Annotated in this window: 60 protein-coding genes (1 of these 60 running past the window's edge); 11 read left to right on the forward strand and 49 right to left on the reverse strand. The window is 32.7% G+C overall.

Annotation, left to right across the window (positions count from 1 at the left end; all coding sequences use genetic code 11):
• Nucleotides 1-286: 286 nt before the first annotated feature.
• The 3 genes from GFJ99_RS04495 to GFJ99_RS04505 form a co-directional block, all read right to left on the reverse strand.
• Complete coding sequence (locus GFJ99_RS04495) at nucleotides 287-1255, reverse strand: SDR family oxidoreductase (RefSeq protein WP_153207723.1); 969 nt, start codon at nucleotides 1253-1255, stop codon at nucleotides 287-289.
• A gap of 471 nt (nucleotides 1256-1726) precedes the next feature.
• Nucleotides 1727-2185 carry a UpxY family transcription antiterminator gene (locus GFJ99_RS04500; RefSeq protein WP_370454292.1) on the reverse strand — a complete coding sequence of 153 codons (459 nt, stop codon included), beginning with the start codon at nucleotides 2183-2185 and terminating at the stop codon, nucleotides 1727-1729.
• A 198-nt stretch (nucleotides 2186-2383) separates the two neighbouring features.
• Nucleotides 2384-2887, reverse strand: a complete 504-nt coding sequence (locus GFJ99_RS04505) for an ArsR family transcriptional regulator (protein WP_153207724.1) — start codon at nucleotides 2885-2887, stop codon at nucleotides 2384-2386.
• A 466-nt stretch (nucleotides 2888-3353) separates the two neighbouring features.
• On the opposite strand from GFJ99_RS04505, the gene GFJ99_RS04510 reads away from it, so the two are divergent.
• Entirely contained in the window at nucleotides 3354-5240 is a 1887-nt protein-coding gene (locus tag GFJ99_RS04510) for a nucleoside-diphosphate sugar epimerase/dehydratase (protein WP_153207725.1), read from the forward strand.
• 421 nt (nucleotides 5241-5661) lie between these two features.
• Here the strand turns inward: GFJ99_RS04510 and GFJ99_RS04515 are convergent, their stop codons facing one another.
• Nucleotides 5662-7113: an OmpA family protein gene (locus tag GFJ99_RS04515; RefSeq protein WP_153207726.1), complete on the reverse strand. Its 1452-nt coding sequence runs from the start codon at nucleotides 7111-7113 to the stop codon at nucleotides 5662-5664.
• Between the two features lie 186 nt (nucleotides 7114-7299).
• Nucleotides 7300-7905 (reverse strand): hypothetical protein, encoded by a 606-nt coding sequence (locus GFJ99_RS04520; RefSeq protein ID WP_153207727.1) that lies wholly within the window; start codon nucleotides 7903-7905, stop codon nucleotides 7300-7302.
• Nucleotides 7906-8208: 303 nt separating this feature from the next.
• On the opposite strand from GFJ99_RS04520, the gene GFJ99_RS04525 reads away from it, so the two are divergent.
• From GFJ99_RS04525 to GFJ99_RS04540, 4 genes are all read left to right on the forward strand, one after another.
• Nucleotides 8209-11322, forward strand: coding sequence for a T9SS type A sorting domain-containing protein (locus tag GFJ99_RS04525; protein ID WP_153207728.1), 3114 nt, complete (start codon nucleotides 8209-8211; stop codon nucleotides 11320-11322).
• Between the two features lie 7 nt (nucleotides 11323-11329).
• A complete protein-coding gene (locus tag GFJ99_RS04530; protein ID WP_153207729.1) occupies nucleotides 11330-11539 on the forward strand; it encodes a hypothetical protein in 210 nt (69 codons plus the stop codon).
• Between the two features lie 142 nt (nucleotides 11540-11681).
• Nucleotides 11682-18761 (forward strand): PKD-like domain-containing protein, encoded by a 7080-nt coding sequence (locus tag GFJ99_RS04535; protein ID WP_153207730.1) that lies wholly within the window; start codon nucleotides 11682-11684, stop codon nucleotides 18759-18761.
• 7 nt (nucleotides 18762-18768) lie between these two features.
• Nucleotides 18769-19761 (forward strand): PorP/SprF family type IX secretion system membrane protein, encoded by a 993-nt coding sequence (locus GFJ99_RS04540; protein WP_153207731.1) that lies wholly within the window; start codon nucleotides 18769-18771, stop codon nucleotides 19759-19761.
• Nucleotides 19762-19764: 3 nt separating this feature from the next.
• On the opposite strand, the gene GFJ99_RS04545 is transcribed toward GFJ99_RS04540, so the two are convergent.
• The 4 genes from GFJ99_RS04545 to recR all read right to left on the reverse strand — a co-directional run bounded on the left by GFJ99_RS04545 (nucleotide 19765) and on the right by recR (nucleotide 25167).
• On the reverse strand, nucleotides 19765-21150 hold the full coding sequence (locus GFJ99_RS04545; protein ID WP_153207732.1) for a UDP-glucose 6-dehydrogenase: 1386 nt from the start codon (nucleotides 21148-21150) through the stop codon (nucleotides 19765-19767).
• Between the two features lie 3 nt (nucleotides 21151-21153).
• Nucleotides 21154-23616, reverse strand: a complete 2463-nt coding sequence (locus tag GFJ99_RS04550; RefSeq protein ID WP_153207733.1) for a polysaccharide biosynthesis tyrosine autokinase — start codon at nucleotides 23614-23616, stop codon at nucleotides 21154-21156.
• Between the two features lie 7 nt (nucleotides 23617-23623).
• Nucleotides 23624-24418 (reverse strand): polysaccharide biosynthesis/export family protein, encoded by a 795-nt coding sequence (locus GFJ99_RS04555; protein ID WP_153207734.1) that lies wholly within the window; start codon nucleotides 24416-24418, stop codon nucleotides 23624-23626.
• A gap of 131 nt (nucleotides 24419-24549) precedes the next feature.
• On the reverse strand, nucleotides 24550-25167 hold the full coding sequence (recR, locus tag GFJ99_RS04560) for a recombination mediator RecR (protein ID WP_153207735.1): 618 nt from the start codon (nucleotides 25165-25167) through the stop codon (nucleotides 24550-24552).
• Between the two features lie 142 nt (nucleotides 25168-25309).
• Between recR and GFJ99_RS04565 the strand changes: the two genes are divergently transcribed.
• Nucleotides 25310-26821 (forward strand): sodium:solute symporter, encoded by a 1512-nt coding sequence (locus GFJ99_RS04565; protein ID WP_153207736.1) that lies wholly within the window; start codon nucleotides 25310-25312, stop codon nucleotides 26819-26821.
• Here the strand turns inward: GFJ99_RS04565 and GFJ99_RS04570 are convergent.
• A complete protein-coding gene (locus GFJ99_RS04570) occupies nucleotides 26818-27174 on the reverse strand; it encodes a CoA-binding protein (RefSeq protein ID WP_153207737.1) in 357 nt (118 codons plus the stop codon). The genes GFJ99_RS04565 and GFJ99_RS04570 overlap by 4 nt on opposite strands.
• Before the next feature lie 103 nt (nucleotides 27175-27277).
• Between GFJ99_RS04570 and GFJ99_RS04575 the strand changes: the two genes are divergently transcribed.
• Together GFJ99_RS04575 and GFJ99_RS04580 are read left to right on the forward strand one after the other, a co-directional pair.
• On the forward strand, nucleotides 27278-27709 hold the full coding sequence (locus GFJ99_RS04575; RefSeq protein ID WP_153207738.1) for a hypothetical protein: 432 nt from the start codon (nucleotides 27278-27280) through the stop codon (nucleotides 27707-27709).
• A 101-nt stretch (nucleotides 27710-27810) separates the two neighbouring features.
• Nucleotides 27811-28452: a MarC family NAAT transporter gene (locus GFJ99_RS04580; RefSeq protein ID WP_153207739.1), complete on the forward strand. Its 642-nt coding sequence runs from the start codon at nucleotides 27811-27813 to the stop codon at nucleotides 28450-28452.
• A gap of 106 nt (nucleotides 28453-28558) precedes the next feature.
• On the opposite strand, the gene ctlX is transcribed toward GFJ99_RS04580, so the two are convergent.
• From ctlX to rpsL, 37 genes are all read right to left on the reverse strand, one after another.
• Nucleotides 28559-29494, reverse strand: a complete 936-nt coding sequence (gene ctlX, locus GFJ99_RS04585; protein WP_153207740.1) for a citrulline utilization hydrolase CtlX — start codon at nucleotides 29492-29494, stop codon at nucleotides 28559-28561.
• A 77-nt stretch (nucleotides 29495-29571) separates the two neighbouring features.
• A complete protein-coding gene (locus GFJ99_RS04590) occupies nucleotides 29572-30486 on the reverse strand; it encodes a dimethylarginine dimethylaminohydrolase family protein (RefSeq protein ID WP_153207741.1) in 915 nt (304 codons plus the stop codon).
• 247 nt (nucleotides 30487-30733) lie between these two features.
• On the reverse strand, nucleotides 30734-32017 hold the full coding sequence (locus GFJ99_RS04595; RefSeq protein WP_153207742.1) for a citrate synthase: 1284 nt from the start codon (nucleotides 32015-32017) through the stop codon (nucleotides 30734-30736).
• Between the two features lie 189 nt (nucleotides 32018-32206).
• On the reverse strand, nucleotides 32207-33502 hold the full coding sequence (gene eno / locus GFJ99_RS04600; RefSeq protein ID WP_008254430.1) for a phosphopyruvate hydratase: 1296 nt from the start codon (nucleotides 33500-33502) through the stop codon (nucleotides 32207-32209).
• Between the two features lie 99 nt (nucleotides 33503-33601).
• Nucleotides 33602-34711 (reverse strand): glutamine-hydrolyzing carbamoyl-phosphate synthase small subunit, encoded by a 1110-nt coding sequence (carA, locus tag GFJ99_RS04605; protein ID WP_153207743.1) that lies wholly within the window; start codon nucleotides 34709-34711, stop codon nucleotides 33602-33604.
• A 134-nt stretch (nucleotides 34712-34845) separates the two neighbouring features.
• Entirely contained in the window at nucleotides 34846-35331 is a 486-nt protein-coding gene (rplQ, locus tag GFJ99_RS04610) for a 50S ribosomal protein L17 (protein ID WP_008254434.1), read from the reverse strand.
• A 61-nt stretch (nucleotides 35332-35392) separates the two neighbouring features.
• Entirely contained in the window at nucleotides 35393-36385 is a 993-nt protein-coding gene (locus GFJ99_RS04615) for a DNA-directed RNA polymerase subunit alpha (protein WP_008254442.1), read from the reverse strand.
• A gap of 21 nt (nucleotides 36386-36406) precedes the next feature.
• Nucleotides 36407-37012 (reverse strand): 30S ribosomal protein S4, encoded by a 606-nt coding sequence (rpsD, locus tag GFJ99_RS04620; RefSeq protein WP_008254444.1) that lies wholly within the window; start codon nucleotides 37010-37012, stop codon nucleotides 36407-36409.
• A gap of 86 nt (nucleotides 37013-37098) precedes the next feature.
• On the reverse strand, nucleotides 37099-37482 hold the full coding sequence (gene rpsK, locus GFJ99_RS04625) for a 30S ribosomal protein S11 (protein ID WP_008254446.1): 384 nt from the start codon (nucleotides 37480-37482) through the stop codon (nucleotides 37099-37101).
• Nucleotides 37483-37493: 11 nt separating this feature from the next.
• On the reverse strand, nucleotides 37494-37868 hold the full coding sequence (rpsM, locus tag GFJ99_RS04630) for a 30S ribosomal protein S13 (RefSeq protein WP_008254460.1): 375 nt from the start codon (nucleotides 37866-37868) through the stop codon (nucleotides 37494-37496).
• A 2-nt stretch (nucleotides 37869-37870) separates the two neighbouring features.
• Nucleotides 37871-37987, reverse strand: coding sequence for a type B 50S ribosomal protein L36 (ykgO, locus tag GFJ99_RS04635; RefSeq protein WP_002987490.1), 117 nt, complete (start codon nucleotides 37985-37987; stop codon nucleotides 37871-37873).
• Nucleotides 37988-37997: 10 nt separating this feature from the next.
• Nucleotides 37998-38213 carry a translation initiation factor IF-1 gene (gene infA / locus GFJ99_RS04640; RefSeq protein ID WP_008254466.1) on the reverse strand — a complete coding sequence of 72 codons (216 nt, stop codon included), beginning with the start codon at nucleotides 38211-38213 and terminating at the stop codon, nucleotides 37998-38000.
• Nucleotides 38214-38219: 6 nt separating this feature from the next.
• Nucleotides 38220-39563: a preprotein translocase subunit SecY gene (gene secY / locus GFJ99_RS04645; RefSeq protein ID WP_008254467.1), complete on the reverse strand. Its 1344-nt coding sequence runs from the start codon at nucleotides 39561-39563 to the stop codon at nucleotides 38220-38222.
• A gap of 13 nt (nucleotides 39564-39576) precedes the next feature.
• A complete protein-coding gene (gene rplO / locus GFJ99_RS04650; protein WP_008254468.1) occupies nucleotides 39577-40029 on the reverse strand; it encodes a 50S ribosomal protein L15 in 453 nt (150 codons plus the stop codon).
• Between the two features lie 12 nt (nucleotides 40030-40041).
• Nucleotides 40042-40224, reverse strand: a complete 183-nt coding sequence (gene rpmD, locus GFJ99_RS04655) for a 50S ribosomal protein L30 (RefSeq protein ID WP_008254469.1) — start codon at nucleotides 40222-40224, stop codon at nucleotides 40042-40044.
• A 13-nt stretch (nucleotides 40225-40237) separates the two neighbouring features.
• Nucleotides 40238-40762, reverse strand: coding sequence for a 30S ribosomal protein S5 (rpsE, locus tag GFJ99_RS04660; protein WP_008254470.1), 525 nt, complete (start codon nucleotides 40760-40762; stop codon nucleotides 40238-40240).
• 6 nt (nucleotides 40763-40768) lie between these two features.
• Entirely contained in the window at nucleotides 40769-41119 is a 351-nt protein-coding gene (gene rplR, locus GFJ99_RS04665; RefSeq protein WP_008254471.1) for a 50S ribosomal protein L18, read from the reverse strand.
• An 11-nt stretch (nucleotides 41120-41130) separates the two neighbouring features.
• Entirely contained in the window at nucleotides 41131-41673 is a 543-nt protein-coding gene (gene rplF / locus GFJ99_RS04670) for a 50S ribosomal protein L6 (RefSeq protein WP_008254472.1), read from the reverse strand.
• A gap of 15 nt (nucleotides 41674-41688) precedes the next feature.
• Nucleotides 41689-42087 carry a 30S ribosomal protein S8 gene (gene rpsH, locus GFJ99_RS04675; protein WP_008254473.1) on the reverse strand — a complete coding sequence of 133 codons (399 nt, stop codon included), beginning with the start codon at nucleotides 42085-42087 and terminating at the stop codon, nucleotides 41689-41691.
• A 104-nt stretch (nucleotides 42088-42191) separates the two neighbouring features.
• The gene (gene rpsN / locus GFJ99_RS04680; protein ID WP_008254474.1) at nucleotides 42192-42461 is read right to left on the reverse strand and encodes a 30S ribosomal protein S14; all 270 of its coding nucleotides are present in this window, start codon (nucleotides 42459-42461) and stop codon (nucleotides 42192-42194) included.
• Between the two features lie 3 nt (nucleotides 42462-42464).
• Nucleotides 42465-43016, reverse strand: a complete 552-nt coding sequence (rplE, locus tag GFJ99_RS04685; RefSeq protein WP_008254476.1) for a 50S ribosomal protein L5 — start codon at nucleotides 43014-43016, stop codon at nucleotides 42465-42467.
• A gap of 2 nt (nucleotides 43017-43018) precedes the next feature.
• Nucleotides 43019-43333 carry a 50S ribosomal protein L24 gene (gene rplX, locus GFJ99_RS04690; protein WP_153207744.1) on the reverse strand — a complete coding sequence of 105 codons (315 nt, stop codon included), beginning with the start codon at nucleotides 43331-43333 and terminating at the stop codon, nucleotides 43019-43021.
• Nucleotides 43334-43344: 11 nt separating this feature from the next.
• Entirely contained in the window at nucleotides 43345-43713 is a 369-nt protein-coding gene (gene rplN / locus GFJ99_RS04695; RefSeq protein ID WP_007803649.1) for a 50S ribosomal protein L14, read from the reverse strand.
• Nucleotides 43714-43715: 2 nt separating this feature from the next.
• Nucleotides 43716-43973 carry a 30S ribosomal protein S17 gene (gene rpsQ / locus GFJ99_RS04700; protein ID WP_008254481.1) on the reverse strand — a complete coding sequence of 86 codons (258 nt, stop codon included), beginning with the start codon at nucleotides 43971-43973 and terminating at the stop codon, nucleotides 43716-43718.
• Between the two features lie 18 nt (nucleotides 43974-43991).
• On the reverse strand, nucleotides 43992-44183 hold the full coding sequence (gene rpmC / locus GFJ99_RS04705) for a 50S ribosomal protein L29 (protein ID WP_008254482.1): 192 nt from the start codon (nucleotides 44181-44183) through the stop codon (nucleotides 43992-43994).
• A 12-nt stretch (nucleotides 44184-44195) separates the two neighbouring features.
• A complete protein-coding gene (gene rplP, locus GFJ99_RS04710; RefSeq protein WP_008254483.1) occupies nucleotides 44196-44615 on the reverse strand; it encodes a 50S ribosomal protein L16 in 420 nt (139 codons plus the stop codon).
• Nucleotides 44616-44634: 19 nt separating this feature from the next.
• Entirely contained in the window at nucleotides 44635-45369 is a 735-nt protein-coding gene (rpsC, locus tag GFJ99_RS04715; RefSeq protein ID WP_153207745.1) for a 30S ribosomal protein S3, read from the reverse strand.
• 8 nt (nucleotides 45370-45377) lie between these two features.
• On the reverse strand, nucleotides 45378-45788 hold the full coding sequence (rplV, locus tag GFJ99_RS04720; RefSeq protein ID WP_133609598.1) for a 50S ribosomal protein L22: 411 nt from the start codon (nucleotides 45786-45788) through the stop codon (nucleotides 45378-45380).
• A gap of 6 nt (nucleotides 45789-45794) precedes the next feature.
• On the reverse strand, nucleotides 45795-46073 hold the full coding sequence (rpsS, locus tag GFJ99_RS04725; RefSeq protein WP_008254487.1) for a 30S ribosomal protein S19: 279 nt from the start codon (nucleotides 46071-46073) through the stop codon (nucleotides 45795-45797).
• A gap of 10 nt (nucleotides 46074-46083) precedes the next feature.
• A complete protein-coding gene (gene rplB, locus GFJ99_RS04730; protein WP_008254488.1) occupies nucleotides 46084-46908 on the reverse strand; it encodes a 50S ribosomal protein L2 in 825 nt (274 codons plus the stop codon).
• A gap of 6 nt (nucleotides 46909-46914) precedes the next feature.
• Nucleotides 46915-47205: a 50S ribosomal protein L23 gene (gene rplW / locus GFJ99_RS04735; protein WP_008254490.1), complete on the reverse strand. Its 291-nt coding sequence runs from the start codon at nucleotides 47203-47205 to the stop codon at nucleotides 46915-46917.
• A 7-nt stretch (nucleotides 47206-47212) separates the two neighbouring features.
• Nucleotides 47213-47842: a 50S ribosomal protein L4 gene (gene rplD / locus GFJ99_RS04740; RefSeq protein ID WP_008254492.1), complete on the reverse strand. Its 630-nt coding sequence runs from the start codon at nucleotides 47840-47842 to the stop codon at nucleotides 47213-47215.
• Complete coding sequence (gene rplC / locus GFJ99_RS04745; RefSeq protein WP_153207746.1) at nucleotides 47842-48459, reverse strand: 50S ribosomal protein L3; 618 nt, start codon at nucleotides 48457-48459, stop codon at nucleotides 47842-47844. Before rplC ends, rplD begins: the two co-directional genes overlap by 1 nt.
• Nucleotides 48460-48692: 233 nt before the next feature.
• Complete coding sequence (gene rpsJ / locus GFJ99_RS04750; RefSeq protein ID WP_008254495.1) at nucleotides 48693-48998, reverse strand: 30S ribosomal protein S10; 306 nt, start codon at nucleotides 48996-48998, stop codon at nucleotides 48693-48695.
• A gap of 11 nt (nucleotides 48999-49009) precedes the next feature.
• Nucleotides 49010-51166 (reverse strand): elongation factor G, encoded by a 2157-nt coding sequence (fusA, locus tag GFJ99_RS04755; protein WP_153207747.1) that lies wholly within the window; start codon nucleotides 51164-51166, stop codon nucleotides 49010-49012.
• Nucleotides 51167-51177: 11 nt separating this feature from the next.
• Entirely contained in the window at nucleotides 51178-51654 is a 477-nt protein-coding gene (rpsG, locus tag GFJ99_RS04760; RefSeq protein WP_008254499.1) for a 30S ribosomal protein S7, read from the reverse strand.
• Nucleotides 51655-51678: 24 nt separating this feature from the next.
• The gene (rpsL, locus tag GFJ99_RS04765) at nucleotides 51679-52086 is read right to left on the reverse strand and encodes a 30S ribosomal protein S12 (protein ID WP_008254501.1); all 408 of its coding nucleotides are present in this window, start codon (nucleotides 52084-52086) and stop codon (nucleotides 51679-51681) included.
• A gap of 385 nt (nucleotides 52087-52471) precedes the next feature.
• Here rpsL and GFJ99_RS04770 point away from each other — a divergent pair, with 385 nt between their 5' ends.
• Nucleotides 52472-54019, forward strand: coding sequence for a hypothetical protein (locus GFJ99_RS04770; RefSeq protein WP_238990072.1), 1548 nt, complete (start codon nucleotides 52472-52474; stop codon nucleotides 54017-54019).
• A 120-nt stretch (nucleotides 54020-54139) separates the two neighbouring features.
• Nucleotides 54140-54877 (forward strand): 23S rRNA (guanosine(2251)-2'-O)-methyltransferase RlmB, encoded by a 738-nt coding sequence (gene rlmB / locus GFJ99_RS04775; RefSeq protein ID WP_153207749.1) that lies wholly within the window; start codon nucleotides 54140-54142, stop codon nucleotides 54875-54877.
• An 82-nt stretch (nucleotides 54878-54959) separates the two neighbouring features.
• Here the strand turns inward: rlmB and GFJ99_RS04780 are convergent, their stop codons facing one another.
• Complete coding sequence (locus tag GFJ99_RS04780; RefSeq protein ID WP_153207750.1) at nucleotides 54960-55712, reverse strand: rhomboid family intramembrane serine protease; 753 nt, start codon at nucleotides 55710-55712, stop codon at nucleotides 54960-54962.
• 242 nt (nucleotides 55713-55954) lie between these two features.
• On the opposite strand from GFJ99_RS04780, the gene GFJ99_RS04785 reads away from it, so the two are divergent.
• Nucleotides 55955-57244 (forward strand): replication-associated recombination protein A, encoded by a 1290-nt coding sequence (locus tag GFJ99_RS04785; protein ID WP_153207751.1) that lies wholly within the window; start codon nucleotides 55955-55957, stop codon nucleotides 57242-57244.
• 83 nt (nucleotides 57245-57327) lie between these two features.
• Here GFJ99_RS04785 and GFJ99_RS04790 read toward each other — a convergent pair whose 3' ends face one another.
• Nucleotides 57328-57671, reverse strand: the end of a protein-coding gene (locus tag GFJ99_RS04790; RefSeq protein WP_153207752.1) for a hypothetical protein. The gene runs 373 nt beyond the window's last position; the window shows 344 of its 717 coding nt (coding positions 374-717); its start codon lies off the right edge, out of view; its stop codon occupies nucleotides 57328-57330.

Genomic DNA, 57671 nt, shown 5'->3' on the forward strand with positions numbered 1-57671 from the left:
ACTTTTTACTTTGTACTTTTCACTTATCCCTTTGTACTTTTCACTTATCACTTTTCACTTATCACTTTGTACTTTTTATTTTTTTTAACCATATAAGGCATATAAGTTTTTTTAAGCTGATTATGATTGTGTTAAAAAGTGCATAAAAGATTTTAATAAATTACGCTGTGACGATTGTGGAATTACTTATTACTTTTCACTTATCCCTTTTCACTCTTCACTTTTCACTTCTCACTTTTCACTTCTCACTTCTCACTTCTCACTTCTCACTTTGTACTTTTAACTGTTACTTCAAATTTTCCCAATACCATGAAACAGCTTCTTTCAAACCTTTATCAATAGTATGCGTTGGGCTATAACCTAATAATTTTTTTGCTTTATCAATAGAAGCTAATGAATGTGGAATATCACCTTGACGATTTGGACCATGAATAATTGCAACTTGAGCAATTTCAGAATCAAATTCGCTTAAATATGTTTTCAAATAATGTACTAAATCATTAAGTGTGGTTCGATCACCAACTGCAGTATTATAAACCGTATTAACGGCTGCTGAGTTAGTAGTTTCAATAGCACGTTCATTCATTTGAATAACGTTGTCGATATAAGTAAAATCTCTTGAATAATCTCCCGCACCATTAATTACGGGCGATTCATGTTGCATAAACTGTTTAACAAATAAAGGAATAACTGCTGCATAGGCACCATTTGGATCTTGTCTACGGCCGAACACATTAAAATAGCGGAGACCAATCGTTTCTAATCCATACGTTTTACTAAAAATATCGGCATACAATTCATTTACATATTTTGTAATTGCATAAGGGGATAAAGGCTTGCCAATAACATCTTCTACTTTGGGTAAATGTTCAGAATCACCATAAGTGGAAGAACTCGCAGCATAAATAAATCGTTTAACACCTGCATCTCTAGCAGCGACTAACATATTAAGGAAGCCAGAAACATTTACATCGTTACTAGTGATTGGATCCTTTAAAGAACGAGGTACCGAACCTAATGCTGCTTGATGTAATACATAGTCCGCTCCTTTTACGGCCAAGTGACAATCTTCTAAATTACGAATATCGCCTTCAATTAATTCGAAATTCGAATTTTCTAAAAAAGGCGCAATATTATGACGATGTCCTGTAGCAAAATTATCCAAACAAACGATTTGATGTCCTTTGTGTAAAAAGTATTCACACAAATTAGAGCCAATAAATCCAGCACCTCCTGTAATTAATATTTTAGCCATTAGTTTTGTTTTATTTTAGTTTAGTTTCAAGGTTAAGGTTTCAAGTTTAAGGTTATCCCTTCTTTAATCATATAAAGTATATAATTCCATATAAGTGTTCTCTATAGTGGTTTACACTTATTACTTATCCCTTTTTACTTATCCCTTTTTACTTATCCCTTTTTACTTATCCCTTTTCACTTAGCACTTAGCACTAGCCCTTCTCCCCCGTCATTTCGAGTGATTTTATAAAGAAAAAATGCTAATTTTTGCTTTGTAAAATTGTATCGAGAACTATAGCAACGTTTTATTTTCATATGTTCTCGATACATTTTTTACAAAATAGCTTAGGCAATTTTATAAAAAACACTCGAAGTGACGACTGTGGAATTAATTATTACTTTTTTTATTAAGGTATATAAGTATTGTCCATAGTGGTTTACACTTATCCCTCTTAACTGATCACTGACCACTGATCAATGTTCCCTCAAACTACCGCTCCAAAATCAAAGTAATCCCCAAACCATCCAAAACCAATATTGTTTTATTTCCTTTCTGTTCAACAAACGTAGCGCTTTGACCCTTGAAAGCCCCCTCTTGAAGTGTGATTGTACTGCCTGGCTGAACACCAGTTACGGCAATCGCTTTGTAAGATTCCTGCAGCATTTCTTTGATGGCAAGAATTTCGCTATCCTTCACAATAGCAGGCTTTCCCAACCAAAACAAATAACGAACCACTCCAGGGACAGCAAAAACAAGCGCTCTTTCTTTATCGTTTAATTTTACAAAAACATAAGAATTCAACAGTGGCTGTTGTATTTTTTTTTTACGATCGCTCCATTGTTTCTCCACAACAATAGTGGGACAATAAGCCTCAACACCCATCGAAAGTAGTTTTTCCGCTACTTTTATTTCATTATGAGGTTTTGTATATAAAGCAAACCAATCCACTTTTATTTATTTTTTATGTAAAAAACGCACAAATTTCACTTAAAACCCGAAACCCGAAACTCGAAACCCGTAACCCGAAACCCGTAACTTGCAACTCGAAACCCGAAACTCGAAACTCGAAACCCGAAAATTCCACGGCTTCGCCACATGAGTCACACAAAGTGCCCAAATAAATGTATACATTGAAAAATAAAAAAATTATTTCTCAAACAACAACAAGCCATTACCTTCAAAATGAGACGTGGTATGGATGATGATTTTTTTATTCAACTCTTTAGAAACTTTTGGAATCAACTGATCCAAATAGTCCTGATTCAAATGCATTCCTTCAACAATAACTTCAATCACACCTGTATCTAATCCCTTAGCACAATCGCCTACTAAATAAATTTTAGAGACATCACCTAATCTACTAAAGATATGTGCTATAATTTGATCAATACCAAGGTGCTTTCTGACCAATTCTTGCAAAACTCCAAAGAAGGGATGTGAAGCATTGGCACGATACATAACTTTAGCATCTTGCTCTTCACGAACTAAAAAACCAGCCTCACTCAAATTATTCAACTCTTTCCGAATAGCATTCGTGTTTTCTTGCATCTCAGTTGCCAACCCTCGCAAATAGCCAGTATTTGCTACGTTGATAAAAAATTTTACCAACAGCCGCATACGAGTTTTAGAAGTTATCAATGCCTGCAACATAAATTAGAGCTATATAAGTAACAAAAGTACTCATTTAATTTGTTCCTACAAAAACAATCCAATAATTTAAGATTAAATTTAAGTAAAATTTACCTATAAAAATAGAAAAAAAAATGTTAAAAGAAATAAAAACAAAAAAAAACAACAAATTAAACAATCAAAAAAAAAGCAACAACTGAGATAACAGTTTTTAGAATTTAAAAATATAAAAAATACATTTTGAGCCAGTTAAAAGGCAACACCAACTATTTCATACAAAAAAAACGAACATAACCGATTAAATGCGTAATTTATTCGACTAACTACATTATACATATTGATTGAGAATTTTCTTCATAAAATTGAATGAATAGACTTCGGCAAACTACAATAAAATAATAACATAAAAAAGGTTTTTTTAAAATTGAAGTTCCATTTTTTATGGCTATATTTGTAAGAATTATGGACAATCATAGACTTTCAATATATGAAAAATAATATAAAGTCATTTTTAAAAGTATTGAATAAATTAAGAATACTACCTTCTTGGTTAATTTTATTCTTAGACATAGCAATAATTTCAATCGTTGGAGCTTTCAATTATTTCATTTATAGTAATTTAGGAGTAAATCACAATAAAATTGCTCCAGCATTAGTGAGTTATCTTGTGCTACTAATTTGTTATCTATTCTACTTTTTTTATTTCAATACCTACAAAGGGATCATACGCTACTCTTCCCTTAAAGATATCATCAAAATTTTTAAAGCCGTATTTTTTGCCACTTTAACAGCTACAACAATACATATAATAAGCGCACAAATATATAATTATCCATTATTCATACTATCAACCTTGCTTAATGGAACATGTCTTGCTTTTTTTACCTTAATTTGGTTTAGAATTATGGTAAAATCGATTTTTCAACTGCTCAATCAAGACGAGTCACTTCCGCGCTCAGAAAAACAACCCATAGCTATTGTAGGGGTCAATACAGTAAACATCTCTTTGGTAGACCCATTAACAGCACCCACAAGCTTATATGAACTAATCTGTTTCTTTGATTTAAATCCTACTTTAAACGGAAAAAAAGTAGCTGGAATATCTGTGGTAGCAGGTTCAAACTCTATAATCACTTACTTGAGATGGAAAAAAATAAACAATATAATTTTACCCAAAGGATACCTCGAAGACGCGGAAGAAAAAAAATTAATTGAAGATTGCATACAAAATAGAATCAAAGTTTACAAACCTGAATTACTTCAAAAAGCAAATACAACAACCCCTCCCAATCTTAAAGAGTACGGTTTAGAAGAATTATTATTCAGAGATAAAATCAACATTGACAACCCAAAAGTAATTTCCGAATACAGCAACAAAGTAATCTTAGTAACTGGCGCAGCAGGATCTATCGGATCTGAATTAGCAAAACAAATCGCCGCATTTAATCCCAAAAAAATAATTATTCTAGACCAAGGGGAAACCGCATTACATGATATTGAATTGCATTTTAAAAAACAAGAACACGAATGCCATTCTAATTTTGAGTTAATCGACGTGACAAATCCGGACGAATTATCATGTATATTTGAAAAACACAAACCTGAAATAATATTTCATGCCGCAGCATACAAACACGTGCCTGTGCTAGAAAAAAACTTCAAACAAGCCATTAAAGTAAATGTTTTTGGAACGCTCAATTGTTTAAATTTAGCCCAGAAACATGGTGCCAAGAAATTTATTTTCGTATCAACAGACAAAGCTGTAAACCCAACCAACATTATGGGAACCAGTAAAAGAATTGCAGAAATGATTGCACAAAATATGTTTCACACACAAGAGTCAAAAAGCATGGAAATTATGATAACGCGTTTTGGAAATGTATTAGGCTCTAATGGATCAGTAGTGCATTTATTCAAAGAACAAATAGCACAAGGCGGACCAATTACAGTGACCCATCCCGAGGTAAATCGATTTTTCATGACCATTCCTGAAGCTTGCAAGTTAGTTATTGAAGCAGGAGCTATGGGAACTGGTGGCCACATCTATGTATTCGATATGGGTAAATCAATAAAAATTGTTGACTTAGCTGAAAAAATGATCCGATTAGCAGGAAAAATCCCGGGCGAAGATATCGCTATAGAATTTACCGGTTTGCGCCCAGGGGAAAAACTATACGAAGAAGTATTGACGAAAACTTCTGAAACCATGCCAACATATCACCCAAAAATAGTGATTGCTAAAGAAAAAGAACCAAGTTACACAAAAGAAGAAATCATTACCCTATTGGAAGGTTTTCAAACGAAAAGCAGAAAGGAAATGGTCAAACTATTAAAACAAATAGTACCAGAATACCAACCTGAAAAAAAAACTTAACAACCATTTAACCTATTTAATAAATATCTTTAGATATATTAAATTTAATTCAAAGTCTATTGAGTTATTGAAACCTTCAATTTAAAAATTTCTAATTTTAAATTGAATACTATTTTAAAAAACAACCGAACTATTGCATTAAAAAAATTGATTTCCAGAGAGCAATAAATTAACATTTCTCACAAACCACACCCATAGAATTCAATTAAAATGCAACATTCATCTGGAATTTAGCATTAACAGAAAACACACACCCATCACCCATCACCCATCACCCATCACCCATCACCTATCATACATCACCTATCATACATCACCCATCATACATCACCTATCATACATCACCCATCATACATCATCAATAAAAAAAAAAAAGCAACTCCATACATGAAGTTGCTTTTTATAGAAATAAAATGTACTCCTAATCTACTTTAAACACAACTCTTCTTACTAATTGACGTGCCAATTTAGAATCTTTAGGAACAGAAGCATCCTCTCCTTTTACAACTAATTTCAATCGATTAGGATCTATACCAGATCTAACAAGCATTTCAATAACACGTTGCGCTCTTCTGCGAGACAAACCTATATTGTAATCAAAATCACCAAATTCATCAGCATATCCAATAACTTCAGCATTTGAATTTGGATTTGCATTTAAATATTTAAGTAAGAAGTTAATCGCCGAAATGGTTCCTGTAGTAATTCTTGTTTCATCAAAATCAAAGAAAACATTTACATACTGACCATTAATCATGTTTTTCATCTGAATGTTAGAATAATTATTATCACCAGAAATCAAATTATTTACCGTTGCCTGTAAATCGCCATATGTATTATTAATATAACTTTCTAATTCATCTGGAATACCATTATTATTCAAATCAACAGCTCTACCCTTTGTATCAACTAAAACACCACCAATAGTATTATTTTCAACATCTAAGTAATCCGGAACTCCATCTCTATCACTGTCATTCATCATCGTTTCCAAATCTTCAACTCGAGCTAATAAATCTTTATATTCATCTTTCACATTCAAATTCTCCCAATACCAGTCTGCATGTCGCTCCTTTTTACCAAAATAAAAAGTAGCACCTAATATAGTAGTATAAACTGTACCTGTTCGACTCAAACTAGGATCTAATTTAGACTGACCGTCTAAAGCCACGTGATGGGTTAAATTGCTCGTCATAGTGAAATCTAAATTAAATGCTACTTTCTCAGAAACTTTAATCAATAAGGTAGCACCACCTAGAACACTGAAAATATTATCATAGTGATTAAAAGTTGTTGTTTCAGGGGCTTGTAAAAATGAAAAACCAGGACCTAAATGAAATTGCAAACCAAAAGTTTCTGTAAACTCTTCCCAATTCATAACACGATGCATGTTTAACACACCTTGAAAACTAGTACGATACATATTATTACTGAACTCAGGACTACCACTATCAGCGGAAAAATTATCGTATCCAAAGTCAATCATAACACCAAATTTGGTATTAAACATCTTTCGGACATTAAAATCAACGTGATTAAATTCGGGTTTTGTAAAATAATTGGGGGTAGTAGCATAGTAACCATCAGTAAAAGGACGGATTCCAATATTAGTACCCACATTTAAATTAACAGACCAGCTATTGTAATTCTTTTCACGATCTTTAGGATGAACCGTATCAGAAACTGTCTTGTTAATTACCTTGTTTGGAATATAAACTGAATCTCTTTTTTCAGAATCACTTTTATCAACCCTTTTATTTTTAGCATCCTTTTCAACAGGATCTTTTTTATCTGAATCTCTTTTTTCTTGCGATAATCCCGCAGTCAAAACAAAAAGAAAAGCAAAAACAAAATACTTTTTCAATGAATTCATAAGAATATTATTATTTTTATAGCAAACAAAATTAATGTTTTTTTTTTATTTATATCGTATAAAAGCAAAACACACACACAAAAACTACTTCTTAACACAAACACAACCTTCTCCTTACACCCATCCTCCATCATCAATCACCCATCACCCATCATCAAACACCCATCACCCATCACCCATCATCAATCACCAAAACTTATCAAACGAACTACGCGTTATTTTTTTAGTCGCAATCAAATAAGACACTTTAAAACCTAACGACGGGTAATTAGCCCCCTCTCGAGAAGTAAAATCGTGACTACGACCCAATCCAATATGAAAATTAAATAAGAAATCATTATATACATTTCTTTGAATTCCCCAATGCACTTCATACATCATTACATTACCTAACCTAGATTTTGAATCAAAAAGACGCTGTGTAACCAATTTATTTTGAAAACCAAAATAACTTCCTTCACCATTGGTAGTACGCAGTTTTTTCGCCACCCTAACATATCGATTGTAATAGTATTTTAGTTCCGACTTAAGATAGAATCCAGGATTTAAAAGATTATATTTATATCTAATTCTTTCACCCGAAACGTGAACTCCAGAAGAAAACCCAAGACCAGAATCTAAAGACAAAACCTTTGAAATTGGAATTTCATAATTAACTCCAACTCCTAAAACATTAAATTCAGCTTTTTGTAAATAGGGCAACGCAGTAGTATCGATTGCAATTTCTTGAGCAAAAGCGTAAAAACCATTGAAAACAAATAAAACAAAAAGTATAGGCTTAAAAGAAATCATAAAAACTTTTTTTGGTTAAAACAAAGTTAAGCTAATTTTTAATATTATTTCAATAAAAAACAAAATAACTTATAACACAAAAAAATCTACAACCCTTACAAACAGTAGCATTACACCACTTATTACCTCAAACAAATCACTTATTCCTTATAACACAACATTTGTAAATAAATTACCAAATTTAATCTCTTTAAAATTTATATTTTTCACTTTTCTCTATTCAATTTTAGCGAATGTAAATTTTGTAAATCATTTATTTATAGTATATTTGTTGCAATATTTGTTCTTTAAATAAAGTAAATTATGGAAAATAAATACTCTTCTAACCAACCTATAAAAACATATGTGTTGTTTTTATTGTTATTTTCTTTTAGCACCATTAACGCTGGAGAATATTTTTTAAGAGCAATAACAACTGGAACACGCAACTGGACAGACAACGCTACGTGGTCTACAGTAAGCAGTGCTAGTGCTACAAATACAGGCACATATCCACAGGCTGGGGATGCCGTTTTTTATAATGGTAGTAGTACAATTAACATACCTTTAAACGTAACAGTTGACAGTCAGTGTTTTTCATTTAGTAATATTTGCACAGGCAGTGGGTCAAACATTACTATAACTATTTTCTCTGGAAAAACGCTAACAATAAGTAATAATTTTGAAATATCAGGTGTTTCTGATATTATTAAAAACACCACATTAGTAGGAACAGGAACATTGTTAGTAAATGGAGACATTAATATTGGAACTGCAGGAATAACTACAACCACTACAACTAAATATACCAAAATTTCATTTAATGGCCCAAATATTAATTTGGCTGGAAATCTAAACATGTATAATATTGTAAATAGTACTTTAGGACAAGGTTCTTTTGTAAGTCATAGTGCGGGGAAATTTACGTTAACTGGCACCGGAAGCAAAGGGTACATGAACTCATATCAACCTGCTACCGGCTTGAGTATTAACAACAAATACCTAACTGAAAACGGATCGGCTGAAATTGAATTTCAACATGTTGGGGATTGTCCAATATATACAGAGCAAGGTATTACGAACGCTCCTGAATTTACAGCTACAGGAACAAAAATTACTTATGCTGGAAGTGGATCAGGAAGTGTTATTTATGGAAACTCCTATAATTTTTTAAATCTTAACAATCCTAATGGATATACCATAAACAATAACATAACCATTATAACTAGAATGGACTTAATTGCAGGAAATCTGAATATAGGTTCAGCCTTTACTTATTCTTTAAATGGTGGAGCACAACTTAACGTTAGCAGCGGAAATGGAGTTACAGGTTCTGGATTAAGATTTAGATATAACGGCCCTGTAGATGTAACCTACAGCGGTAATGTAACTAAAGCAGGAATAGAATTAAGAACAGGAACGGCATTTGGTGGTTCTGGAACAACACCTACTAGATTAAATTCCCTTACTATTTCAGGTACTACAAATTTTGACCTTGGAACTAGCGTAGGAAGAAACTCTTCTTCTTTAACATCTACTTCACTTTGGATATTAAATAGTTTATCAATCAATGATATAGATTTTATCTGCAACATGCCTACTATAAACGCCCCTAACATAACAGTAGCGGGAGGAATGACTACGTTTAATGGCAACTTAGGAAATGTTAACACATTAAGTATTAATGGAGACACAATACTAATGACAGATCTTTTGACAAATACTCTAGAACTTGGAGCAAATCTTATTAATCCAGGATTTATCGAAACAACAAATCTTAATGTAACCAATAACTCTACATTAGACAATGATGGATCTGGATTTATTTTAGTATTAGATGTTTTATCTGTTACGAGTGGAGCAGTTTTAGATACCGGAGGTGAAATTATTTTATATTCAGATGAATCAATTACAGCTCGGGTTGACCAAGTAGAAGCTGGAGCAATAATTGGAGATGTTACAGTACAACGTTATCTAATTAATTCAGAAAGAAGATGGCGTTTATTAACATCACCAGTTAAAGGCAATACTAACAACAAAATCTACCAAAATTGGCAAAACAACGGTGTAGCAGATGGTTTAACTGGTACTGATGTTTGGGGTCCGGTTGCAAGTTATAACGAAACAAACAACGGTATGAATTACTTGCCGATTTCTGTACATAATTTTAGAAAATACAACAATGGAGCTTGGACTTCTATTACCAACACAAGAACAGAAGATCTTTTTAATAGCACAAAAAACAACGCCTTTTTAACTTTTATTATTTATCCTTATGGAGAAGGCGTATCAGGGAATGATGGTGTACCAGGTTCATTAAATACAACATTACAAGCTAAAGGAAACTTAATTACTGGAAATCAAACTTATAGTATGGTTGCGGGTAATTACCAATTAATTGGAAATCCTTATACTTCTCCAATTGACATGGAAAGCTTAATCATATCTGGAGGCTTAAATGAAAATGTGGTCGATGAAAAAATTTGGATTATCGATCCAAATATTGGACAATACGGAGGATATGTCACTTGGGACCCAGTAAATCAATATAGCGCAGCAGGAGCACTAAATGCAACCGAAGACAATCATTTAATTCAAAGTGGTCAGGCATTTTTTGTAAAAACTCAAACATCACCATCTTCAACAACTTTTAGAATTAACGAATCTTTTAAAAGAGATGGTGCCAATAGTCAAGTTTTTGCAAGAACTACAAATACTGTATATGAAAGATTAAGAGTTAGTCTTGAAAAAATTGAAAATAACACATCACTGTACAAAGATGGAATAGTAGTAGCATTTTATGATGGAGCATCAAATAATGTTGATGAGAAAGATGTTGAAAAATTCACAAATCCAAATGAAACATTAGCATTTTTAAATGGAACTTCAAATTTATCAAGTGAACACAGAGCCCCAATTGCACATGGAGATGAATTATTCATTAGAGTAACGAGAGCTGTTGCGGGAACTTATAAATTAAAAATTAAAACAGAGAATTTTTCATTTGATGGAGGAGCTTTATTTTATGATTTAAAATTAGGAAGTATAACACAAATACCAATTGATGGTTCTGTTTTTGAATATGCTTTTGATGTTACTTCTGATGCTACTACTCAAGGAAACCGTTTTAAAATTGTTTTTGACACTACTTTAAGTAATGATGACTATAATAACCCACAAAATATTACAATTTACCCGAACCCAACATCAAAATCGGATGGAATTACGGTAAATTTAGGTAAACTTGATTTTGGAACATATTCATATCGTATTGTAAACATGTTAGGTCAAGAATTACAAAATGGAGATTTAACAAACCAAGAAATAAATCATCAACTTAAGATTAATTTCAATACCGCATTAAATGCTGGCGTGTATAGTTTTGAAATACTAGACAAAAACAAAACAATAAAAACATTTAAAATCCTAATTAACTAAAAGCCATATGAAAAAAATTATTTACATTGTATTATTATCTACAATTGGAACAACACCCCTACATGCACAAGGAGACCCTGGATTTGGAGATGAAGGTGGCGGGGATGGTCAAGATGCGCCAGTTACACCTATAAATGAATTAATTATTCCTTTATTGATAACAGGTATTCTAACTTCTATTTATTTTATTAAAAAGAGAGAAAGTCAATTAAAATAAAGGTGTAAATTATTTTAAAAAAAAACTCTATAATTTGAATTATAGAGTTTTTTTTTTTTAAATTTAAGAAATAAATTAAATAAAAGTTATGTAGTCCCTAATATAAACTTTATAAATTAATTTTTAATCAAAAAATTAATATATGAGTAGTTATATAAAATATATACTTTTTAAAGAGAGAATAATACTTTATTTATTATTATTACCTTTTTTAAGTTTTAGTAATTCTTTAAGTGCAAGTTTTACTACAAATCCTGCAACAGTTGGCGGAAGTGTTACCATTTGTAAAGGACAAACGATTACCTATACTAATAATTCTATAAATACCACCTCCACTTCACAATACAATTGGACGTTTACCAATAACGTTCCGAGTTCGTCAAACACAATTGGACCACATACAATTGTATATCCAAATGCAGGAACATTTACTACTACACTAACTTTAAACACAAACGCATCTAGTTATACCATAGTAATTAATGTAATTGACGCAGTACCAAGTATTCCACAAATAGCTTTGATCGATGGTAATTTTTGGACAACTACTACATTTAATGGTCAAAATTATTTTAGTTATTGTAGTAATGACGCTAATATATCGGGCGGTTTATTTTCATTTACAACACTCTCTACCCAAACAAATGCAAATACACAACACATTTTAGATTGGGGGGATGGAAGTTCTGACAATTATGTTGGAACAAACCTAGGAGATACTTTTCATTTTTATGCAACAGCAGGTTACTTCACTTTGACCTATACTGTAATATTAGATGGTGGTTGTATTAGTCAAAGGATTTATGAATTGTATATAGGGGCTATTCCAACAGCAACAGTTAGTGCAGTAGGAATTCCAACTTTATGCAACCCTGGAAGTGTAACCTATGATTTAATAACAGGAGCACAAAATACTCCAGGTACCATTTATACATTTCAAGTAAACGACGGAAGCGCACCTGTTTCATTTAACCACCCGCCTCCAGCAACAATTACACATCAATTTTTAAACAGCTCTTGTGGTTTAGTTTCAAATATTAACAATACGGTATATCCAAATTCATATCAAGCCTCTATTACAACATCAAACCCATGCGGAAATAGTACTAATGCAGTAGGACCTATTAACATTCAATCGGCTCCAATTGCTAATTTTACACGTACACCAAACAATGATATTGTATGTGAAGGAACTACAATAGCAATAAGCGACAGTACAGAAGGAGGCTACAATATTGGAGGACCTCCAACGTATACATGTACACAAGCCTATCGAAAATATTGGACAATAACAGGTCCTGCAGGAATAATTAGCACTACAACATCAGGAGGCCTTATAGCAAATCCGTATATAACATGTCCTAATAATTTTGGATACAACAATAACCAACCTACTAATCCAGGAGCGTGGTTACCAACATCTTCTGCAACGTTAAATGTGACTTTTTTATTGCCAGGGGATTATACAATTACTTTATATACGGGATCTAATTTATGCGGTATTAGTTCAATTAGTCAAAGCTTTTGTGTAGCTCCAAGAGTTATTTCCGATTTTTCAATGACAAACAGCGCAACTTGTGCACCAACAATACTAACTGTAAACAACAGTTCGAGCACCCCAGGATGTATGAACTCAAACAACTATTTATGGGAAGTAACAGCAACTAATCCAGATAATTGCCCAAGTTTTACTCCAGGAGATTGGTTGTTTTCAAACGGAAATGCAAATGACCTAGCACCAGAAATAACGATTAATTCTCCAGGAATATACAACATTAGTCTAATTACTTCTTTAAATATAGCTTCAGCAGGAGCATTATGTCAAGCTGATACAAAAACAACAACTTTAGTAGTTAAAGGCAAGCCAACAACAACACTTGTAGCAGAAACAATTTGCGAAGGTAGTACTATTACACTAAATCCAAATGTATTTAATTGTTATGCAACAGATCCTGTTTCTTATGTTTGGGATTTTGGAGCTAATCCTCCATCTACTATTTCTAACATAAATGATGCAACTCCTATTCTAACTTTTAATACACCTGGAATTTTTAATTACACACTAACAATTAGTAATGAATGTGGCAGCAATAGTTACAATAGTAGTATTACGGTAATGCCATCAGTTCATTTAACAGCTTCTGGTACACCTGCAACTTGTGTTAATACAACAATTTCTTTAAACGGATCAATAACGGGAGGTTCAACCAGTGGCACTTGGACAGCTTCTGAAATAGGAGGTACATTTACTCCAAGTCCAAATGACATAAACCCTACCTACACACCACCTTTAGACTATATTGGAACCATTACATTTACATTAACTTCAGACGCTCCTTTAGCACCATGTACCGTTGTTTCCGAATCCTTTTCAACAGTTTTCAATACGGAAGCAACAGCAAATACTGGAACTTATGATCCTTTATGTGAAGATGAAACTTTGCAATTAAATGGTAATATTGGTGGAGCTGCTGCTTCTGCAACTTGGAGTTCTTCAATAGGGGGCCTATTTTCAAATATAAATGATATAAACAGCACTTATACACCTCCAAGTGGGTATATAGGAGATGTTATTTTAACACTAACTACAAATGACCCACCAGGACCTTGCGACGCTGTTTCAGATACGGTAACAATTTCTGTACTTCCTACTCCCGTTGTAAATCCAATTAATGATATATATGTATGCAATAATGAAGCGGTACCAACAATTGTATTTACAGGAACAAGCGCTAATTTATTTACCTGGACAAATTCTAATACAGCAATAGGATTAGTAGCAAATGGAACAGGAAATATAAGCTTTACTGCAACAAATACAAGCAACAGCCCAATAACAAGTACCATAACTGTAACACCCGTAAATAATAGCAGTACTTCTTTTTGCGGAGGTATTCCAACAACATTTACAATTACAGTAAATCCGGCTGTCCAAATAAACGCTATAGCAAATCAAACGATTTGTAACAATGATACTAGTGCTGCCATTTTATTTTCCACAGCGAATGCACCAGGAAACACAACGTATAATTGGACAAATGATACCCCAGGAATAGGTTTGGCTGCTAGTGGAAATGGAGATATTGCACCTTTTGTAGTATCAAACACTACAAACAGTCCCATAGTTGCAACAATATTAGTAACACCAACATACAGTTACAATGGCATAAACTGTATCGGAAATGTAGTTCAATTTACAATTACTGTGAATCCAGATATTCAAGTAAATCCGATTTCAAATAGAACAGTTTGCAACAATGAAATAGTAACACCAATACCATTTACATCCACCTCAACCGGAGGAAGTAATACATATCAATGGACGAATGATAATACAGATATTGGGCTGGCTGCCAACGGCACTGGAAATATTGGCTTTACAGCTACCAATACCACAACTACCCCAATTGTAGCAACAATTACCGTAGTTCCTTTGTACACATTAAACGGCATAACTTGTTCTGGAAATCCAGAAAATTTTTCAATTACTGTAAATCCATCTGCACAAATAAACCCAATAGCAAGTCAAGTACTTTGTCATAACAACAGTACGAATGCCATCTTCTTTTCTACTAATAACACCTTAGGAACTACTGTGTATAATTGGACAAATGATACCCCAGGAATAGGTTTGGCAACGAATGGAACGGGAGACATTAGCAGTTTTATTGCCACAAATAATTCATTTGTACCTATAGTAGCTACAATTTCTGTTACCCCTACTTTTACATACAATGGGGTAAGTTGTATTGGAAATGTAGAGCAAATAACTATTACGGTAAATCCAGTAGCGCAAGTTAATCCAATCGCTAATACTGCCGTTTGTAATAACAGCACAACTGCACCTATAGTATTTCAAACAAATAACACCGGAGGAAATACCACATTTCAATGGACCAATAATAATACCAATATTGGATTGGCAGCCAATGGAACTGGAGACATCATTAGTTTTTTAGCTACTAACAATTCAACAACACCTGAAATTGCTACAATTACGGTTACTCCTTTTTTTACAAATAATGGGATAACTTGTAGTGGAAATAATGAAACCTTTTTAATTACTGTTAACCCAACTGCACAAGTAAATACGATTGCAAATCAAACCCTTTGCAACGGAACACTATTAAATGCTATTTCTTTTACTACAAACAACACCATAGGTACAACAACCTATAACTGGACAAACGATTCTCCATCTATAGGTTTACCAGCAATTGGAAGTGGAGATATAAATGCATTTATTGCAAATAATACAGCTCTAAATCCTATTACTGCAACAATTACAGTAGTACCAACTTTTACATATAATGGTAGTAGCTGCACAGGAAATAGCATTCAATTTACAATTACAGTAAACCCAAGTCCAGTAGTGAATTTTTCAGAAAGCAACCAAATAATTTGTTCCGAAGAAAATACTACTGAAGTACAACTAACAAGTACTACAGCAGCAGTTATATTCAACTGGACGGCGGTTCAACCAGCAGGAATAACAGGAGTTATAACTGCAGGAACAAACACTATTCCAGTACAAAATTTAATAAACACTACAAATGCTCCTATATCCATAACATATGAAGCTTATGCTATTACAAGTGACGTTTCGGCTTGTCAGGGAGTAATTTCCAACTATACCATAACAGTATTACCTAAACCTCACATATTGAATGAGAACTTATTCTTATGTAGTGGACAAAATTTTGACTATTCTCCAATTAATGGTATACCAAATAACAACATAATTGTTCCTATTTCAACGAACTACACTTGGACTGTTTCAAACAATCCAATGATAACTGGTGCAAGCAATGGATCAGGTACATCGATTAGTCAAACGCTTATTAATACCACTTCAATTTCACAAACGATTACATACACAGTTACTCCTTCTGCAGGTGGTTGCAATGGCAATGATTTTACGCTTACATTTACAGTATTACCAAAACCAGATGTTTTATTTAGCATTGGGAACCAAACTAGTTGTAACAATTCCAATACACTTCCTGTTCAATTAAATTCTACAATTGCAGGAAACTACAGCTATACTTGGAACGCTTCTATTCCTTCAGGTATTCAAGGAGCTTTATTAAGTGGAACAGGAGATATTCCAAGTCAAACATTAATAAACACAACCAACTCACCACTTACCGTTACTTATGAAGCTTTTGCTGTTTTTCAAAACTTGGGCTCATCTTGTACTGGTCCAATCAGTACATACGAAATAACAGTAAATCCCTCTATTTTAACGAGTACTATAATATCAAATTATAATGGATTTAATATAAGTGGATTTGGAGGTAATAATGGGTTTATTGAACTTAACACAAGCGGAGGTTCAGGTAGTTATACCTTTAATTGGACAGGACCTAATGGTTTTTCGGCTTCAACTGCAAACATTAGTAATTTAACAGCAGGAAATTATACTGTAATCATTAATGACGGAGTATGTACTCCAATTACACTAAACTTTGCCTTAACAGAACCAGATGATTTACTTGTAATAAATAATGCAATTGCTTTACAGGATGCTAATTGTTTTGGTTCAGCAACTGGAACTTTAGGAGTCACAATTACACAAGAATCGGTACCTCCGTATAATTTTGAAATAACGAATAACGGGATAATTACACAAAGCATTGTAAGTTCAAATATTAATCCAATATTCAATGGTTTAATTGCTGGTATTTACAACATACAAATTACTGATGCAAATGGAAACACTAAAACCATTTCTAATCTAGTCATTTCTGAACCTACAGAATTAGTTGTCACAACGGCAGCTACTCAAATAAGTTGTTTTGGATCGAATGATGCAAGCATAACACTATATGTTATTGGAGGAACTCCTCCCTACACTATAAACTGGAATAATTTTGCAACAGGAACTCAATTAAATAATCTAGGCGCAGGAACATATACTGCTATTGTAACTGACGCAAAAGGTTGCGAAAAAATCATACAAACCACCATTGCCAATTTACCAGTATTTATGCTGCAGCCAGTTGTAAATCAAATAACTTGCTATGGAGAAACAGACGGAAGTATTGATTTAGGTCTTATAGGAGGGTTATCTCCAGTAACTGTAACTTGGAATGATGGTAGCACAGCAGGATTAGTTAGAAATAACTTAACAGAAGGAATTTACATTGCAATTGTGACCGATGGAATGGGATGTACAATCCAACGAACATTTTCTATAGTAGCTCCACAAGTTCTAATTTTAGACGGTATTGTACAAAATGCATTAGACTGTACAACAAGTAACTCTGGCGGTATTAATTTAATACCTTCTGGAGGAAGTCCTCCGTATAGCTTCAATTGGTCGAATGGAGCTACTACAGAAGATTTGACTAATGTTACAAATGGAAATTATTCGGTTATTGTTACAGATTCTAGAGGATGTAGCGAAGTAGCACAATACACTGTTTTTAGACCGCAACCTCTAGTGGTAAACTTAACACAATCGAGAAGTGTAAATTGTACAAACGGAGATGTGTCAAATAATTTTGAAGTACAAATTAGCGGAGGAGTTCCACCCTATCAAATCAATTGGTCTAACGGAATAGTATCAGGAAACTTTAACCAATTTATGACAACTACTCAAAATGGATTAATTTCAGTTACAGTTACAGATTCCAACAGTTGCGCTAATACTGCTAACTACACAATAGACAACCCAGATATAGGCAGTGCTAACTTTTCTCAGAGTTCAATTTCTTTTATAACTTTTGGAAATTATTCAGTTGAAGATGCAATACAATTTACCAATTTATCTACTGGAACCCCTTTAGGTATTTCATGGGATTTTGGAGATGGCAGTTTTTCTACGGAAGAAAACCCAGAACACACTTATTTTTCAGAAGGCAATTATACAGTTACACTTACAGTATCCTATGAATTAGGTTGTAGCAGTACCTATTCAATTCTATTAAATATTGTTAAAGGGTATAAATTAATAATGCCAAATGGATTTACAGCGAATAATGATTCAATAAATGATAGATTTGGACCAGCTTTCGAAGGACTAAAATCATTAAAATTAACGATATACGATAGTTGGGGCAACATAGTATATTTTGAAGAAGGAGATAATATTGCGGGCTGGGATGGAGTAATAAATAATCGACCAGCAGAAAATGGCAATTATTACTTCAAGCTAACTGCATCCACTTTTTTTGGAAAAAATATTGAAGAAAACGGACCATTCATACTACTAAAATAACCAGTCGATGAAATTAAAATTTTTATTATATACTATAGGGTTATTCAGTACATATATGAGTGCTCAAGATCCTATTTTTACGCAATACTTCCTAGTTCCTGAAACTATAAACCCAAGTTTTACTGGGTTTTTAGAAACAACTAGTGCAGGTGTAATTCATCGTTCGCAATGGACCAATTTAAAATATAAAATTGATACTGATTATGCATATTGTAGCACTTGGTCTGAAAATAATAATAGCGGAATTGGTGTTAGTTTTCTAAATCATAGAGAAAATTTTACAGGTTATAATTACCTGCAAGCAAATGTTAATTATGCGTATCGAGTTGAATTAAACGATGAATGGTATTTTAGACCCGGAATAGAAGTTGGCTATGGTAGTAAAAGTTTTGGTTTTCAAAACTTAATATTAAGAGATCAAATAAATATTGATACAGAAATAATTAATCCTACAAGTATAGATCCGCTGCAATTAAACAATAGAATACATTTTATAGACATATCTACCGGATTATTGTTTTATACTGAAAACATTTGGATAGGAACTGCTATTAAACATTTAAACAAACCAAACATCGCAATTGCTGAAGAAGGAAATATCCCTTTAGACATGTTTTACAATATATCTACAGGTTATGAATTTGACATTGCTGACTATATAACTCCTACATTTTTACCTTATGAAACTAGAATGATGCTAACTGCAAATTTCATGAGTCAGGGAGAATACAATAGATTAGACATTGGAACTTCTTTGATTTTTAGCCATTTTACAGTAGGAGTAACTGCTGCATTAAATCCCATGAAAAAAACGCAAGAGAGTCATACATTAACTTCTTTAAATCTTTTTAGCGGACTTCAGTATGAAAATTTTAAATTAGGATTTTCATATGACGCAAACACCTCCAAAATAGGTAATACTGGAGGTGTTTTTGAACTTGGATTAGTCTACCAATTTGATGTTGATGCTAGAAAATGTTTTGGTTGTCCGGGTTATTAAAAATTAACCTATTTTAGAAAAATGAAACCCAATTTCCTGCATTTTTTCTGGATCTAAAATATTTCTTCCATCAAAAACAAAAGCAGGCTTTAACATAGCTTCGTATATTTTTTGCCAATCATACGATTTAAATTCATCCCATTCCGTTAAAATAGCAATTGCATGTGCATCTTTACATGCTTCATAAGGATTGTCATGAACATGAACACCATTTAAATTTTCTTCTTCTGATCGTGATTGTAAATAATTCAAATCTGATTGAATTTGCTCTGTGCTCACTTTAGGATCAAAAACACTAATATTCGCTTGTTCGTACAGCAAATCATCTGCCACATAAATCGCAGCAGATTCTCTAGTATCATTAGTATCTTTTTTAAATGCCCAACCTAAAAATGCGATTTTTTTTCCAGAAACCGTATTATATAAAGTTTTGATAATATTCTTGGCAAAACGTCGCTTTTGGTGGTCATTCATAATGATGACTTGTTCCCAATAATCAGCTACTTCATTTAACCCATAGGATTTAGCAATATAGACTAAATTTAGAATATCCTTTTGAAAACAAGAACCCCCAAACCCTACTGATGATTTTAAAAATTTAGGACCTATTCTACTATCCATTCCGATAGCTCTAGCAACTTCATTAACATCAGCACCCGTTTTCTCACACAATTCACTCAATGCGTTAATTGAAGAAACACGTTGTGCCAAAAAAGCATTCGCCGTTAATTTTGACAATTCTGATGACCAAACATTAGTGGTCAATATTTTATCTTTAGGAACCCAATTTGCATAAACATCCACTAAAAGTTGAATTGCTTTTTGACCTTCTGGTGTAGAATCGCCACCAATTAAAACTCTATCAGGAGCAAATAAATCTTCAACAGCAGTTCCCTCAGCTAAAAATTCAGGATTGGATAAAATTTGAAAATTTACACCATTACCCGTATTATCTAAAATATTTTTAATTGCACTTGCAGTTCTTACCGGCAAAGTTGATTTTTCAACAACAATTTTATCGTTTTTAGCTACACGAGCAATTTGACGCGCACATAATTCAATATATTTTAAATCAGCAGCCATACCTTTTCCAACTCCGTAAGTTTTAGTCGGTGTATTTACTGATATAAAAATCATATCCGCTTGATCAATTGCCTTATCAACTTCCGTTGAAAAAAACAAATTTCTTCCACGTGCCTCAGCTACTACATCACTTAAGCCTGGTTCATAAATAGGAATATTTTCTACATCTGGATCATTCCAAGCAGCAATTCTTTTTTCATTTAAGTCAACAACAGTAACTTTTATATGTGGACATTTCTGAGCTATAATGGCCATTGTTGGCCCTCCAACATAACCCGCACCAATACAACAAATATTTGTTATCATATTTTAAAATTTATCTTTTAAATTTAATAGTATCTTTTTCCATCCTTTAGGCTCTACTTTCTCATCATGATATCCTTCACCATAAACACCATAACCATATCCATACGCATAGCCATAACCGTATTTCGCATTATTTCTAAAACCATTAAACAAAATACTTATGTTATGTAACTCCCCTCGTTTATGCTTTTCATTTACAACACTTAGCATTCCTTTTTTAGTAAAACCTTGTCTTGTAACATAAATTGTAGCATCACAAAACTGAGCTAATTCTAAAGCATCAGACACTAAGCCTACAGGTGGTGTATCTAAAATAATATAATCGTATTTTGATTTGAGTTCTTCAATCATTTCGTTCATCGCTTCACTCATTAATAATTCTGAAGGATTAGGCGGAATTGGACCAGATGGAATAACATCTAAAAATGGAATATGTGTTTTCTGAATTACTTCATCTATCGATTTTTGACCAATTAAATAATTTACCACACCGGTAATATTGTCAATATTAAAATCCCCAAAAATCCTTGGCTTTCTCAAATCTAAACCAACTATAACTGTTTTTTTATCACTAAGTGCAAAAACTGTAGCTAAATTTATTGAACAAAAGGTTTTTCCTTCTCCACTCACAGAAGATGTTAACATTAATATTTTAGCTCCTTCTTTTTGATTTTGTTTTTTATACATAAACTGTAAAGAAGAACGAATTGCCCTAAAAGACTCAGCTAATGGCGATTTAGATTTTTCAAATACAGATAAATTATTTTCAGTATTTTTTTTACCTACAATACCAATAATTGGAATTTTAGTCATTTTCTGTATATCTTCAAGTGTATTAATATTGTTATCTAATAATACAATAACAAATACAATCAACAATGGCAATAAAATTCCTAAAAATGCCGCTAAAATATAATTTATACTTGTTTTAGGCCCTCTTAATCCACCACCAATATCTTTGGCAGGATCAAGAAATTTGATATCAGAAATATTTGCTGCTTTAACAATTTCAGCTTCACTTCTTTTTTCTAAGAAAGTACTGTATATTTTATCTTTTAAATTATATTTTCTAGTAATTTTAATATGCTCTTGTTTATTTTCGGGCAATAAACTAGCTTCTCCTTCAGCTTTTGCGATATTCTTATTAATCAATGATAAGTTTAAAGCTAAGGCACTTTTTGAACTTGCAATGTTTTCTAACAAAACTTTCTTAATAGATTCCATTTCAACATCAAATTCAGAAAACATTTTCTTGTTTTTAACCGAATAAGCCAAATTAGCACGTTCTGCAGATAACTGAATTAATTTAGTTACATTTCCTATTACGTTTGGATCATCTATACCTGCTACCGTAGGAGCTGGCAGTTTAGCATAATCGGTAGTTTTCTCTAAATAGTTTTTAAGCAAGTTATAATAAGCAATTTTCCTATTAATAGCATCTTTTTCAACATCATATCCAGACAATCTTGCACTTAAAAGCCCACCTCCTGCTTCGTCTTCTAGTTCAAAAATATTTTTACCTCGTCTAAATTCTTTTAATTCATTTTCAGCATCTTTAATTTGACCTTCCATTTCCTTTAAAGTGCTATCTATAAAACTAATTGTATTATTTGCAAAAAGATTTTTACTTTCTAATTGTATCTTTCTTAAAACCTCAACAGTAGTGTTTAAATACTCAACTAGTCTATATTTATTAGACCCATCTAATTGCAATCGAACAACAGATAGAGCTTTTGCATCTGCACTTATATCTATTGATCGATAAGATGCAACTGTTTGATTAAAATCATCGAAACGTATAAAATATTCTTTATTTGTAAATTCAAAAGCTTCTGGTTTAATTATCAATTTAAAATTTAAAAAAGGTAAATCAACAGAATCATTAATTTTATAAATTTTACTAAATTCTCCTCCCGAAACATTAACGGGTTTAACAGTAACATCTGAATATTGAATCAATGAAGCGGTTGTTTCTTCACCAAAATCAACACTTAATTTATATTGCGAAGGTGATATAAACTTAATTTTTATTAGTTTCCCAAATAATTGCCCTTTTGTTTTATCTATTTCAACATAAAAAGGGGCTTCTCCATAAGCGTCTTTGTAAAAATATTCTCCTTGTTTTAAATATTTAATATAATATTGAAGTTTATCAACTACTATTTCATTGTGTGAACGCGACTTTAAAGTTGTTATGATAGTTTGTACTTTATCAGACGTACCGCCCCAATTAAATACTAAACTTGTATTAGATGTAAAAAAGGGATTGTTTTGATCTTCAACTAAAATAAGTGATTCCATCCCATACATACTTTCTTTTCTAATATTCACATTATAAGCGTAAACAAAAGTTATGATAAGAGATAAAACAAACCATTTCCAATACCCTATAATTCTCAAAAGAAACCCTTTGAAATCAAAAGAATTTTGTGATTCGAAAAAATTAAAATCTTTAGTATCTAACATCTTAATATTATAACGTTTTAGACAACACTAGAAATGTTGTAATTATAGATATAGCAGTCATTATTGTTGCAACAGATTGTACTCCTGTAACTCCTGTTCCCCAAGTTTTTTGCTTGAGTGGTTTTATAATGATATAATCATTAGGCTGAATATAAAAGTAAGGCGAATTCATAGCACTAGCATCTGTCAAATCAATGCTATACGTTTCAAATCCATGAGGAAATTTTCTTATAATTTGAACTTCTTTTCTGTTTCCTGTTATGGGAATATCACCAGAATTAGCTATGGCTTCCATAATGGTTGCTCGATCTTGGTATAAAACACCCATCCCAGGTTCCCCAATTTCTCCGTTTATGACATATCTTAATCCTGCTAATTTTACAGTAACAAAAATATTAGCTTCTTTTTTAAAGTACTCTTCTAATAATTGCTTTTCTATTTTTTGTCGAATCTCGTCTGCAGTAAAGCCTAAAACATTTACTTCTCCTAGAATTGGCACTCTTATATTACCATGATCATCTACTGTATATCCATTAAAAAATAATGATTGCGGAGATACTTGGATTTGAGTAGCTCCTTGTGAAGAAGCGGAAAACATTTCCACTAACTTTTGATCTAAAGCTTTAATATTTATACTTAAAATATCACTTGCTTGAATTCTGTAAGGTTTTGAATTCTCTTGTACAACTCTAATTGAATCTGACTTTGAAGCAGAACTAGGTTGTAAATATGTTATATCTTTTGTAGAAATACAAGAAGTTAATATAACAGCAAATAAGGCTAAAAAAACTATTTTTTTCATGAATAAGCTATACTGATACTATTTGCTTTTTACTAGAAAATGCAAACTAGTCTAAATTTAGGAAACAAATATAGTTTTTACAATTAAAATAAAGAAGTTATTCCGGTAAATTGATATAAAAATAACGCAATTTATTGCTTAATCGAAATCTCAAACGGTATTCTATTTAACAAACTTCTACCTAATGTTACTTCATCTGCATATTCTAATTCATCACCTACAGCAATTCCTCGGGCAATAGTAGATGTTTTTAGAGCAAAATCTTTAATTTGTTTGTAAATATAAAAATTAGTAGTATCGCCTTCCATAGTTGAACTTAAAGCAAATATAATTTCAGAAACCGCATTATTCTTAACCTTTTCAACTAAAGAATTAATTTTTAACTGACTTGGCCCTATTCCTTCAATTGGAGATATTTTACCTCCCAACACATGATAAACGCCTTTAAACATTCCTGTATTTTCAATTGCCATCACATCTCTAACATCTTCTACAACACAAATAATAGTTTTATCTCTAGATAAATTTGAACAAATTCCACAAATATCAGAATCTGAAATAGTATGACATTCTTTGCAATATTGAATATCATTTCGCAATGAAGCTAAAGCAGCTGTTAAACCTTGTGTTTGATCTACAGGTTGCTTTAATAAATGTAAAACCAGTCGCAATGCAGTTCGTTTACCAATTCCTGGTAATTGTGACATTTCATTTACGGCATTTTCAAGTAATTTAGAAGGTAATTCCATAGCACAAAAATACAGAAAAAGTTGGAAGATGGAAGTTGGAATACGGAAGTTTCCTAAAAATAACTGTAAATGAATTTTCTTCTAACTTATCGCCTCAAACTTCCATCTTTTTCCTATTTTAGCACAAACAAAAAACGAATTTATGTCTTCAGAAACTATATTAGCCATTATTATTATTTATTTTGGAATTCTAATTCTAATATCCAATTTTGTTAGTAAAAAAGACAATAGTAACGATGCTTTTTTTAAGGCAAATAAAAACTCCAAATGGTATTTAGTTGCTTTTGGAATGATAGGAACAGCTCTTTCTGGAGTAACTTTTATATCTGTTCCTGGCGAAGTTGGAAATCCTGATTTTCAATTCAAATATTTTCAATTTGTAATAGGCAATGCCATTGGTTTTATAATTATTGCTACCATTTTACTACCGTTATATTACCGCATGAACCTAACTTCTATTTATAGCTATATAGAACAGCGTTTAGGACTTGTTAGTTATAAAACAGCAGCAACTATTTTTTTAATAAGTAGAACTATTGGATCTGCGTTTAGATTATATTTAGTGGTAATTGTATTGCAACGTTTTGTTTTTGATGATTTTGAAATTCCATTTGCAGTAACAGTTTTAATTTCTTTAGCTTTAATTTTTGCCTACACCTATCGTGGTGGATTAAAAACGATAATTATTACCGATACTTTACAAACGTTTTTCTTAGTTTCATCTGTTTTTCTTACCATTATTTTTATTTGCAATAGTTTAGATTTAAGTTTTTTTGATGCCTTTGAAACCGTTAAAGAAAGTCAATATTCTAAAGTTTTCTTTTTTGAAGACTATTTAAAAGGAAATTATTTTTGGAAGCAAATTTTAGGAGGTATTTTTGTAACTATTGCAATGGTTGGACTTGACCAAGATTTAATGCAAAAAAACTTAAGTTGTGCTACTATTGGAGAAGCGCAAAAAAACATGTTTACGTTTACCGGAATTTTTGTAATTATCAACATTTTCTTTTTAAGTGTTGGCGCACTACTATATTTATATGCCGAAAAAAACGGGATTTCTGTTCCTATGGTAGATGGTGTAAAACGTACTGATTTGTTGTTTCCGGAAATTGCTTTTAATCATTTAACCCTTTTTCCAGCTGTTGTTTTCTTATTAGGATTGACGGCAGCAACTTTTGCCACTACAGATTCTGCATTAACCGCCTTAACCACTTCATTTTGTGTAGATTTTTTAGGCATGGATAAGGAAAGTAAAAAGTTGGACGCAGAAAATAAAAACAAAAAAATGGTCAGAACACGTCATTTTGTTCACATAGGATTTTCCTTGTTGATGTTTTTGGTCATAATCATCTTTAATTCATTAAATGACAAATCTGTAGTAACAATGATTTTTAAAGTTGCCAGTTATACCTATGGACCTCTTTTAGGGTTATATGCTTTTGGCTTGTTTATGAAAACAAAAACGGTTCACGATAAATTAGTTCCAATAGTTTGCGTAATTTCTCCTTTAATCTGTTATTTATTGGCTAAAAATTCTGCTTTACTTTTTGGAAATTATGTAATTGACAATGAATTAATTATTATAAATGGCTTAATTACTTTTATAGGATTATTGTTCATTAGCAAACCGGCAACAAGCCAAACTCAATTTTAATATTGATTAGTAGCCAAAAGCACTAAGGTACATGCTACTTCATATTCAATATTTTTTGCTAGTAAAATTTTATAAAATTCTGGGTTTTCTGTTCCTGGATTAAAAATAACTCGTCTTGGATTTAGTGATAAAATATAATCATAATAATCTTCTTGCACACTTGGGTTGATGTATAAAGTTACAGTATCTACAGCATGAAAGTCTAATTTTTCGGTCTCAATTGGGATATCAAAAGCCATTCCTTTTTTAACCCCTATAGCAACTACTTGATGGCTTTTATCTACTAAACTATGAATTGCTTTATATGAATAACGCTCTTTATTTGTAGAGGCTCCAATAACTAATGTTTTCATGATTTTTATGTTTTATACTCTAAAGTTACGAATAAATAAACAAATAATAAAAATTTGCTAAAATCTAAATTCGAAAGAAAAATTGAAGTAATTTTAAACAAAAATGCTATTCAATATTTCAAATAAAAATTTAAAAACAGAAAAACAAATTAATGATTTGGTTGGAAAACCATTTTCATTAATTGAAAACTTAAAGAGAGGTGGGATTGGTTCTCCAAAACTATTTATTACCCGATGCAGCGCTGCAATTTATGAATTATTACATGTAAACGAATCTGTAAAATTTTGCAACATTGAAATTCGCCCGAAAGGAATTATTATTGGATTTCAATCAAGATTAGAAGTTTATGTGCTTGTAATTCCTTTTTACAAATTAGTAATTTTTAAACATGGAAACACCGTTACTTTTCACATAGACCACCATTATATTTCTATTGACAGCTCTAAAAACAGTAAAGGAGTTAAGCATTTTATTAATAAGATTGAAATCGAAAAAGAGAAAAACACACCCTATTCACCACTTGACATGTACTAATTGAATTCGTATTACAATTTTGAAACACAAAAGTAATTTAGATTTTATTTTTTAAAGAATAGAAAATAGTTAACTTGTGCCCAATTTACAAGAAGTTAGGTATGGAAGTTTTTATTTATTTATTTGCTGCTTTATTTTCCGTTTTAAATCCTATTGGAACGGTTCCTATTTTCGTAGGATTAACTGAAGGTTACTCGAAATCCGAATTATCAAAAACTTCTTTATGGACTGCTATTAACGTTTGTATTATATTACTTATTTCATTTTTTATTGGGCAATATGTGTTGAGTTTTTTTGGAATTACAATTACGGCACTTAGGATTGCAGGTGGAATTATTATTACCAATTCTGGATTTAGCTTACTTAATGGTCAGTTCAGTAAAAACAAAGGTATTAACAAAAAAGTAGAAGAAGAAGCGCAAGAACGAAATGACATTGCTCTTACGCCTTTAGCCATGCCAATGCTAGCAGGTCCGGGCTCAATGTCTTTATTAATTGCTTACTATCAAGAACTAAAAAGTACAGATGGTTTTATTTCAACTTATGAAATAGTATCATCAAGTTTAGCGATAGTAGTAGTGGCTATTGTAATTTTCATCATACTTAGAAGTGCTTACTTTTTATCTAAATTACTAGGGAATTCGGGGATTATTGCAATCTCTAGAATTGTTGGATTCTTAACAATTGCTATTGGTATTCAATATATCATTAGTGCTATTTTGAGTATTGTCAGAGGAATTTAAAAAAGTTAGAAGCTGGAAGAAAAAAATCCCAAATTCAGAATCAATTCTGAATTTGGGATTTCTATTTAATTTTAAAATTGTATTATTTACATAGTTCGCAATACAATTATTCTTGAGGAAGAAAAATCTCCGCCATCATACAACGAGCACTTCCACCACCACAAGCTTCAATAGTATCTAAACTTGAGCTTATAATAGTAACATGTTCTTCTAATTGTGTAATTTGCTTTTTATTTAAACTTTGGTGCGCAGATGCACTCATTATTAAATATCTTCTATCGTCTTTTCCTTTTACTTCTAACATATTTCCGGCAAAATTATTCACCTGATCTTCCGTAATTAAAACTACTTCCTTTTCATCGCCTTTTAAGCTATCTAACACCATTTTGCGTTCTTTTTTATCGTCGATACAATCGGCACAAATAACAGCAAACGTTTCACCAACACACATAATTACATTGGTATGATAGATATGTTTTCTTTCTCCATTTACGGTTTGGAAGGCTTCAAAAATCACTGGAGTAAATTCAAAATCTTCACAAAATTCAATAAATAATTCTTCATCTGCTCTAGGAGATAAAGCACAGTAAGCCTTTGCATTCGCTCTGTCTAAAACAATACTGCCCGTTCCTTCCAAGAAAATTTCATCTTCCTCAGCCGAAGTATAATCCATAATCTCATTGATTACAAATCCTTTTTCCTCTAAAGTATCTAAAACGTCTTCTCTTCTTTCTAAACGGCGATTTTCGGCAAACATAGGATACAAAACAACATCACCATTTTCATGAAAAGAAATCCAGTTGTTTGGAAAAATACTATCTGGAGTATCTGGGCTCAATGTATCTTCAACTACAACTACATTTAATCCTACCATTTTTAATTTCTGAACAAAAGTATCGAACTCTTCTTGCGCTTTTTGATTAACCGTATCTGAAGATAAATTATCCAACACTTTTTGGTAATAATTATTTACAGCTGTTTGTTCGTTCATTCGGAATGCTACCGGACGAATCATTAATAAAGAATTGGTTGTTTGGTTCATTTTATATTTTTGTTTGAAGTTTCAGGTTTCAGGTTTCAAGTTTTAGAACTTGGAACATTAAACTTGAAACAAAATTTTTAATCTCTAATCAAAGGTAAAGTTGAACATCTCAACAATCCTTCTTGTTTTGCAATTTCTGCGTACGGAATTTCTTCTACTGTAAATCCGTTTTCACGAAGCCAATTGTTTAATCTAGTAAAGTTCTTTTCAGAAACCACAACATCTGGAGCAATCGAAAACACATTGGAATTCATGTGATACATTTCTTCTCTTTCGATATGAAATAAGTTTTCTTTCCCAAATAAATTCACTAAAAACATATAATCTGCTTCTTCACGGAAACCACTTTTGTAAATAATTCCTTTGTTAGTACCAACTGGTTGAAAACAGCAGTCTAAATGTAAAGCATTATCTCTAGGCTCAATTTTAGATTTTACCAAATCAAATGCTTTTACAATTTTATTTGGAAACAATTCTTTGATATAATCAACTCCTTGCCAATTAGTTCTTGCGGTTATGTAATCTTTATAATCTGAACCTTTATAAGTTCCTATAAAAATATAATCATTCCACGGCATTACATCACCACCTTCGATATGAACTTCTTCTGGAGGACGCACTACTTTTTTAGGATCAATTTGATCAATTACATACTGAATCGCATCTAATTCACGCTCTCTATCTGGTAAAATATTGGCTTTAATAAAAATATCATCAATTACAAATCCGATGTCTCTGGAGAAAATTTGGTTATAATCTTCTATTATTTGAGGTCTAAAAACTTTAACATCGTATTTTTGGAACACTTTATTAAAAGCTTCCATTTCATTAACCATATCCTCTTCTATTGGATAGGTACCTGCTTTAATATGCTCTAATGATTTTGGATCATAGGCTTCTTCAATTGTTGGTGTTGGCCCATTACTTAATGCGGTTCCTAACACCACAGCCCTTAATCGGGAAGTTTCGTTCTTTACATTTAATTGCAACATAACTAAAGTTTTTAATAACGCTAATTATTTTACGTTATTGAAGCAAATATAGAAAAATCAAACGATATAGTAACGGAGAGACATTGTATAATTTACTGAAAAACGAGTATAAATCATTATTCAAATAAATAGCTAACAACTTTAAAAATAAATATTAATAAAAAAACAATAAATACAATTGATAAAATAGAAGTATGAGAAGTAGAAAATAAAAATCCCACTAAAACTATTAGTGGGATTCTTATGATTATCTATCTTTTACTTCTTTAAAAGGTCGTAAATTATAACCTGTATACACTTGTCTCGGGCGACCTATTGGCTCTTTGTTGATTCTCATTTCTTTCCATTGAGCAATCCAACCAGGTAAGCGACCAATTGCAAATAAAACAGTAAACATTTCTACAGGAATTCCCATTGCACGGTAAATAATTCCTGAATAGAAATCTACATTTGGATATAAATTTCTTGATTTAAAATATTCATCTTCTAAAGCTACTTTTTCTAATTGTTTAGCAATATCTAACAGAGGATCATTAACTCCTAAAGTTGTTAATACATCATCAGCAGCTTTTTTAATAATTGTTGCTCTAGGGTCAAAGTTCTTATATACACGGTGTCCGAATCCCATTAAACGGAATGGATCGTCTTTATCTTTAGCTTTTAAAACGAATTTAGCTACATCTCCTCCATTATCATGAATTTCTTGTAACATTTCCAATACTGCTTGGTTTGCACCACCATGAAGAGGACCCCAAAGTGCAGAAACTCCTGCAGAAATTGAAGCAAACAATCCTGCATGAGAAGAACCAACAATTCTTACCGTTGAAGTAGAACAGTTTTGTTCGTGATCTGCATGAAGAATAAATAATTTATCTAAAGCTGCAATAACTTTTGGATCAGCCTTATAAGGACCGGTTGGTAATTCAAACATTAAACGCATGAAATTTTCAACATATCCTTTACTATTATCGTACTGATTTAAAGGATAACCCATAGTTTTTCTGTAAGTCCAAGTAGCAATTACAAGAAATTTTGCCATTGTTTTACAAACAGCATCATACATATCCTTTTCATTGTTTGGATTAACTGACTTTGGATTAAATGCAGTTAAAGCACTTGTTAATGATGCTAAAACACCCATTGGATGAGCCGTTCTAGGAAAACCATCAATAATGCTTTTCATTTCTTCGCTAACTAAAGTATATTTTCGAATATCGTTTTCGAACTTTTCTAATTGAGCAGAGGTTGGTAATTCACCAAATATTAATAAAAATGATACTTCAAGAAAGTCAGCTTTATCAGCCAATTCTTCAATTGAATATCCTCTATAACGTAAAATTCCTTCTTCACCATCTAAAAAAGTAATTTCACTTTTACATGAACCCGAATTTTTATATCCTGGATCAATAGTAATAGCACCAGAAGCGCTACGTAATTTGTCGATGTCGATAGCAACTTCATTTTCTGTTCCCACAATTACTGGAAACTCATATTTTTTGCCATCAAGCTCTAATATTGCAGTTTTTGACATATAATTATAATGTGTTTTTTTGAAAAATATTTATGTATTCTGCGAATTTAGTAAATAATACGCAAACGTTAAAGAAAATAATCATAATTTATGGTTAAATAGTATATACGAAAAAACCTTTCAAAAATTTACATTTCGAAAGGTTTTCATATAGATACTAAAACGAGTTGCGCTAAATTAATAAGCTAATTATCGTTTTACTTTAAAAGCATTTACCCCTGGAAAGTAAGCAACATCTGCCAATTCTTCTTCAATTCTTAATAATTGATTGTATTTTGCCATACGATCAGAACGAGAAGCTGAACCTGTTTTAATTTGACCACAGTTTAAAGCAACTGCTAAATCAGCAATTGTATTATCTTCTGTTTCTCCAGAACGGTGAGACATCACTGAAGTATATCCTGCATTATGCGCCATATTTACAGCCGCAATAGTTTCAGTTAATGTTCCAATTTGATTTACTTTAATTAAAATTGAATTAGCAATATTTTGACTAATTCCTCTTGACAATCTTTCAACATTAGTTACAAATAAATCATCACCAACTAATTGTACTTTATCTCCGATTTTTTCAGTAAGTAATTTCCAACCTTCCCAATCGTTTTCATCCATACCGTCTTCAATAGAGATAATTGGATATTTTTCAGTTAATTCAGCCAAATAAGAAGCTTGTTCCTCAGAAGTTCTTACCTTACCTGTTTCTCCTTCAAATTTAGTATAATCGTATTTTCCATTTACAAAAAACTCAGCAGCAGCACAATCTAAAGCAATCATAACATCTTCTCCAAAAATATAACCTGCGTTAGTCACAGCCAATTTAATTGAATCTAATGCGTCTTCTGTACCTCCAGCTAAATTAGGTGCAAAACCACCTTCATCACCTACTGCAGTTGATAAATTTCTATCGTGTAATACTTTTTTAAGGTTGTGAAAAATTTCAGTTCCCATTTGCATTGCATGAGTGAAATCTTTTGCCTTAACTGGCATAATCATAAATTCTTGAAACGCAATAGGAGCATCTGAATGAGATCCACCGTTGATAATATTCATCATTGGTAGTGGCAACGTATTCGCTGAAACTCCACCAACATAACGATACAATGGCATTCCTAATTCATTAGCAGCTGCTTTAGCAACAGCTAAAGAAACTCCTAATATTGCATTAGCACCTAAATTAGACTTATTCGCTGTTCCGTCTAATTCAATCATCATTTTATCGATTAAATTTTGTTCGAAAACAGACATTCCCACAACTGCTTCTGCAATTGTAGTATTTACATTTTCAACCGCTTTTAAAACACCTTTACCCATGTACGCTTTTCCACCATCACGAAGTTCTACCGCCTCATGTTCTCCAGTAGAAGCTCCACTTGGCACAGCTGCTCTTCCTAAAATTCCATTATCTGTAACAACATCAACTTCAACTGTTGGGTTTCCGCGAGAATCTAATATTTGTCTTGCGTGAACTTTTATAATTATACTCATTTTATATTTTTTTAGTTAGTATTTTACGAAAAAAAACAAATTTAAAACTTAAAATTGAACTATTTTATGAAATTCAAAAAACTTATAAACGATAACGTTTTAGTTGATTGAAGATTTAATATTATCAATAAACTGATCAAATAAATAACTTGAATCGTGAGGACCAGGACTTGCTTCTGGATGATATTGAACCGAAAAACAGTTTTTAGATTTCATTCTCATTCCTGCAACCGTTCCGTCATTTAAATGTTCGTGGGTTAATTCAAAATCAGGATGTTTATCTAATTCTTCTCTTACAATAGCAAAACCATGATTTTGAGAAGTAATTTCTCCTTTTCCTGAAATTAGATTTTTTACAGGATGGTTGATTCCACGATGACCATTAAACATTTTATAAGTTGAAATTCCGTTAGCCAAACCAATAATTTGGTGACCTAAACAAATACCGAATAATGGTTTGTTTTCGTTAAGAATTTGACGTGCCACTTCTTGAGCTGTTTCCAATGGCTCTGGATCACCAGGTCCATTTGACAAGAAATAACCATCTGGATTGAATGCTTTTAAATCTTCAAATGCAGAATTAAATGGAAAAACTTTAATATAGCAATCTCTCTTCGCTAAATTTCTAAGAATATTCGTTTTGATGCCTAAATCTAAAGCTGAAATTTTATATTTAGCCGTTTCTTCACCAAAGAAATAAGGCTCTTTTGTAGATACTTTAGAAGCCAATTCCAAACCATTCATATCTGGAACTTGAGCTAATCTTTCTTTTAATTCTTCAATTGGAGTTCCATCTGTACAAATTACAGCATTCATTGCTCCATTATCTCTAATATAACTTACTAGAGCTCTCGTATCCACATCAGAAATTACAATAAGATTTTGTTTATTTAAATAATCAAACAAGCTTTCAGAAGCATCTTCGCGGGAATAATTAAAGCTAAAATTTTTACAAACTAAACCAGATATTTTAACTGAATCTGATTCTACTTCATTTTGGTTTACACCATAATTACCAATATGAGCATTGGTAGTAACCATGATTTGGCCAAAATAAGAAGGATCAGTGAAAATTTCTTGATAACCAGTTGTACCTGTATTAAAGGCTACTTCTCCAAAAGTCAAACCTTCAATTCCGATTGATTTTCCGTGAAAAATGGTACCGTCTTTAAGAAGTAAAACGGCTTTAGAACGATTGTTGTATTTCATTGCGTTGTGTTGTTGTGGATGCAAATTTAGTTATAAAAGTTGTTTTTAGAAAATCTTTAATTCTATAAAAACAAAAAAAAAGGATAAACTTAAAAAAGTCTATCCTTATTATCTTTACATGAATAAATTCATGATTATTCTGTAGCTTCAGTAGTTGAAGAAGTTTCAGCAGCAGGAGCTTCAGGTGCAGCACCTTCAACTTTCTTAGCTTTTCCACGACGAGTCGTTTTCTTAACTTCTTTTTTACCACCATTGTACAATGTGTTGAAATCTACTAATTCAATCATTGCCATATCAGCGTTATCTCCTAAACGGTTACCTAACTTGATAATACGAGTGTATCCTCCTGGACGGTCACCAACTTTAGCAGCAACTTCTCTGAACAATTCAGTAACAGCATATTTATCTCTTAAATAAGCGAAAACTGTACGACGATTGTGAGTAGTATCTTCTTTAGATTTTGTAACTAATGGTTCAACAAATTGTTTTAAAGCTTTAGCTTTAGCAACAGTTGTGTTAATACGTTTATGTTCGATCAAAGAACAAGCCATATTAGCTAACATAGCTCTTCTATGTCCTTTTTGTCTACTTAAATGATTGAATTTTTTTCCGTGTCTCATGACGTGTTTTATTTATCTTCATCTTGCATCAATCCTAAAAGGAGCGCAAAATATGAAGCAATTACTCTTTATCTAATTTATATTTAGCAAGATCCATTCCAAAAGTTAGGTTTTTATTTGCCACTAACTCATCTAATTCAGTTAATGATTTTTTACCAAAATTACGGAACTTCATTAAGTCGTTCTTATTGAAAGAAACTAAATCTCCTAGTGTATCAACTTCAGCTGCTTTTAAGCAATTTAATGCTCTAACAGATAAGTCCATATCTACTAATTTAGTTTTTAATAATTGTCTCATATGAAGAGATTCTTCATCATAAGACTCAGTTTGAGCAATTTCATCTGCCTCAAGCGTGATTCTTTCATCAGAAAACAACATAAAGTGGTGAATCAACGTTTTCGCTGCTTCAGTTAATGCATCTTTAGGATGGATAGAACCATCAGTAATGATTTCAAAAACTAATTTTTCGTAATCCGTTTTTTGTTCCACACGGAAATTCTCAATAGTATACTTAACATTCTTTACTGGTGTGTAAATAGAATCTGTATAAATAGTACCAATTGGAGCATTTGATTTTTTGTTCTCTTCTGCAGGAACATATCCTCTACCTTTTTCGATAGAAAGTTCCATATTTAAAGTTGTTTTGCTATCTAAATTACAGATAACTAAATCTGGATTTAAAACTTGAAAACCAGAGATGAATTTTTGGAAATCACCTGCAGTAATCTTATCTTTTCCTGAAAGAGAGATAGAAACAGACTCATTATCGATATCTTCAATTTGACGTTTGAAACGTACTTGTTTAAGATTTAAGATAATTTCTGTAACATCTTCAACTACACCAGAAATAGTAGAGAACTCGTGTTCTACACCTTCTATTCTTACTGATGTAATTGCATATCCTTCAAGAGAAGAAAGCAAAACTCTTCTAAGTGCATTACCAACAGTCAATCCGTAACCAGGTTCTAAAGGTCTAAATTCAAATTTACCTTCAAAATCGGTTGAATCGATCATGATAACTTTATCGGGCTTTTGAAAATTAAATATTGCCATACTTTCGACTAATGTCAATTATTATTTGTTATACAACTCAACGATTAGTTGTTCTTTAATATTTTCTGGAATCTGAAGTCTTTGAGGTACAGAAACGAAAGTACCTTCTTTAGTATCATTGTTCCATGTAATCCACTCATAAACCTGAGAAGAACTTGCTAAAGAACGTTCGATAGCTTCAAGAGATTTTGATTTTTCACGTACTGCTACTTTATCACCAGCTTTTAAGTGGTAAGAAGGAACATTTACAAGTTCACCATTAACAGTAATATGTCTGTGAGATACAATTTGACGAGCTGCTCTACGAGAAGGAGCAACACCCATTCTGTAAACAACATTATCTAAACGAGCTTCACATAATTGTAATAATATTTCACCTGTTACTCCAGAAGCTGCAGATGCTTTTTTAAACAAGTTTCTGAATTGTTTTTCAAGAATTCCGTAAGTGTACTTCGCTTTTTGCTTTTCCATTAACTGAACTGCATATTCAGATTTTTTACCTCTCTTTTTAGCTAAACCATGTTGCCCAGGAGGGTAATTTCTTTTTTCGAAGGCTTTGTCTTCTCCGAAGATTGCTTCGCCAAATTTACGAGCAATTTTTGTTTTTGGACCAGTATATCTTGCCATTTTAAAAAATTAAAAAAGGTAGGAATTATGAATTCAGGTCATATATCCTTCGATAATTTTAAACCTACCTATGTGTTATACTTAAATTATACTCTTCTTCTTTTTGGAGGACGACATCCGTTGTGTGGCATTGGAGTTACATCAATGATTTCAGTAACTTCAACTCCAGAGTTATGGATAGATCTAATAGCAGATTCTCTACCATTTCCTGGACCTTTCACATAAACTTTAACTTTTTTAAGTCCAGCTTCAAGAGCTACTTTACTACAATCTTCTGCTGCCATTTGAGCTGCATAAGGAGTATTCTTTTTAGAACCTCTAAAGCCCATTTTACCAGCTGAAGACCAAGAAATAACTTCACCTTTCTTGTTTGTTAACGAGATGATGATGTTGTTAAAAGTAGCATTAATATGTGCTTCTCCTGAAGATTCAACGATAACTTTACGTTTTTTTGCTGTTGCTTTAGCCATATTATTACTTATTATTTAGTTGCTTTTTTCTTGTTAGCAACAGTTTTTCTCTTACCTTTTCTAGTTCTAGAGTTGTTTTTAGTTCTTTGACCTCTTAATGGAAGTCCAGCTCTATGACGAATACCTCTTTGACATCCAATATCCATTAAACGTTTGATGTTTAACTGAATTTCTGAACGCAATTCTCCTTCAATTTTGAAATAAGAAACGGCATCACGAATTGCTCCGATCTCGTCATCATTCCAATCTTGAACTTTCTTGTCTTCGCTCACTTGAGCTTTAGCTAATATATCTTTAGCTCTGCTTTTACCAATACCAAATATGTATGTTAAAGCAATGATTCCTCTCTTTTGTTTAGGTATATCTACCCCTGCAATTCTTGCCATAATTATCCTTGTCTTTGTTTAAATCTAGGATTCTTTTTGTTAATAACGTATAATCTTCCTTTTCTACGTACAATAATGCACTCGGCACTTCTTTTTTTAACTGATGCTCTTACTTTCATTTTAATAGCTTTAGTATCTATAAGTAATTCTTGCTTTAGACAAATCATAAGGGCTCATTTCAAGTTTAACCTTGTCACCTGGTAACAACTTAATGTAATGCATACGCATTTTACCAGAGATATGAGCAATTACAATATGTCCGTTTTCTAACTCTACACGAAACATAGCATTTGATAATGCTTCAATGATTGTTCCGTCTTGTTCTATTGCTGATTGTTTTGCCATAAAAAATTAAGCTACTGCTTTTCTATTTTTACCACTTTTCATCAAACCATCATAGTGTTTATTCAATAAATAAGAATTTATTTGCTGAATAGTATCTATTGCAACCCCAACCATGATTAGTAAAGAAGTACCTCCATAAAAATAACCCCAAGCACCTTGAACTCCAAGTAAACTTACCGCAACAGCTGGGAACACAGCTACTATAGCAAGAAATAATGAACCTGGAAAAGTGATTAATGACATAATTTTATCTAGGTAATCTCCGGTTTCAACACCTGGCTTAACACCTGGTATAAAACCTCCGCTTCTTTTTAAATCATCTGCCATCTTATTAGTTGGTACAGTAATTGCGGTGTAAAAGTACGTAAAAATTACAATTAACAAAGCAAAAACTATATTATATACTAAACCGAATGGATCGTTGAACATTCCTGCAATAGATAATGCAGTATCTGATTCTTTAGCCAAACCAGAAACAGCAGCAGGAATAAACATAATAGCTTGCGCAAAAATGATCGGCATTACACCTGATGCATTTAATTTTAATGGGATAAACTGTCTGTTACCACCCATCATGTCTTCTTCAAAATCCCCAGAAACTGTACGTCTTGCATACTGTACTGGAATTTTTCTTACAGCCATTACTAATAAAATACAAGCAATTATTACTAGGAACCAAAGTATTAATTCAATTACGATCATCATGATACCTCCGTTTGCTTGAGAAGTTCTTGATGAAAATTCTTGAATAAATGCTTGTGGCATTCTTGCAATAATACCTACCATTATCAATAAAGAAATACCATTACCAATACCTTTATCAGTAATTTTTTCTCCTAACCACATTGCAAAAATAGTACCAGTTACTAAGATTAGTACTGAAGAGAAGATAAATGTAGGTCCAGTTAGCATAAATGCTTCTCCTGGTAAAGTTCTGTATAAGTTATAGATATAACCTGGACCTTGAACTAAAGTAATTAAGATAGTTAACCATCTTGTAATTTGGTTAATTTTCTTTCTACCACTTTCCCCATCTTTTTGTAATTTTTGCAAATAAGGTACCGCAATTCCCATTAATTGAACTACGATAGAAGCTGAAATGTATGGCATAATACCCAATGCAAATACAGAAGCTTGCGAAAACGCACCTCCTGTAAATACATTTATTAACCACCCAATACCTTCGTCAGTTTGGTTTGTAAGATTTGTCAATTTAGTAGCATCAATCCCCGGAAGGGTTACTTGAGCACCGAAACGGTACACTAATAATAATCCAAGAGTTAATAATATTCTATTTTTTAACTCTTCGATTTTCCAAACGTTGATGAATGAATCTATAAATTTCTTCATTTTACTAAAGGGATTATAAAGTTACAGCTTCTCCACCAGCAGCCTCGATAGCCGCTTTTGCAGATGCAGTAAATTTGTGAGCACTTACTTTAAGTTTTGTTTTTAGCTCACCTCTTCCTAAAATCTTTACTAAGCTATTTTTTGTAGCCAAACGAGTGTCAACAAATACAGTAAAATCTACTGCATCGGTAACTACACCGTTATCTACTAATAATTGTAACGAATCAAGATTGATACCTTGATATTCTACTCTATTAATGTTCTTGAAACCAAACTTAGGTACACGTCTTTGAAGTGGCATTTGACCACCTTCAAAACCAATTTTCTTAGAATAACCAGAACGAGACTTTGCTCCTTTGTGACCACGTGCAGCGGTACCACCTTTACCAGAACCTTCTCCTCTACCTACTCTTTTATTTTGGTTGTGAACTGAACCTTCAGCTGGTTGTAAGTTACTTAAATTCATAACTGTATAGTGTTATTTAGTTTCTTCTACAGAAACTAAGTGTTTAACTTTATTTACCATTCCAAGGATAGCAGGACTTGCATCATGCTCAACAACTTGTCCCATTTTACGAAGACCTAAAGCTTCCAAAGTTCTCTTTTGATCAAGAGGACAATTGATTTTACTTCTTACTTGTTTTACTTTTAATTTTGCCATGATTTCCTGTTGATTAACCTTTGAATACTTTTTCTAAAGATACTCCTCTTTGTTTAGCTACCGTTAAAGCGCTTCTCATTTGTAACAAAGCATCAAAAGTTGCTTTAACTACGTTATGAGGGTTAGAAGAACCTTGTGATTTAGATAATACATCATGAATTCCTACTGATTCTAATACGGCACGAACCGCACCACCAGCAATTACTCCAGTACCATGAGAAGCAGGCATTAAAAATACTCTAGCTCCACCAAATTTACCTTTTTGTTCATGAGGTACAGACTGACCATGTAAAGGAATTCTAACAAGATTTTTCTTTGCATCTTCTACCGCCTTAGCAATAGCCTCAGAAACATCTTTAGATTTACCTAATCCATGACCTACCACACCGTTTTCATCACCAACTACTACGATAGCAGAGAAACCAAATGCTCTACCTCCTTTAGTAACTTTAGTAACACGATTTACACTCACCAAACGATCTTTTAATTCAAGACCACCTGGTTTTACAATCTCTACGTTTTTATAATTATGATACATAATTTCTTAGAATTTAAGTCCAGCTTCTCTAGCTCCTTCAGCTAATGATTTCACACGTCCATGGTATAAATACCCACCTCTATCAAAAGAGATTGTTGAAATACCTGCTTTAAGTGCTTTTTCAGCAACTAATTTACCAACTGCTTTAGCAGTTTCAACAGAAGTCCCTTGTTCAACACCTTTATCTCTCGATGAAGCTGCTACTATAGTAGTTCCGTTTACGTCGTCTATGATTTGCGCATAGATTTCTTTATTACTTCTGAATACAGAAAGTCTTGGTTGAGCAGCAGTTCCGCTTACAATCTTTCTTATTCTGAACTTAATTCTTTGTCTTCTTTCAGATTTCGTTAATGACATAGTCTTAATTTTTAAGCTGATTTACCTGCTTTTCTTCTTAGTTCTTCTCCTACAAACTTAACTCCTTTTCCTTTATATGGCTCAGGTTTGCGGAAACCTCTGATCTTCGCAGCTACTTGACCTAATAATTGTTTGTCGAATGATGATAATTTCACTATCGGATTTTTACCTTTTTCTGAAACTGTTTCAACAGTTACTTCACTTACTACATCTAAAACGATGTTGTGAGAGAATCCTAAAGCTAAATCAAGTTTTTGACCTTGATTAGAAGCTCTATAACCAACTCCAACTAATTCTAATTGTTTTGTAAAGCCTTCAGAAACACCAACAATCATGTTGTTGATTAATGAACGATAAAGTCCGTGTTTCGCTCTCTCATCTTTATGATCTGATGAACGCTCAACGATAACTTGGTTATCTTCGATTTTAACGGTTACATCAGAAAATTCTTGAGTAAGCTCGCCTAATTTTCCTTTTACTGTAACTACAGCTTCTTTAACTTCTACAGTTACTCCTGCTGGAATTGCAATTGGATTTTTACCTATTCTTGACATTGTCTCGTCTTTTTATTAATATACGTAACAAATAACTTCTCCACCAACATTTAATTGCTTAGCTTGTTTTCCTGTCATCAAACCTTTTGATGTAGAAACAATAGCAATACCTAAACCATTTAAGATTCTAGGTAAGTCAGATGAACCTGCATATTTACGTAAACCTGGTTTACTAATTCTTTGGATATCTTTGATAACAGACTCTTTAGTCTCTTTATCATATTTAAGTGCAATTTTGATTGACCCCTGAACAGAGTTATCATCAAATTTATAACTTAAGATATATCCTTGATCGAATAAAATCTTTGTGATTTCTTTTTTCATGTTAGACGCAGGAATTTCAACCACTTTGTGGTTAGCTCTCACAGCGTTTCTCACTCTTGTAAGATAATCGGCAATTGGATCTGTATACATATGTATAATATTGCGGTTATGGTTTTCATCTGGTACTCACCAAATAAACCTTTAACCAATTAAAATTATTTTTTGGTTTGCAAAAGTAATAACTTTTTTTGATATTACCAAGAAGCTTTTTTAACTCCTGGGATTAATCCTTGGTTAGCCATTTCACGGAATGTAACACGAGATAAACCGAATTGACGCATATACCCTCTTGGTCTTCCTGTTAATTTACAACGATTGTGTAAACGAACTGGAGAAGCATTTTTAGGTAATTTTTGTAAAGCTTCAAAATCTCCAGCAGCTTTAAGCGCTTTTCTTTTTTCAGCATATTTGTCAACAACTGCTTGTCTCTTTACCTCACGGGCTTTCATTGATTCTTTAGCCATATCTTAATTCTTTTTAAAAGGTAAACCTAATTCTGCTAATAATGATTTTGCTTCTTTATCTGTTTCTGCAGAAGTTACGAAAGTAATATCAAAACCTGCGATTTTATTTACTTTATCAATATCAATTTCTGGGAAAATGATTTGCTCAAGTACACCAAGGTTATAATTTCCTCTTCCGTCAAATCCAGTAGATTTAATTCCGCTGAAATCTCTAACACGTGGTAAAGATGAAGTAATCAATCTATCTAAGAATTCATACATTCTTTCTCCACGTAAAGTTACTTTAGCACCAATTGGCATACCTTTTCTTAATTTAAAAGACGCAACGTCTTTTTTAGAAATTGTAGCAACTGCTTTTTGCCCAGTAATTTTTGTCATTTCTTCAACAGCATAATCAACTAACTTTTTGTCAGAAACAGCTGCACCAACTCCACGGCTTACAACAATTTTTTCAAGTTTAGGAACTTGCATAACATTTTTGTAACCGAATTCTTCTGTAAGAGCAGCAATTACTCTGCTCTTATATTCTTCTTTTAGTCTAGGAATATATGCCATAACTATAATACTTGATTAGATTTTTTTGAAAATCTCACTTTCTTGTCTCCTTCTTGTTTGAAACCAACTTTAGTAGTCTCTTTTGACTTAGGGTCAATTAAAGACAAGTTAGACACATGAATAGGAGCTTCTTTTTTAACGATTCCTCCTTGAGGGTTTTTTGCACTTGGTTTAGTATGTTTCGAAACCATGTTAACTCCTTCAACAATCGCTTTGTTTTTCTCACGAAGAACACGTACAATTTTACCTTCAGAACCTTTGTGGTCTCCAGCAATAACTCTTACGATATCTCCTGATTTAATTTTTAGCTTTATCATTTGTATAAGAATTAAAGCACTTCTGGTGCTAATGATACAATTTTCATGAATTGTTTTTCACGAAGTTCTCTGGCAACCGGACCAAAAACACGAGTTCCTCTCATTTCACCTGCAGCGTTTAACAATACACATGCGTTATCGTCAAAACGGATATAAGATCCATCAGCTCTTCTCACTTCTTTTTTGGTACGTACAACAACTGCAGTAGATACTGCTCCTTTTTTAACGTTTCCGTTAGGAGTTGCATCTTTAATTGAAACTACAATTTTGTCACCAACAGAGGCATAACGACGTTTCGTTCCTCCTAAAACACGGATCGTAAGAACTTCTTTCGCTCCTGTGTTATCTGCTACTTTTAATCTTGACTCTTGTTGTACCATAATTACTTAGCTCTTTCAATGATTTCAACTAATCTCCAACATTTAGATTTAGATAAAGGTCTTGTTTCCATGATCTTTACTGTATCACCAATGTTACAATCGTTTGTTTCGTCGTGTGCAACGTATTTTTTAGTTTTTAACACGAACTTACCGTATAATGGGTGTTTCACTTTTGTAGTTTGTGACACAACAATAGATTTCTCCATTTTGTTTGAAGTCACCACACCAATTCTCTCTTTTCTTAAATTTCTTTTTTCCATCTTTCAGCTAGTCTACAATTATTGTAACTCTCTTTTAGTTAACTCTGTATGTAATCTCGCAACTGATCTTCTTAAACCTCTTAATTGAAGAGGATTTTGGATAGGCGAAATTGCATGAGCATTTTTTAGGTCGGTATACGTTTTCTTTAACTGACTAAGTTGTTCTTGTAACTCAGCTGCAGATAGATTTTTAATTTCTGATTGTTTCATAATAAATTTTGATTATGCTTCGAAATCTCTAGCAACGATAAACTTAGTTTTAACAGGAAGTTTTTGAGCTGCAAGACGTAAAGCCTCTTTTGCAACAGATAGAGGAACCCCTCCAACTTCAAACATAATTTTACCAGGTTTAACAACTGCAGCCCAATACTCAACTGCACCTTTACCTTTACCCATACGTACTTCTAATGGTTTCTTTGTAATAGGTTTATCTGGAAATATTTTGATCCATAATTGACCTTCTCTTTTCATGAAACGTGTAGCTGCAATACGAGCTGCTTCAATTTGACGAGAAGTAATAAATGAAGAATCTAAAGATTTAATACCAAACATTCCATTTGAAAGTTCGTGTCCTCTTTGAGAAACGCCTTTCATTCTACCTTTCTGTACCTTACGGTATTTTGTTCTTTTAGGCTGTAACATTTTTCTTTAGTTTAAATAATTACTTTCTTTTGCGTGCGTTTGGTTTATTTCCATCTCTTCTTGGAGCACCAGATCCTGAAGGTTTAGACTTTTGTTTGTCCATTCCAACTAACGGAGAAAGATCTCTTTTTCCATAAACCTCACCTTTCATTATCCATACTTTAATACCCATTCTACCATAAGTAGTATGCGCTTCAGCTAATGAATAATCAATATCAGCTCTGAAAGTTGACAAAGGAATTCTACCTTCTTTGAAGTTTTCTGAACGTGCCATTTCAGCACCATTCAAACGACCAGAAATTTGAACTTTGATACCTTCTGCGTTCATACGCATAGCAGCAGCAATAGCCATTTTAATTGCACGTCTGTAAGAAATTCTACTTTCTATTTGACGAGCAATACTTGTACCTACTAAGTAAGCATCAAGTTCAGGTCTTTTAATTTCAAAGATGTTGATTTGAACCTCTTTGTCTGTAATTTTCTTAAGTTCTTCTTTTAACTTGTCTACCTCTTGACCACCTTTTCCGATAATAATACCAGGTCTAGCAGTAGTGATAGTAACGGTTACAAGTTTTAAAGTTCTTTCGATAATTATTTTTGATACACTTGCTTTAGATAAACGAGCATGGATATACTTTCTGATTTTATAATCTTCAGCGATTTTATCACCGTAATCATTTCCACCATACCAGTTTGAGTCCCACCCTCTGATGATACCAAGTCTATTTCCTATTGGATTTGTCTTTTGTCCCATACTGTTTATTAATTGCTTTGTGTGTTATTATTTGATCCTAACACGATTGTTACGTGGTTAGAACGTTTTCTAATTCTATGTGCACGACCTTGTGGTGCTGGACGAAGTCTTTTTAACATCATTCCGCCATCCACTGTAATCGTTTTTACAAATAAGCCTGCTTCTTCTAAATTAGCGTCTTCATTTTTCTGTACATAATTATTTATGGCAGATAATAACAATTTCTCTAATTTTCTTGAAGCTTCTTTTTGACTAAATCTTAAAATATTAAGAGCTAGTTCAACTTTCTGACCTCTTACTAAATCTGCAACTAAACGCATTTTTCTAGGTGAAGTTGGACAGTTATTTAATTTAGCAAATGCAATAGACTTATTAGCCTCTTTTCTTGCATCTGCAACTTCTCTTTTACGAACTCCCATTGCTTCTTATTTTTTACCTTTATTTTTAGCCCCAGCATGACCTCTAAAAGATCTTGTTGGCGAAAACTCTCCTAATTTGTGTCCTACCATGTTTTCTGTAACGTAAACTGGTACAAACTGACGACCATTGTGAACTGCGATAGTCTGTCCAACGAAATCTGGAGTAATCATAGATGCTCTAGACCAAGTCTTAACAACACCTTTATTACCACCTGCGATATTTTCTTGAACTTTCTTCTCTAATTTAAAGTGAACAAATGGTCCTTTTTTTAATGAACGTGCCATGTCTATCTAATTATTTCTTTCTACGTTCTACAATATACTTATTACTCGGGTTAACTTTAGAACGAGTTCTATAACCTTTAGCAGGTAAACCTTTTCTTGAACGTGGATGACCTCCAGATGAACGTCCTTCACCACCTCCCATAGGGTGATCAACTGGGTTCATTGCTACTGGTCTAGTTCTTGGTCTTCTACCTAACCATCTTGATCTACCAGCCTTACCTGATACGATTAATTGGTGGTCTGAGTTAGAAACTGCTCCAATTGTAGCTGAACAAGTTAACAAGATCAATCTTGTTTCACCCGACGGCATTTTAATTGTTGCATATTTTCCATCTCTTGCCATTAACTGAGCGAAAGTTCCTGCAGAACGAGCGATTACAGCTCCTTGACCTGGTCTTAATTCGATACACGAAATAACAGTTCCTAGAGGAATTTTACTTAAAGGCATTGCATTTCCAATTTCTGGAGATGCATCAACACCTGAAACTACAGTTTGTCCAACTTGTAATCCATTTTGTGCAATGATGTAAGTTTTAGCTCCATCTGCATAATATAATAATGAAATAAATGCTGAACGATTTGGATCGTACTCGATAGTTTTAACTGTAGCTGGAATACCAACTTTAGTTCTTTTAAAATCAATAATACGATACTTTTGTTTGTGACCACCGCCTACATAACGCATGGTCATCTTTCCTTGACTATTTCTACCTCCTGAGTTTTTTTTCGGTGCGATTAATGAACGCTCCGGCTTATCAGTTGTAATAGTGTCAAAGCTATTAACAACTCTAAAACGCTGACCCGGGGTAATAGGTTTTAATTTTCTAACTGACATATTCTATTAGATATTAGTATAAAAATCTATTGTTTCTCCCTCTTGAACTTGAACAATTGCTTTTTTATATGCATTTGTTTTCCCACTGATTAAACCACTTTTAGTATATTTAACACTTCTATCAGCTCTATAGTTCATTGTATTAACAGTAACTACATTCACACCAAAAGCAGCTTCAACAGCATTTTTGATTTGAATTTTGTTTGCAGTTTTTTCAACTATAAAACCAAAACGGTTAAAAATTTCACCATCTTTAGTTATTTTCTCAGTTATAATAGGCTTAATTATGATGCTCATAATCTTATTATTTACTTAAATTAGCTTCAATTCCGTCTACAGCACCCTCTAAAAGAACTAAACTTTTTGCGTTTAAAATAGCATAAGTGCTTAATTCTGAAGTAGTTACAACGCTAGACGCTTTTAAATTGCGTGACGACAAATATACATTTTTATTTGAATCGCCCAACACAAATAAAGATTTTTTATTATCTAACCCTAAAGATTTCAATACGTTAATGAAATTTTTAGTGCTTGGTGTATCAAATGTAAAATCCTCTACTACTACTAAATTTGATTCATTTACTTTTAAAGATAAAGCAGATTTACGCGCTAATCTTTTTAAGTTTTTGTTCAATTTAAATGAATAGCTTCTTGGTCTTGGTCCAAAAACTGTACCTCCACCTTTAAACAAAGGGTTTTTAGCAGAACCTGCACGAGCAGTACCAGTACCTTTTTGTTTTTTAATTTTACGAGTACTTCCTGCAACTTCAGCTCTTTCTTTAGCTTTGTGGTTTCCTTGTCTTTGATTAGCCAAATATTGCTTTACATCTAAATATACAGCATGTTTGTTTGGCTCGATTGCGAAAACTGAATCAGAAAGTTGAACTTTTCTTCCAGTTTCTTTTCCGTTGATATCTAAAACTTTTACTTCCATTACTTCTGAATGATTACATAAGAGTTTTTATGACCTGGAACACAACCTTTTACTACTAAAAGATTTTTCTCACCAACCACTTTTAAAACTCTAAGGTTTTGTACTGTTACATTATCTCCTCCCATTCTTCCAGCCATACGCATTCCTTTGAATACTCTAGATGGATAAGATGACGCTCCTACAGATCCTGGCGCTCTTAAACGGTTATGTTGACCGTGTGTCGCTTGTCCAACACCGCCAAAACCATGACGTTTAACAACCCCTTGGAATCCTTTTCCTTTAGAAACTCCTAAAACATCAACAAATTCACCTTCAGCGAATAAGTCAACAGCGATTACATCGCCTAATTTGTACTCCTCTTCAAAACCTTTGAATTCAACGACTTTTTTCTTTGCAGCTGTTCCCGCTTTCTTAAAGTGACCTAACTCAGCTTTAATAGAACGTTTTTCAGCTTTGTCATCGAAACCTAACTGAATAGCAGAATATCCGTCTACTTCATTGGTTCTGACTTGGGTAACAACGCATGGACCACACTCGATTACAGTACAAGGAATATTTTTCCCGCTCTCATCAAAGATGCTAGTCATGCCAATTTTTCTTCCGATTAACCCAGACATATTAAACTAATTATTAATTAAACTCTTATTTATACAACAAATAGTATTTGCACACTACTCATTTTGAGGGTGCAAATATATAAATTATTTTTTAATTATCGCAAAAATAAATAGTTAAGTGAAATTAACTTTAAAAAAGACGATTTCACCTACTAAAAACGATAAGAAAAAAAACCGTAATGCTATTAACATTGACGGTTTTTTATGGTTATTGCTATTGCAATCTAAATCAATTATACTTTGATTTCTACTTCAACACCACTAGGTAATTCTAATTTCATTAAAGCATCGATAGTTTTTGAAGAAGAACTGTAGATATCTAACAATCTCTTATATGAACTTAATTCGAACTGCTCTCTTGATTTTTTATTTACGTGTGGAGAACGTAATACAGTAAAAATCTTTTTGTGAGTTGGTAATGGAATTGGACCCGTTACTACTGCACCTGTACTTTTTACAGTTTTTACAATCTTCTCTGCTGATTTATCAACCAACATGTGATCGTAAGATTTTAATTTTATTCTGATTTTTTGACTCATTTTCTTAAAAATTAAGCGTTACCTTTTGCTTTTTTGATTACAGCTTCTGAAATATTAGAAGGTGTTTCTGCATAATGTGAAAACTCCATTGTTGATGTAGCTCTACCCGATGATAATGTTCTTAATGTTGTTACATAACCAAACATTTCTGATAAAGGCACATCTGCTTTGATAGTTTTAGCACCATTTCTATCACCCATATCATTTACTTGACCTCTACGACGGTTCAAGTCACCTACGATATCACCCATATTTTCTTCAGGAGTAATAACTTCGATTTTCATGATTGGCTCAAGAATAACTGCACCAGCAGCACGACCTACTTCTTTATATCCCATTTTAGCTGCTAATTCGAAAGAAAGAGCATCAGAATCCACAGGGTGGAAAGATCCGTCTAATAAAGTTACTTTTAAACTATCTACTGCATATCCTGCTAAAGGACCTGCTTTCATAGCTTCTCTGAAACCTTTTTCAACCGCTGGAATATATTCTTTTGGTACGTTACCACCTTTAACTTCATTAACAAACTGTAATCCCATAGGAGCTTTACCGTCTACTAAATCAGCAGGTTCTAAACGGAAAACGATATCACCAAATTTACCACGACCACCAGATTGCTTTTTGTAAGTTTCTCTGTGTTGTGCTGATTTTGTGAACGCTTCTTTATATTCTACTTGTGGCTCACCTTGGTTAACCTCAACTTTAAACTCACGTTTCATACGATCCACAAGGATGTCTAAGTGTAACTCACCCATACCTGAAATAATCGTTTGACCTGAAGCCTCATCCGTTCTAACTGTAAACGTTGGATCTTCTTCAGCTAATTTAGCTAAAGCCATACCCATTTTATCTACGTCAGCTTTTGTTTTAGGCTCAATTGCGATACCAATTACAGGATCAGGGAATTTCATTGACTCAAGAATAATTGGGTGTTTTTCATCACACATTGTATCTCCAGTCTTGATATCTTTAAATCCTACAGCAGCTCCAATATCTCCCGCTTCGATATAATCGATTGGATTTTGTTTGTTAGCGTGCATTTGGTAAATACGAGATATACGCTCTTTGTTTCCTGAACGTGTGTTCAAGATATAAGAACCTGCATCTAAACGACCTGAATAAGCACGGAAGAAAGCTAAACGACCAACATAAGGGTCAGTAGCAATTTTAAATGCTAAAGCTGCGAACGGCTCTTTTGGATCAGGACGACGTAAAATTTTCTTTTGATCTTCTTCTAATAAGTCAGCATCATCAGGATGAATTCCTTCAATACCTTCTTTATCCATTGGAGATGGTAAGTATTTACATACTGCATCTAACATGAATTGAACTCCTTTGTTTTTGAAAGAAGAACCAGCAATCATAGGAATGATAGCCATGTCAATTGTTGCAGCTCTTAAAGCTACATTAATTTCTTCTTCAGTAATAGAGTTTTCATCTTCCATGTATTTCTCCAATAAGTTTTCGTCGTAAGTAGCAATCTCTTCAATTAAAATTGAACGATATTCTTTTACTTCGTCAACCATATCAGCTGGAATAGGCACGATATCAAAAGTTGCCCCTTGAGTTTCGTCATGCCAAATGATAGCTTGGTTTTTTACTAAGTCAACAACTCCTTTAAAGTCATTTTCTTCACCAATTGGTAAAGTAATTGCAACAGCGTTAGATTTTAACATATCTCTAACTTGTTGACAAACATTTAAGAAGTTAGAACCTTGACGGTCCATTTTGTTTACGAATCCCATACGTGGAACTCTATATTGATCAGCTAATCTCCAGTTAGTTTCAGATTGAGGCTCAACACCATCAACCGCACTAAATAAGAATACTAAACCATCTAATACACGTAACGAACGGTTTACCTCAACTGTAAAGTCAACGTGTCCCGGTGTATCAATGATATTAAAGTGGTATGGTAATGTCTCTGGCAATACTTTACCTTGTTCAGTTGGGAAATTCCATTCACAAGTTGTAGCAGCTGAAGTAATTGTAATACCTCTTTCTTGCTCTTGTGCCATCCAGTCCATTGTTGCAGCACCATCATGTACTTCACCAATTTTGTGTGATTTTCCTGTATAGAATAAGATACGCTCTGTTGTTGTTGTTTTACCAGCATCAATGTGAGCAGCAATTCCAATATTTCTTGTATATTTTAAATCTCTAGCCATTTCTATTCGAATTAAAATCTAAAGTGAGAGAATGCTTTATTAGCATCTGCCATTTTGTGAGTATCCATTCTTTTCTTAACAGCAGCACCTTCTTCTTTAGCCGCAGCTAAAATTTCAGAAGCTAATTTACCTGCCATTGATTTTTCATTTCTTCTTCTTGCATAAAGAATCATCCATTTCATAGAATAAGAAATTTTTCTATCTGGACGAATTTGCATTGGAATCTGGAATGTAGCTCCACCCACTCTACGTGAACGTACTTCTACGTGAGGCATAACATTTGTTAATGCATCTTTCCATACTTCTAAAGCAGTTTTCTCTGCATCTTGCTTTTTAGCTTCTACGATATCTAATGCATCATAAAAAACTTTAAAAGCTGTTGATTTTTTACCATCCCACATTAAGTTGTTCACAAAACGCGTTACTAACTGATCGTTAAATTTTGGATCTGGTAAAAGTGGTCTTTTTTTGGCCGCTCTTTTTCTCATGTCTTTTCTTTAAAAGATTTTAAATTACTTTTTCTTTCCAGTTGGTGCAGCTGCTTGTCCTGGTTTTGGACGTTTAGCTCCGTATTTAGATCTACGTTGTGTTCTTCCTGCAACACCCGCAGTATCTAATGCTCCACGTACGATGTGGTAACGTACACCTGGTAAATCTTTTACTCTTCCACCTCTAACTAATACTATCGAGTGCTCTTGTAGATTGTGACCTTCTCCAGGAATGTATGCATTCACCTCGTTACCGTTTGTTAAACGAACCCTAGCTACCTTTCTCATTGCTGAGTTTGGTTTCTTAGGAGTTGTTGTGTAAACACGAGTACACACACCTCTTCTTTGAGGACAAGAATCTAAAGCAGCCGATTTACTCTTCTTAGTTATTTGGGTTCTCCCTGTTCTTACTAATTGTTGAATTGTTGGCATAATTAAATACTAAAAATTTTTACTGTTTAAAATTCCCGCTTTTTACGGGGTTGCAAATGTAGGAATTATTTTTTACTTTCCAAATCATAATATATTAATTTTCAATGCAATTTGATTTTAGTATTGATTTGATTTGTATTGGGTTACAAAAAGTAACGACAAAAATTTTCAAGAATAGCTGCATTGGATTATGAAACAATCCCAAAGCTTCAGGACAGAAAGACAAAGTGGATATAAAATTTATTTTACTTTTTTTCGTTTCTTTACTGCGATGAAATCATTTTTGCTTTTTATTCTTTTATTTTTTTTCCAATTCTCATTGGGACAAAACTTCTATTTAAAAATCGAAGGGAAATCGGAAAACGAATGCAAAACAATTGATAGTATGCTTTATAACAAAAAACATAAATCTGTTGCATTACTTTTAGAAGAGCAAAAACGTTTTGAAACAAAGTTAACAAATCAAGGTTTTTTTGATTGGTTACTATTAGAACAAAAAAAGACAAATGACAGCAGTTTTGTTTTTAAATACAACATAGGACAATCTGTAAAAAACACCATTATATATATAGGTAAACTTTCTGAAACTGAAAAGTTGTTATTACAATTAGAAAAAGACACTTTGAATATCGCTACTAATGAAGTTGAAAATTTTATGAAAAGTAAAATTGCGTTATTAGAAAAGAAAGGATATTCGTTAGCAAATTTGCAATTAATCAATCAGAGAAAAATTGAAAATAATTTATTTTCTGGTTTACAACTCAAACTGAATTCAAAAAGAAACATTACAGATATTGTTATTCTAGGGTATGATAAATTTCCGGCGGGGATTAAAAAGGCAATTTCCAAAAAGGCAAAAAAAGCAACTTTTAATCAGGATAATTTAAATCAAATTAACGATGAGTTTGACAAATTACAATTTGTTAGTCAGCTAAAATATCCTGAGATTTTATTCACGACCGATTCGACAAAAATTTTTGTGTATTTAGAAAAATCGAAACCTAATAAATTTGATGGTTTTATTGGATTTTCGAACGACGACCAAAGTAAATTGACTTTTAATGGTTATTTAGATTTGCAATTGCAGAACATTTTGAATTCGGGTGAAAAATTTAATTTGTATTGGAAAAACGATGGCAACCAACAAACTTCATTTAATTTAGGAACCGAATTACCTTATTTATTTAAAACTCCAATTGGAATTAAAACCAACCTACGAATCTTTAAACAAGACTCTACTTTTCAAAATACAAATACCGATTTGAATTTGGGTTATTATTTTTCGTACAACACCAAAGCGTATTTGGGATATCAGAAAACTAATTCAGTTGATATTCAAAACACCAACTCCTTTAGCTTGAATGATTTTACAAATACATTTTTAACCACAAGTTTTGAACATTTAACTTTCTCTACAACTAATTTTATTTTTCCAGAAAAAACAAAAGTAATTGCCAAGTTTGGAAGTGGAAATCGAACCATAGCAACTACAAAATCGAATCAGTTTTTTGCACAATTAGAACTCAGTCATCATTTAGAATTGAACCCAAAAAACAGTATTTTTATAAAAAACCAATCCTATTATCTACAAAGCAATGATTATGTAATTAACGAATTGTATCGTTTTGGCGGCATAAACTCGATTCGAGGTTTTAATGAAAATAGCTTACAAGCGAATGCCTTTAGTGGAATTATGGCTGAATACCGTTATCTTTTAGCACCCAATCTCTATATCCATACGATTACCGATTATGGCTATTTTCAAGACAAAACAAATGAGATTGAAAATAAGCTTATTGGAATTGGTTTCGGTTTTGGGTTATTCAGCAAAAACGGCTTGTTTAATTTGATTTATGCCAATGGAAGCACCAGTGACCAAGCGATAAAACTTTCGAATTCAATAGTGCATATTAGTTTTAAAACGAATTTTTAAGAAGCAATTCGACCGCAGATTCGCAGATTGTAAAAAAACTTAAAATAATAAAAAAAAATCTGCGAATCTGCGGTTAAAACATAATAATTAAAATTCAAACTAAAATCCTATCTTTGCGCCATGGAAAAAGACAACCAAATATTCGGGATTAGAGCAATAATTGAAGCAATTAACGCTAAAAAGGAAATTGATAAAGTATTCGTTCAAAAAGATGCGCAAGGAGACTTGATGCAAGATTTGATGAAAACAATGAAAAGAAACAACATCAACTTTTCATACGTTCCTGTTGAAAAACTAAACCGATTAACTCCAAATAATCACCAAGGTGCAGTGGCAACTATCGCTCCTATTTCTTTTGTTTCATTAGAAACTTTAGTAGAAGGCGTTATTGAAACTGGTAAAAAACCTTTATTCCTAATTTTAGACCAATTATCTGATGCGCGTAACTTTGGCGCCATCATCAGAACTGCAGAATGTACTGGTGTTGACGGAATTATTATCCAAAAACAAGGTTCAGCTCCTGTGAATGGCGATACGGTTAAAACTTCTGCTGGAGCGGTTTTTAATGTGCCAATTTGTAAAGTGGATCATATCAAAGACGCAATTTTCTATTTACAAGGTTCTGGAATTAAAACTGTTGCTGCAACTGAAAAAACAGACAAACACATTTACGACATCAACTTTAACGAAGGTGTTGCCATTATTATGGGTAGCGAAGATAGAGGTGTGAACCCTTCTGTACTAAAAATTGTAGATGAAAAAGCAAAATTACCTATGTTTGGAACTATCGAATCATTGAATGTTTCTGTGGCTTGTGGTGCATTTTTGTATGAGGCTTTGAGACAGAGACTTAATTAGTCAATTTTTCAATGTGACAATATGCCAATAGCTTCTGAGTAAATTAATTTTAATTGGCTAATTGACTTATTGCCACATTGACTCATTTCTTCCCTCCCAAAAACTCATACACCACTCTCATAGAAGAATTAAAGTATCCTCGAATTACTTCTTCTGGTTTTGGTGGTGGATTGAAATTTCCTTTTTCGTCGAAGTTTTTCATAAAGGGATCGAGTTCTGGATTGAAATCGGGTTTTTCCCATTCGTAGAAAATAGGTTTTGAAAATTGAGGCGTTTTTAAAACTAAAGCTAAAGCCAATCCAACAATAAATCCCGCTAAATGTCCTTCCCACGAAATACCTTCTTTGACATTTGGAAACATGTACCAAACGCTTCCGCCGTACAAAATTACAATGGTGAAGGATAAAGCTACTAACCGGTAATATTTGGTGAAAATACCTTTGAAGAAGATAAAACTCACCAAAGCATAAATTAATCCACTGGCACCAATGTGATAACTTGGCCTACCTAACAACCAAGTCCCTAATCCTGAAAACAGAATTCCAAACAGCAAAACCACAAACGATTGTTCTTTGTAGAAATACCTCAAAATAGGCAACAACACTAATAGTGCAACCGAATTATTAGCCAAATGCTCGATATCGCCATGTAAAAAAGGACTAAAAAGAATTCCTTTCAATCCATAAACTTCTCTTGGATATATTCCAAAATGCGATAAATTATCATGAAATTGCAATTCATACCAAAAAACCGACCATAAAGTCAATACAAAAAACAACGGTAATAAAATGACCGCTTTTGTAAACTGAAAAGGATTATCGTGCTGTTTTTCCATAGTTGAATAATTTCAAATATAAAGCCAAAAAGTTAATTATGAAATTATGGCAGACTTATTTAAAACACATAGACACTTAAGTTTAACTTTGAATTAAAAAGGCGTTACACTTGACATAGTTCACAAAGCAAAATCTATATAATCTTTAATTAATGAAATGCCTTTAATCAATAATTTCTAAACCTATGTTTCTATGTGGTAAAAATCTAAAAAAGAATCGCATATTTTTGTAATTTTACATCATGAATCAACCATTAGCCGAACGCATACGCCCACAACAATTATCGGATTACATTAGCCAACTACATTTAGTTGGACCTGAGGGTTCACTAACGCAACAAATTGCAAAAGGATTAATTCCAAGTTTGATTTTATGGGGACCACCCGGAACCGGAAAAACCACCTTGGCACAAATTATGGCACAAGAAAGCAAACGTCCGTTTTACCAACTGAGTGCAATACATTCTGGCGTAAAAGACATACGTGAAGTTATTGAAAAAGCGAAACAAAGCAGCGGTTTATTCACAGCTAAAAATCCGATTTTATTTATTGATGAGATTCATCGTTTTAGTAAATCGCAACAAGATTCTTTATTGGCAGCTATCGAAAAAGGTTGGGTAACTTTGATTGGTGCAACTACTGAAAATCCGAGTTTTGAGGTTATTCCCGCTTTATTGTCAAGATGTCAGGTTTATGTATTGAATGCTTTTACCAAAGACGATTTGGTAGCGTTGTTACATCGTGCAATAAAAACTGATATTCATTTACAAAATAAAGACATTCAATTAAAAGAAACCGAAGCGTTGTTGAGACTTTCAGGTGGCGATGGTAGAAAATTATTAAATATTTTCGAATTGGTTATTAATGCAACCGATACTTCAACAAGCTCTGCATCCATAGAAGTTACGAATGAAAAAGTAATGCAATTGGTGCAAAAAAACACAGTCTTGTATGACAAAACAGGCGAACAACATTATGATATTGTTTCAGCCTTCATTAAATCGATTCGTGGAAGCGATCCAAATGGCGCTGTATATTGGTTAGCTCGAATGATTGAAGGTGGTGAAGATGTAAAATTCATCGCCAGACGACTACTGATTCTAGCTAGTGAAGATATTGGAAATGCCAATCCAACGGCGTTTATCATGGCAAATAATGCTTTTCAAGCGGTAGCGACAATTGGTTATCCTGAAAGTCGCATTATTTTGAGTCAATGTGCGATTTATTTAGCTACTTCTGCAAAAAGTAATGCAAGTTATATGGCAATTGGAAAAGCGCAACAAATGGTAAAACAAACAGGAGATTTACCCGTTCCTATTCATTTACGAAATGCTCCAACTAAATTAATGAAAGAATTGGGTTACGGAGATGAATACAAATACTCGCACGATTTCCCCAACAACTTTGCCGAACAAGAATTTTTACCTACGGAGATTTCAGAGACTAAGTTCTTTGAACCAGGTGAAAATGCACGCGAAAAAGAATTACGTCAGTTTTTAAAGAATCGATGGAAGGATAAGTATGGGTATTGATTAGTGATTAGTGATTAGTGATTAGTGATTAGTGATTAGTGAAAATTACTTTTTACTTTTTACTTTTTACTTTTTACTTTTTACTAAAACTTAACTTCCACTTTTTCTGAAATTAATTTATCTCCATTATAATATTCAAAAAACCAAGCGTTATTTTTCTTTAATAAAACTCCTGAAACTTCTTCTTTTTGAGCTATAAAAACATTTTCTGCCGAAGTTGATTTTACTAGCATAATTGTTTTAGGTTCAGAATCTACCAATTTAAATCCGTTTGATATTGGAATAGCAAAAAGTTGATTTTCATTCACAATTATTGCAGCATTTGTATTCGGTTTATTTTCTGAAATAACTACTGGATTTTCAATTGGTTTAACTATTTCTACAGGTTTAAATCTCAAAAGTCCTCGCATGCTAATTAAAGCCTCTC

The sequence above is a fragment of the Flavobacterium sp. LMO6 genome, assembly GCF_009495795.1.
Taxonomy (GTDB): domain Bacteria; phylum Bacteroidota; class Bacteroidia; order Flavobacteriales; family Flavobacteriaceae; genus Flavobacterium.

Excerpts from the sequence above, each read along its gene's own strand:
- GFJ99_RS04495 (WP_153207723.1), bottom strand. The coding sequence starts at position 1,255 with ATGGCTAAAATATTAATTACAGGAGGTGCTGGATTTATTGGCTCTAAT.
- GFJ99_RS04505 (WP_153207724.1), bottom strand. The coding sequence starts at position 2,887 with ATGTTGCAGGCATTGATAACTTCTAAAACTCGTATGCGGCTGTTGGTA.
- GFJ99_RS04510 (WP_153207725.1), top strand. The coding sequence starts at position 3,354 with ATGAAAAATAATATAAAGTCATTTTTAAAAGTATTGAATAAATTAAGA.
- GFJ99_RS04515 (WP_153207726.1), bottom strand. The coding sequence starts at position 7,113 with ATGAATTCATTGAAAAAGTATTTTGTTTTTGCTTTTCTTTTTGTTTTG.
- GFJ99_RS04520 (WP_153207727.1), bottom strand. The coding sequence starts at position 7,905 with ATGATTTCTTTTAAGCCTATACTTTTTGTTTTATTTGTTTTCAATGGT.
- GFJ99_RS04525 (WP_153207728.1), top strand. The coding sequence starts at position 8,209 with ATGGAAAATAAATACTCTTCTAACCAACCTATAAAAACATATGTGTTG.
- GFJ99_RS04530 (WP_153207729.1), top strand. The coding sequence starts at position 11,330 with ATGAAAAAAATTATTTACATTGTATTATTATCTACAATTGGAACAACA.
- GFJ99_RS04535 (WP_153207730.1), top strand. The coding sequence starts at position 11,682 with ATGAGTAGTTATATAAAATATATACTTTTTAAAGAGAGAATAATACTT.
- GFJ99_RS04540 (WP_153207731.1), top strand. The coding sequence starts at position 18,769 with ATGAAATTAAAATTTTTATTATATACTATAGGGTTATTCAGTACATAT.
- GFJ99_RS04545 (WP_153207732.1), bottom strand. The coding sequence starts at position 21,150 with ATGATAACAAATATTTGTTGTATTGGTGCGGGTTATGTTGGAGGGCCA.
- GFJ99_RS04550 (WP_153207733.1), bottom strand. The coding sequence starts at position 23,616 with ATGTTAGATACTAAAGATTTTAATTTTTTCGAATCACAAAATTCTTTT.
- GFJ99_RS04555 (WP_153207734.1), bottom strand. The coding sequence starts at position 24,418 with ATGAAAAAAATAGTTTTTTTAGCCTTATTTGCTGTTATATTAACTTCT.
- recR (WP_153207735.1), bottom strand. The coding sequence starts at position 25,167 with ATGGAATTACCTTCTAAATTACTTGAAAATGCCGTAAATGAAATGTCA.
- GFJ99_RS04565 (WP_153207736.1), top strand. The coding sequence starts at position 25,310 with ATGTCTTCAGAAACTATATTAGCCATTATTATTATTTATTTTGGAATT.
- GFJ99_RS04570 (WP_153207737.1), bottom strand. The coding sequence starts at position 27,174 with ATGAAAACATTAGTTATTGGAGCCTCTACAAATAAAGAGCGTTATTCA.
- GFJ99_RS04575 (WP_153207738.1), top strand. The coding sequence starts at position 27,278 with ATGCTATTCAATATTTCAAATAAAAATTTAAAAACAGAAAAACAAATT.
- GFJ99_RS04580 (WP_153207739.1), top strand. The coding sequence starts at position 27,811 with ATGGAAGTTTTTATTTATTTATTTGCTGCTTTATTTTCCGTTTTAAAT.
- ctlX (WP_153207740.1), bottom strand. The coding sequence starts at position 29,494 with ATGAACCAAACAACCAATTCTTTATTAATGATTCGTCCGGTAGCATTC.
- GFJ99_RS04590 (WP_153207741.1), bottom strand. The coding sequence starts at position 30,486 with ATGTTGCAATTAAATGTAAAGAACGAAACTTCCCGATTAAGGGCTGTG.
- GFJ99_RS04595 (WP_153207742.1), bottom strand. The coding sequence starts at position 32,017 with ATGTCAAAAACTGCAATATTAGAGCTTGATGGCAAAAAATATGAGTTT.
- eno (WP_008254430.1), bottom strand. The coding sequence starts at position 33,502 with ATGAGTATAATTATAAAAGTTCACGCAAGACAAATATTAGATTCTCGC.
- carA (WP_153207743.1), bottom strand. The coding sequence starts at position 34,711 with ATGAAATACAACAATCGTTCTAAAGCCGTTTTACTTCTTAAAGACGGT.
- rplQ (WP_008254434.1), bottom strand. The coding sequence starts at position 35,331 with ATGAGACACGGAAAAAAATTCAATCATTTAAGTAGACAAAAAGGACAT.
- GFJ99_RS04615 (WP_008254442.1), bottom strand. The coding sequence starts at position 36,385 with ATGGCAATATTTAATTTTCAAAAGCCCGATAAAGTTATCATGATCGAT.
- rpsD (WP_008254444.1), bottom strand. The coding sequence starts at position 37,012 with ATGGCAAGATATACTGGTCCAAAAACAAAAATTGCTCGTAAATTTGGC.
- rpsK (WP_008254446.1), bottom strand. The coding sequence starts at position 37,482 with ATGGCTAAAGCAACAGCAAAAAAACGTAAAGTTATCGTTGAATCTTCA.
- rpsM (WP_008254460.1), bottom strand. The coding sequence starts at position 37,868 with ATGGCAAGAATTGCAGGGGTAGATATACCTAAACAAAAGAGAGGAATC.
- ykgO (WP_002987490.1), bottom strand. The coding sequence starts at position 37,987 with ATGAAAGTAAGAGCATCAGTTAAAAAAAGAAGTGCCGAGTGCATTATT.
- infA (WP_008254466.1), bottom strand. The coding sequence starts at position 38,213 with ATGGCAAAACAATCAGCAATAGAACAAGACGGAACAATCATTGAAGCA.
- secY (WP_008254467.1), bottom strand. The coding sequence starts at position 39,563 with ATGAAGAAATTTATAGATTCATTCATCAACGTTTGGAAAATCGAAGAG.
- rplO (WP_008254468.1), bottom strand. The coding sequence starts at position 40,029 with ATGAATTTAAGTAACTTACAACCAGCTGAAGGTTCAGTTCACAACCAA.
- rpmD (WP_008254469.1), bottom strand. The coding sequence starts at position 40,224 with ATGGCAAAATTAAAAGTAAAACAAGTAAGAAGTAAAATCAATTGTCCT.
- rpsE (WP_008254470.1), bottom strand. The coding sequence starts at position 40,762 with ATGTATCATAATTATAAAAACGTAGAGATTGTAAAACCAGGTGGTCTT.
- rplR (WP_008254471.1), bottom strand. The coding sequence starts at position 41,119 with ATGTCATTAACGAAATCTGAAAGAAGACAAAGAATTAAGTTCAGAATA.
- rplF (WP_008254472.1), bottom strand. The coding sequence starts at position 41,673 with ATGTCAAGAATAGGTAAAAATCCAATTGCAATTCCAGCAGGAGTAACT.
- rpsH (WP_008254473.1), bottom strand. The coding sequence starts at position 42,087 with ATGTATACAGATCCAATTGCCGATTATCTTACAAGAGTGAGAAACGCT.
- rpsN (WP_008254474.1), bottom strand. The coding sequence starts at position 42,461 with ATGGCTAAAGAATCAATGAAAGCCCGTGAGGTAAAGAGACAAGCAGTT.
- rplE (WP_008254476.1), bottom strand. The coding sequence starts at position 43,016 with ATGGCATATATTCCTAGACTAAAAGAAGAATATAAGAGCAGAGTAATT.
- rplX (WP_153207744.1), bottom strand. The coding sequence starts at position 43,333 with ATGATAAAGCTAAAAATTAAATCAGGAGATATCGTAAGAGTTATTGCT.
- rplN (WP_007803649.1), bottom strand. The coding sequence starts at position 43,713 with ATGGTACAACAAGAGTCAAGATTAAAAGTAGCAGATAACACAGGAGCG.
- rpsQ (WP_008254481.1), bottom strand. The coding sequence starts at position 43,973 with ATGGAAAAAAGAAATTTAAGAAAAGAGAGAATTGGTGTGGTGACTTCA.
- rpmC (WP_008254482.1), bottom strand. The coding sequence starts at position 44,183 with ATGAAACAATCAGAAATTAAAAATCTATCTGCAGCTGAGTTACAAGAA.
- rplP (WP_008254483.1), bottom strand. The coding sequence starts at position 44,615 with ATGTTACAGCCTAAAAGAACAAAATACCGTAAGGTACAGAAAGGTAGA.
- rpsC (WP_153207745.1), bottom strand. The coding sequence starts at position 45,369 with ATGGGACAAAAGACAAATCCAATAGGAAATAGACTTGGTATCATCAGA.
- rplV (WP_133609598.1), bottom strand. The coding sequence starts at position 45,788 with ATGGGAGTTCGTAAAAGAGAAGTTGCAGATGCAAGAAAAGAGGCTAAT.
- rpsS (WP_008254487.1), bottom strand. The coding sequence starts at position 46,073 with ATGGCACGTTCATTAAAAAAAGGACCATTTGTTCACTTTAAATTAGAG.
- rplB (WP_008254488.1), bottom strand. The coding sequence starts at position 46,908 with ATGTCAGTTAGAAAATTAAAACCTATTACCCCGGGTCAGCGTTTTAGA.
- rplW (WP_008254490.1), bottom strand. The coding sequence starts at position 47,205 with ATGAGCATCATAATTAAGCCTATTATAACTGAGAAAATAACTAAAGAT.
- rplD (WP_008254492.1), bottom strand. The coding sequence starts at position 47,842 with ATGGAAGTAAAAGTTTTAGATATCAACGGAAAAGAAACTGGAAGAAAA.
- rplC (WP_153207746.1), bottom strand. The coding sequence starts at position 48,459 with ATGTCTGGGTTAATCGGAAGAAAAATTGGCATGACTAGCATCTTTGAT.
- rpsJ (WP_008254495.1), bottom strand. The coding sequence starts at position 48,998 with ATGAGTCAAAAAATCAGAATAAAATTAAAATCTTACGATCACATGTTG.
- fusA (WP_153207747.1), bottom strand. The coding sequence starts at position 51,166 with ATGGCTAGAGATTTAAAATATACAAGAAATATTGGAATTGCTGCTCAC.
- rpsG (WP_008254499.1), bottom strand. The coding sequence starts at position 51,654 with ATGAGAAAAAGAGCGGCCAAAAAAAGACCACTTTTACCAGATCCAAAA.
- rpsL (WP_008254501.1), bottom strand. The coding sequence starts at position 52,086 with ATGCCAACAATTCAACAATTAGTAAGAACAGGGAGAACCCAAATAACT.
- GFJ99_RS04770 (WP_238990072.1), top strand. The coding sequence starts at position 52,472 with ATGCTTTATAACAAAAAACATAAATCTGTTGCATTACTTTTAGAAGAG.
- rlmB (WP_153207749.1), top strand. The coding sequence starts at position 54,140 with ATGGAAAAAGACAACCAAATATTCGGGATTAGAGCAATAATTGAAGCA.
- GFJ99_RS04780 (WP_153207750.1), bottom strand. The coding sequence starts at position 55,712 with ATGGAAAAACAGCACGATAATCCTTTTCAGTTTACAAAAGCGGTCATT.
- GFJ99_RS04785 (WP_153207751.1), top strand. The coding sequence starts at position 55,955 with ATGAATCAACCATTAGCCGAACGCATACGCCCACAACAATTATCGGAT.